General features: G+C 48.3%; 41 protein-coding genes (2 of these 41 cut by a window edge). 37 read left to right on the forward strand and 4 right to left on the reverse strand.

The window, feature by feature from the left end:
* The 7 genes from rny to DW931_RS06035 form a co-directional block, all read left to right on the forward strand.
* On the forward strand, positions 1-1,446 hold the 3' portion of the coding sequence (gene rny / locus DW931_RS06000; protein ID WP_107000340.1) for a ribonuclease Y. The gene continues 102 nt to the left of window position 1, outside the view; 1,446 of the gene's 1,548 nt are visible here — the last part of the coding sequence; its start codon lies off the left edge, out of view; it ends in the stop codon at positions 1,444-1,446.
* 483 nt (positions 1,447-1,929) lie between these two features.
* Positions 1,930-2,841 (forward strand): pyrroline-5-carboxylate reductase, encoded by a 912-nt coding sequence (gene proC / locus DW931_RS06010; protein WP_347472256.1) that lies wholly within the window; start codon positions 1,930-1,932, stop codon positions 2,839-2,841.
* Positions 2,842-2,896: 55 nt separating this feature from the next.
* On the forward strand, positions 2,897-3,469 hold the full coding sequence (locus tag DW931_RS06015) for an NUDIX hydrolase (RefSeq protein WP_022359672.1): 573 nt from the start codon (positions 2,897-2,899) through the stop codon (positions 3,467-3,469).
* Positions 3,470-3,634: 165 nt separating this feature from the next.
* On the forward strand, positions 3,635-4,243 hold the full coding sequence (locus DW931_RS06020; RefSeq protein ID WP_118482368.1) for a hypothetical protein: 609 nt from the start codon (positions 3,635-3,637) through the stop codon (positions 4,241-4,243).
* A 364-nt stretch (positions 4,244-4,607) separates the two neighbouring features.
* Positions 4,608-5,453, forward strand: a complete 846-nt coding sequence (gene xerA / locus DW931_RS06025) for a site-specific tyrosine recombinase/integron integrase (protein WP_118468091.1) — start codon at positions 4,608-4,610, stop codon at positions 5,451-5,453.
* A gap of 135 nt (positions 5,454-5,588) precedes the next feature.
* Complete coding sequence (gene larA / locus DW931_RS06030) at positions 5,589-6,914, forward strand: nickel-dependent lactate racemase (RefSeq protein WP_117796360.1); 1,326 nt, start codon at positions 5,589-5,591, stop codon at positions 6,912-6,914.
* On the forward strand, positions 6,914-7,327 hold the full coding sequence (locus DW931_RS06035) for a hypothetical protein (RefSeq protein ID WP_233430181.1): 414 nt from the start codon (positions 6,914-6,916) through the stop codon (positions 7,325-7,327). The genes larA and DW931_RS06035 overlap by 1 nt, the downstream gene beginning before the upstream one ends.
* Positions 7,328-7,367: 40 nt before the next feature.
* On the opposite strand, the gene DW931_RS06040 is transcribed toward DW931_RS06035, so the two are convergent.
* Positions 7,368-7,853, reverse strand: coding sequence for a hypothetical protein (locus DW931_RS06040; protein ID WP_107000334.1), 486 nt, complete (start codon positions 7,851-7,853; stop codon positions 7,368-7,370).
* Positions 7,854-8,003: 150 nt separating this feature from the next.
* A complete protein-coding gene (locus DW931_RS06045) occupies positions 8,004-12,260 on the reverse strand; it encodes a 2-hydroxyacyl-CoA dehydratase (protein WP_117796361.1) in 4,257 nt (1,418 codons plus the stop codon).
* Positions 12,261-12,612: 352 nt separating this feature from the next.
* On the opposite strand from DW931_RS06045, the gene DW931_RS06050 reads away from it, so the two are divergent.
* From DW931_RS06050 to DW931_RS06120, 15 genes are all read left to right on the forward strand, one after another.
* A complete protein-coding gene (locus DW931_RS06050) occupies positions 12,613-13,455 on the forward strand; it encodes a hypothetical protein (RefSeq protein ID WP_117796362.1) in 843 nt (280 codons plus the stop codon).
* 112 nt (positions 13,456-13,567) lie between these two features.
* Positions 13,568-15,022: a pyruvate kinase gene (pyk, locus tag DW931_RS06055; RefSeq protein ID WP_270523636.1), complete on the forward strand. Its 1,455-nt coding sequence runs from the start codon at positions 13,568-13,570 to the stop codon at positions 15,020-15,022.
* Between the two features lie 411 nt (positions 15,023-15,433).
* A complete protein-coding gene (locus DW931_RS06060) occupies positions 15,434-16,699 on the forward strand; it encodes a diaminopimelate decarboxylase (protein ID WP_118467901.1) in 1,266 nt (421 codons plus the stop codon).
* Between the two features lie 168 nt (positions 16,700-16,867).
* The gene (locus tag DW931_RS06065; RefSeq protein ID WP_118472097.1) at positions 16,868-17,308 is read left to right on the forward strand and encodes an RbsD/FucU domain-containing protein; all 441 of its coding nucleotides are present in this window, start codon (positions 16,868-16,870) and stop codon (positions 17,306-17,308) included.
* A 14-nt stretch (positions 17,309-17,322) separates the two neighbouring features.
* On the forward strand, positions 17,323-18,414 hold the full coding sequence (locus DW931_RS06070) for a sialidase family protein (protein WP_118472096.1): 1,092 nt from the start codon (positions 17,323-17,325) through the stop codon (positions 18,412-18,414).
* Entirely contained in the window at positions 18,411-19,646 is a 1,236-nt protein-coding gene (locus tag DW931_RS06075; protein WP_118467907.1) for an MFS transporter, read from the forward strand. The genes DW931_RS06070 and DW931_RS06075 overlap by 4 nt, the downstream gene beginning before the upstream one ends.
* A gap of 494 nt (positions 19,647-20,140) precedes the next feature.
* Positions 20,141-20,593, forward strand: a complete 453-nt coding sequence (locus tag DW931_RS06080) for a TRAP transporter small permease subunit (protein ID WP_270224273.1) — start codon at positions 20,141-20,143, stop codon at positions 20,591-20,593.
* The gene (locus DW931_RS06085) at positions 20,586-21,881 is read left to right on the forward strand and encodes a TRAP transporter large permease (RefSeq protein WP_118467911.1); all 1,296 of its coding nucleotides are present in this window, start codon (positions 20,586-20,588) and stop codon (positions 21,879-21,881) included. Before DW931_RS06080 ends, DW931_RS06085 begins: the two co-directional genes overlap by 8 nt.
* A 50-nt stretch (positions 21,882-21,931) precedes the next feature.
* Positions 21,932-23,020: a TRAP transporter substrate-binding protein DctP gene (gene dctP, locus DW931_RS06090; protein WP_118467912.1), complete on the forward strand. Its 1,089-nt coding sequence runs from the start codon at positions 21,932-21,934 to the stop codon at positions 23,018-23,020.
* A 128-nt stretch (positions 23,021-23,148) separates the two neighbouring features.
* Positions 23,149-24,051 (forward strand): fructoselysine 6-kinase, encoded by a 903-nt coding sequence (locus DW931_RS06095; protein WP_118467914.1) that lies wholly within the window; start codon positions 23,149-23,151, stop codon positions 24,049-24,051.
* 29 nt (positions 24,052-24,080) lie between these two features.
* Positions 24,081-24,917 (forward strand): sugar phosphate isomerase/epimerase family protein, encoded by an 837-nt coding sequence (locus DW931_RS06100; protein ID WP_118467916.1) that lies wholly within the window; start codon positions 24,081-24,083, stop codon positions 24,915-24,917.
* 168 nt (positions 24,918-25,085) lie between these two features.
* Positions 25,086-27,149, forward strand: coding sequence for a hydantoinase/oxoprolinase family protein (locus tag DW931_RS06105; protein ID WP_118467918.1), 2,064 nt, complete (start codon positions 25,086-25,088; stop codon positions 27,147-27,149).
* Position 27,150: 1 nt separating this feature from the next.
* Positions 27,151-28,890 (forward strand): hydantoinase B/oxoprolinase family protein, encoded by a 1,740-nt coding sequence (locus tag DW931_RS06110; protein WP_118467920.1) that lies wholly within the window; start codon positions 27,151-27,153, stop codon positions 28,888-28,890.
* Positions 28,891-28,926: 36 nt separating this feature from the next.
* A complete protein-coding gene (locus DW931_RS06115; protein WP_118467921.1) occupies positions 28,927-29,925 on the forward strand; it encodes an SIS domain-containing protein in 999 nt (332 codons plus the stop codon).
* Between the two features lie 240 nt (positions 29,926-30,165).
* Positions 30,166-30,903: a GntR family transcriptional regulator gene (locus DW931_RS06120; protein WP_118467923.1), complete on the forward strand. Its 738-nt coding sequence runs from the start codon at positions 30,166-30,168 to the stop codon at positions 30,901-30,903.
* 246 nt (positions 30,904-31,149) lie between these two features.
* Here DW931_RS06120 and DW931_RS06125 read toward each other — a convergent pair whose 3' ends face one another.
* Positions 31,150-32,178: a 3-deoxy-7-phosphoheptulonate synthase gene (locus DW931_RS06125; protein WP_107000329.1), complete on the reverse strand. Its 1,029-nt coding sequence runs from the start codon at positions 32,176-32,178 to the stop codon at positions 31,150-31,152.
* Positions 32,179-32,726: 548 nt separating this feature from the next.
* On the opposite strand from DW931_RS06125, the gene DW931_RS06130 reads away from it, so the two are divergent.
* The 8 genes from DW931_RS06130 (at position 32,727) to addA (ending at position 47,396) form a co-directional block, all read left to right on the forward strand.
* Positions 32,727-33,215: a TRAP transporter small permease gene (locus DW931_RS06130; protein ID WP_118481861.1), complete on the forward strand. Its 489-nt coding sequence runs from the start codon at positions 32,727-32,729 to the stop codon at positions 33,213-33,215.
* Positions 33,216-36,578, forward strand: a complete 3,363-nt coding sequence (locus tag DW931_RS06135; protein ID WP_118481818.1) for a TRAP transporter large permease subunit — start codon at positions 33,216-33,218, stop codon at positions 36,576-36,578.
* A gap of 225 nt (positions 36,579-36,803) precedes the next feature.
* The gene (locus tag DW931_RS06140; protein WP_118467926.1) at positions 36,804-37,376 is read left to right on the forward strand and encodes a cob(I)yrinic acid a,c-diamide adenosyltransferase; all 573 of its coding nucleotides are present in this window, start codon (positions 36,804-36,806) and stop codon (positions 37,374-37,376) included.
* Positions 37,377-37,390: 14 nt separating this feature from the next.
* A complete protein-coding gene (locus DW931_RS06145) occupies positions 37,391-37,924 on the forward strand; it encodes a hypothetical protein (protein WP_118467928.1) in 534 nt (177 codons plus the stop codon).
* A gap of 145 nt (positions 37,925-38,069) precedes the next feature.
* A complete protein-coding gene (locus DW931_RS06150; protein ID WP_022358993.1) occupies positions 38,070-38,408 on the forward strand; it encodes a DUF1292 domain-containing protein in 339 nt (112 codons plus the stop codon).
* 89 nt (positions 38,409-38,497) lie between these two features.
* Positions 38,498-40,000 (forward strand): RNA polymerase factor sigma-54, encoded by a 1,503-nt coding sequence (gene rpoN / locus DW931_RS06155; RefSeq protein ID WP_118467930.1) that lies wholly within the window; start codon positions 38,498-38,500, stop codon positions 39,998-40,000.
* A 34-nt stretch (positions 40,001-40,034) separates the two neighbouring features.
* Positions 40,035-43,502 (forward strand): helicase-exonuclease AddAB subunit AddB, encoded by a 3,468-nt coding sequence (gene addB, locus DW931_RS06160; protein ID WP_118626923.1) that lies wholly within the window; start codon positions 40,035-40,037, stop codon positions 43,500-43,502.
* 66 nt (positions 43,503-43,568) lie between these two features.
* On the forward strand, positions 43,569-47,396 hold the full coding sequence (gene addA / locus DW931_RS06165) for a helicase-exonuclease AddAB subunit AddA (RefSeq protein WP_118467934.1): 3,828 nt from the start codon (positions 43,569-43,571) through the stop codon (positions 47,394-47,396).
* Positions 47,397-47,630: 234 nt separating this feature from the next.
* Here addA and DW931_RS06170 read toward each other — a convergent pair whose 3' ends face one another.
* Complete coding sequence (locus DW931_RS06170) at positions 47,631-48,416, reverse strand: MerR family transcriptional regulator (protein WP_118467936.1); 786 nt, start codon at positions 48,414-48,416, stop codon at positions 47,631-47,633.
* Between the two features lie 525 nt (positions 48,417-48,941).
* On the opposite strand from DW931_RS06170, the gene rsmH reads away from it, so the two are divergent.
* The 7 genes from rsmH to DW931_RS06205 all read left to right on the forward strand — a co-directional run.
* A complete protein-coding gene (rsmH, locus tag DW931_RS06175) occupies positions 48,942-50,000 on the forward strand; it encodes a 16S rRNA (cytosine(1402)-N(4))-methyltransferase RsmH (RefSeq protein WP_107000320.1) in 1,059 nt (352 codons plus the stop codon).
* A 21-nt stretch (positions 50,001-50,021) separates the two neighbouring features.
* Positions 50,022-50,225 carry a hypothetical protein gene (locus tag DW931_RS16065; RefSeq protein WP_117796376.1) on the forward strand — a complete coding sequence of 68 codons (204 nt, stop codon included), beginning with the start codon at positions 50,022-50,024 and terminating at the stop codon, positions 50,223-50,225.
* A gap of 109 nt (positions 50,226-50,334) precedes the next feature.
* Positions 50,335-51,156: a tyrosine-type recombinase/integrase gene (locus DW931_RS06185; protein ID WP_227589521.1), complete on the forward strand. Its 822-nt coding sequence runs from the start codon at positions 50,335-50,337 to the stop codon at positions 51,154-51,156.
* 255 nt (positions 51,157-51,411) lie between these two features.
* Entirely contained in the window at positions 51,412-52,077 is a 666-nt protein-coding gene (locus DW931_RS06190; protein WP_117796377.1) for a hypothetical protein, read from the forward strand.
* A 52-nt stretch (positions 52,078-52,129) separates the two neighbouring features.
* A complete protein-coding gene (locus DW931_RS06195; protein ID WP_118481817.1) occupies positions 52,130-56,272 on the forward strand; it encodes a VWA domain-containing protein in 4,143 nt (1,380 codons plus the stop codon).
* A 199-nt stretch (positions 56,273-56,471) separates the two neighbouring features.
* The gene (gene srtB / locus DW931_RS06200; protein WP_182429110.1) at positions 56,472-57,272 is read left to right on the forward strand and encodes a class B sortase; all 801 of its coding nucleotides are present in this window, start codon (positions 56,472-56,474) and stop codon (positions 57,270-57,272) included.
* 291 nt (positions 57,273-57,563) lie between these two features.
* Positions 57,564-57,671 carry the start of a hypothetical protein gene (locus tag DW931_RS06205; RefSeq protein ID WP_118481815.1) on the forward strand. It continues 2,853 nt past the right edge of the window, so only the first 108 of its 2,961 coding nucleotides appear in the window; its start codon is at positions 57,564-57,566; its stop codon lies beyond the right edge, outside the window.

A 57,671-nucleotide genomic window follows, 5' to 3' on the forward strand; every position in this document is an offset into this window, starting at 1 on the left:
ATTGGAAGCGCAGAAGAACGATCCAGGGAAATAATAGATGAAGCATTGAAAATTGCTGAGACAAAGAAGCGAGAAGCTCTCCTTGAAGCGAAGGAAGAGTCGTTAAAGACAAAGAATGAGCTTGAGAAAGAAACAAAGGAAAGAAGAGCTGAGCTTCAGCGCTATGAAAGACGTGTACTGAGCAAAGAAGAAAACCTGGACAAAAAAGCAGAAGCGATGGAAAAGCGTGAAGCGGGTATGAATGTCAAGGAGGAGGCACTCAAGAGAAAGACTGCGGAGGCAGAGGCTCTCTATGAGAAAGGTATGCTGGAACTGGAGAAGATCTCCGGTTTAACCTCTGAACAGGCAAAGGAATATCTGCTGCGTTCCGTGGAAGAAGATGTAAAGCATGATACGGCGAAGCTGATCAAAGATCTCGAGGCGAAAGCGAAAGAGGAAGCAGAGAAGAAAGCCAAGGATTATGTGGTGACAGCGATTCAGCGCTGTGCTGCGGATCATGTGGCTGAGACAACCGTATCAGTCGTACAGCTTCCGAATGATGAGATGAAGGGACGAATTATCGGACGTGAGGGAAGAAATATTCGTACACTGGAGACTCTGACGGGCGTGGAACTGATCATCGACGATACGCCGGAGGCAGTTGTCCTGTCTGGCTTCGATCCAATCCGGAGAGAGGTAGCGCGTATTGCACTGGAACGTCTGATTGTGGATGGACGGATTCATCCAGCCAGAATCGAAGAGATGGTAGAGAAGGCACAGAAAGAAGTGGAAAACATGATGCGCGAGGAGGGCGAAGCGGCTCTTCTGGAAGTTGGCATTCATGGTATCCATCCGGAACTTGTCAAACTGCTTGGTAAGATGAAATTCCGGACAAGTTACGGTCAGAATGCATTGAAGCATTCGATTGAGGTTGCACAGTTAGCCGGACTTCTGGCGGCTGAGGTGGGCGTCGATGTACGGACCGCCAAACGTGCAGGTTTATTACATGATATTGGAAAGGCAGTCGATCACGAGCAGGAGGGAACCCACGTAGAACTGGGTGTGGCGCTCTGTAAGAAGTACAAAGAGTCCGCAACCGTTATCAATGCAGTGGAAGCCCATCACGGCGATGTAGAGCCACAGAGCTTGATTGCATGTCTGGTACAGGCAGCTGATACGATTTCAGCGGCACGTCCAGGTGCGAGACGAGAGACTCTGGAAACATATACCAACCGTCTGAAACAGCTGGAGGATATCACGAACTCCTATAAGGGTGTTGATAAATCCTACGCAATTCAGGCAGGTCGTGAGGTGCGTATCATGGTTGTACCGGAACAGGTCAGCGACGATGATATGGTTCTGATGGCGAGAGAGATTTCAAAGCGGATTCAGGAAGAGTTACAGTATCCGGGACAGATCAAGGTCAATGTAATCCGTGAATCGAGAGTTACCGAGTACGCCAAATAAAACCCGGCAGCAGGGCTGCATGGAGTAAACTTGAGCATGAAAATAAAAGTCTTATGGATGAAGATACATTACATTCATAAGACTTTTTTGTTTCATGGGGAATTGCGTCCTATGAAACAAAAAAACGCTCCGCGAGGATGCGCACTCGCGCGAAGAAGAAACATGTCGCAAGCGACCGCGCGAGACGCCCGAATGTGCCAAGGCACATTCTTTACATCTTTTTTGAGAGAGAAAGAAAAACAGAAAAATACAGGTTTTTTTCATGAAGCGGAAAACGGAAACTCTGTTTTTCGGACAGACTGAAAATTTGCATGAGCAGGGTAAAATAAAGGGTCGTGAGCGTGAAGGCAGGCGGAGAAATTTTGCTTGCAAACTGTCCAAAAGACGAGTATTATAGCATGATAGAGTTGAAAAATAGTGATTATTTAGCAGCTTCATGCATTTATTGTGGCGTAATGGTAAGAAGATTGAACCGTTACCAAGATGCTGAATAGAAAGCCAGATGTGGCTGTTGGAAAGAGCAGCTGCAGTCAGACAACAAATGGAGGATCATCCGGCAGGGAAGTGCCGGATGGCAGATGGAGGGAGACAAAGATTATGGCGAAAATTGGTTTTATCGGAATGGGAAATATCGGCTATGCGATCATGCGAAGCCTGCTGAACAAATATAAAACGGAAGATATCACTTTTACGGATCTGAACCGCCGGAGAGTGGCACAGATAGAGAAAGAGACAGGTGTCAAGGCGGTTGACACAAACCAGGATTGTGCGGAAAATGCAAAATATATCGTATTAGCTATAAAACCGCAGTTTTATGACAATGTACTGGCAGATATCAAGGACCATGTAACGAAAGAAAATATTATTATTTCGATTGCACCGGGTATCACGATTGACAGTGTCAACGAGAAGCTGGGCGGTGACCGCCGTATCGTGCGTGCGATGCCGAACACGCCGGCGCTGATCGGCGAGGGTATGACAGGTGTCTGCTACGACAAGAAGCTGTTTGAAGAGACAGAAAAGCAGATGATCAGCAATTTCTTTGAATCTTTTGGTATGATGGAGATCGTTCCGGAATATATGATGAATGCGGTTGTATGTATCAGTTCCAGTGCACCGGCATACATCTATATGTTCATCGAGGCGCTGGCAGATGCGGGCGTTAAGTACGGCATGCCGCGAGATGTGGCTTACCGGATGGCGGCGCAGGGCGTTGTCGGCAGTGCGAAGATGGTACTCGAGACCGGCAAGCATCCGGGCGCGCTCAAAGATGATGTCTGCTCGCCGGGCGGCACGACGATCTATGCGGTCAGCGTCCTGGAGGAGTATGGTTTGCGGAATGCGGTTATCAAGGCATGTGACGCATGCTATGAGAAGTGCATCGACCTGAAATAGTGAAAAAATGTTGAAAAAGAACCCAGAAGGAACCTGGATATAAGGGTGAGAAAATATGGAACAGAAAGTAGAAAAGCAGGCATCGCTGGAGTCCGTGCCGGTCAAACGCCTGAAACGAGAGTTAAAATATCAGGGAACCATCTTGAAAATGTACGAAGATACCGTCGAGGTAAACGGACATCAGGCAAAATGGGATTTTATCCATCATGACGGCGCGGCAGCGGTGCTTCCGGTTACGGAGGATGGAAAGATTCTCATGGTGCGTCAGTACCGCAATGCGCTGGACCGCTATACACTGGAGATTCCGGCTGGTAAGCTGGATTCGCCGGATGAGGCGAAGATTGACTGCGCGTACCGCGAGCTGGAGGAGGAGACGGGCTACCGTTGTGACCATCTGGAATATCTGATGAGCGTCAACACAACGATCGCGTTCTGTGATGAGGCGCTGGATATTTTTCTGGCACGCGATCTCAAGAAAACCCATCAGCATCTTGACCCGGACGAGGAGATTGAGGTAGAGGCGTGGGAACTTTCCGACCTTTTGAAACGGATCTACGCAGGAGAGCTGACGGATGGAAAGACTGTGTCCGCGATTCTGGCGTATGCCTGCAAAGCAGGACAGAAGTAAAAATAAGGATCAGCGAAGCACTGTGAGCATCTGTGATGAAATAAATATATGGATTAAACGTTGAAAGACGCATGAAGCTAACAGCATATAGAGGCAGATATAAAGGCATATTATAAAAAACACTGAATACAGATAAGGTAACAAAGGAATAGGCAGGGATTGCATGTGAAAAGGAGATTCCGGCTTCCGGCTTTAAGTACCTGGGATGTATCAGTGTTTTTTTGGATCCTTGGGATTGTATTGGGGACGATAGCAGCCGTTTGTTTTCAAATTTCGTCCGGGAGCGGACATGCCGGGCTGGAAAGTGTGCTGGCAGCGAGGCTTGGACAAGGAATTGGAGATCCATCGGGTGCCGGTTGGCATCTAAACGCCGGAATGAAGGCAGCCAGCCGGGGAACTTTGTTTTTTCAGGTCTGGCTGCAGCGGTCAGGGATGGCGCTGATGCTGTGGCTGGCAGGTATGACGCCGGTCGCATGTCTGGCTGCGTGGGGGGCTTGTCTCGTCTTAGGTCTGGAGCAGGCATGGCTGCTGTCAGGATTTACTGGCTGGGGCGGTTTTTGGGGACTGCCTGTATTTGTGGCAACGTTATTTCCACAGGTGGTGTTTTATATTCCTGTGTTCTGGCTGCTTCTTTCCTGGGCGCTTGCAAAGGAGAGGCGGATACGGACGGCTGGATTTTTAATCCTTTTATTGGTGCTGGGGATGGGAACTGCGCTGGAAGTGTGGCTGAATCCTGGTTTTGTATCATTACTGGTCTCACACTGCCCATTTTAATGGGGCTGTCCGAATAAAAATATAATTCAAAATTTACAACATATGGGGGTGAAAAAAGTGGACGCACCATATGTTGTATTTTTATGTAAATCAGTCGAAAAATGTAGGAAAAGTGGGGAAAATTATGTTTGATTTTATGGGAAAATGTAGATATAATGATACCTGCGGACGATAAAAGCCCCGCTTGTGGAGAAGAAGGTAAGTTGCAGATAGGGTGAGAAAACCTCAGGAGAATGGATGGTTCAGATGGAGAAATCGATAGGATTGCCGCGGAACGATATTTGCCCTGCAGGCTGGGGCTTTGGCAGAAAATGCCGTGAATAAAAGAATGGCGGAAATGGTTACGAGAATAGATTGGGGAAGTATGAGAGGGGAAGTAGACAGATTTGAACAGTACCTGCGGGAGGTAAAACAGGCATCAGAAAATACCGTACAGTCATATCGGAGAGATCTGATGCAGATGATTACTTATCTGGAGGAGAAAGAGATCCGGGAGGCAGCGAAGGTGACAAAGACCAGCCTGCATGGATATATTCTTCATATGGAAGAGCAGGGAAAGGCGGCTACCACCATTTCACGGATGATGGCGGCGATGAAAGCGTTTTTTAATTATGAATGTATGCAGGCATGCATCCGGCGGAACCCGGCGGAAAGTCTGCATGCGCCGAAAGTGGAGAAAAAGGCGCCGGTGGTCCTGAGTGTCGATCAGGTATCAGCGCTTCTGGCACAGCCATCCGGGCAGACACCGAAGGAGATTCGGGACAAGGCGATGCTGGCTCTTTTATATGCGACCGGAATCCGGGTGTCAGAGCTTATAGGGATCCAGATGGAAGATATCAATATGAACATTGGATTTCTGGTCTGTCGCGACGGGGAGAGGGAGCGGACGATCCCATTTGGACGTTCGGCGAAAGCAGCGCTGGAGGAGTATTTGGAACATGCGAGAAACGAGCTGCTGCGTGGAAAGGGATCGGACTATTTCTTTGTCAACTGTACGGGCGGCGCGATGAGCCGGCAGGGATTCTGGAAGATTATCAAATATTACGGCGAGAAAGCCGGGATTGAGGAAGATATCACGCCGCACACGCTGCGCCATTCCTTTGCGGCGCACCTGATTGCGAGAGGTGCAGACATGCGGGCGGTTCAGACGATTCTTGGACATTCGGATATGGCGACGACGCAGATGTATGCGGCGTACCGGGAAGATTGAAAAATATCATATAAATTATAAAAATAAAACACCTGTTTTGTGAAAGACTTGACAAAACAGGTGCTTTACTATATACTTTAGTGGTTTAAAGCGTAACTGTTTAACGCAGATGAGGAAATGTGAAGGAGAAAGACAATGGAGCAAGTACATTTAAAGTACGGAACGTCGGCGGTCGATTTTGAGATTGACGGTGCGAAGAGTGTAAAATACCTGTATGAAAATAAGATGCGGGTCATTGAAGATATAAAAGCAGAATTTCTGCATTGTGTGACGGATGGTGTGATTGGCACGAAGCCGTTAAAGGAATTGATTGCACCGACCGATCCGGTTACGATCGTGATCAGTGATATGACGCGTTTCTGGATGCGTCAGGACGTGATCTGCGAGCTTCTGGTAAAATATCTGCACGATGAGATAGGCGTGGGATATGACCAGATTGCGGTTGTGGTTGCACTGGGAACACACCGCAAGAATACGGCGGAGGATCGCAGAAAACTTGCAAGCGAGTTTGTCTACGACCATGTAGCGAGCGTGACTGACCATGACTGCGATGCGCCGGATCTGGTATACATCGGTACGACGTCCTTTGGAACGCGTGTATCGGTCAATCCGCTGGCAGTCGGCAGAAAGGTCATCTGCATCGGCGGTACGGTGCACCATCTGATGGCAGGCTACGGCGGCGGAAGAAAGAGCATCGTTCCAGGTATTGCTTCCCGTGAGACGATCCGCATGAACCATGAGCGTGCGCTGGATCCGGAGAAACCGATGACGGATGTGCGTGTCGGCAGCGGTCTGGTGGAGAACAACCCGATCAACCTGGATATGCGCGAGGCAGGTGCCATGGTACATGTTACATTCGGTATCAATATCGTGGTAGATACATCTTCCCGCCACAGCGGTTTATTCTGTGGTGAGTTTGACAAGGCATGGCAGGCAAGCTGCAGTTATGTACAGAAGGGATACGGACTGCCGATTGACTATCAGGCAGATGTCGTAATTGCAAGCTGCGGCGGTTTCCCGAAGGATCTGAATTTTTATCAGTCCACCAAGACGCTGTTTAACGCATCGAGAGCGGTCAAAGAGGGCGGTACACTCATTATGCTGGCGGAATGCCCGGAGGGAAGCGGTTCCAAGGATTTCTTCGACTGGATTAAGCCTCTCTCTAAGGGATGCTTGGATGAGGCACTGCGTGCGTCTTTCACTATCGGCGGCTATATTTTCTACGCAGCCTGCGAGTCCATCCGTCGTTCGAAGACGCTGCTTCTGTCTTCCATGGAGCCGGAGCTGGTTCGGGATATGGGCGTAAGATCGTTTAAAGATATGAAGGCTCTGCTGGCAGAGGTAGACTTTAACGGAAAAGATGTATATGTAATTCCGTACGGCGGAAGCGTGCTCCCACAGACAAAGGAAGCCTACGAGCGTATTTGCCGCGAGGCAGAGGAAAATGGAGGCGCGAAGTAATGAATATTCCGCTGCTAATTGTTATTTTATATGTGCTTCTGCTATTTGGCATCAGTATCTATGTGTCTTACAGCCAGAAAAAGGATTCAGAGAACTTCCTTTTATATAAAGGAAAAAATAATGCGTTTGTCGTGGCAGCTAGTATCGCGGGTCTGGCGATCGGCGGCGCTTCGACGATCGGTATCGCGGAGAACGCTTTTACCGTGGGGCTGTCGGCAGGCTGGTATGATACAGCATGGGCGATCGGCGCGGTTGTTTCTTCTATGCTGGCAGTCCGTTACCTGCGTAGAAGCCAGTACACGACCATCAGCGGTCTTGTAAGGGACCTCTATGGCACAAAGACGAAAATAGAAGAGCCAAAAATAGAAGAGTTTAAAGTAAAAAAGAACGTCAAACCCAAGCGAAAAACTTAGAATTTGACGTTCTTTTTGCATATTTATATTCGATTCGATGCTACTCAACCGTCCCGGCGTCTTTGATATAGGAAATGAAACTCTTCTTGATCGAGGTCACGATTTCTTTGCATTGTGTATATTCTTCGCTGTCGCTGGCATACTGCTCGTCGTAGTGCGGATCCAGAATGAAGATCTTGTTGCCGCAGAAGCCTAAGATGGTGCAGCCGTTTAAATCGCGGTAATGCGTGTCCTCAAATGCGAGAATGCGGAAGAGAAGTCCGCCTCCGTTGGCTTCATAGGCTGTTTTTTCATATACCTCGTAGGAATCCCCGCTCGGAACCATGATGAGTCTCGAAAATGCCTGGGATGGAAGTTTGAATGAAAAATCGTCGGTAATTACTTTGGAGCCGGTCAGCTCGATGGAGAGGTTGTCCGGGTCCTCCTGAGAAAAACTCACAACCTGTGCGGAATAATCAGCTGCATAAGACGGCGTCACGTAGAGAGCCGCAGCCAGAGCCGCGCAGAGGAATAATTTTGATTTCATCCTGAGATCTCCTTTTAGTCTGTCTTTTTGTTCCCCTATATAGAAGATAGGCTATGGAACCCACAGCCTATCTTAAACTCCATATAAATTTATTATAGCACAGACGTCTTTAAAAGTCAGCTGGAAATTTTATCCAAAATCAATCCAAAATCATCCAATTCTTGACTCCTTTTTCCTTTCTGGCAGGTTCTTCTGTGCGGTGGAAAGCATCAGTTTGATACGGTTCAGCTGATTGACTTCGCTGGCACCCGGATCGTAGTCTACGGCGATGATATTAGCCTCCGGATGGCTGGCGCGCAGTTCCTTGATGACGCCTTTTCCGACGATGTGGTTCGGCAGGCAGCCGAACGGCTGGGTGCAGATGATGTTCGTCGTGCCGCTGTGAATCAATTCCAGCATCTCACCAGTCAGGAACCATCCCTCGCCGGTCTGATTGCCGAGGGAAACGTAATGCTTCGCCATCGACGCCAGATCCTGAATCCGTGCAGGCGGAAGGAAATGTGTGCTGCGTTCCAGTTCGCGGCGGCAGGTGCGGCGGAAATACTCCAGCAGGGAGATTCCCATGTTGCACAGGTGTGCGGTGGAACGTTTGCCGCCCAGATTGTCGGCTTTGAAGTTGCTGTTGTAGAAGCAGTAAAGCAGGAAATCAAGCAGATCCGGCATTACAGCCTCGGCACCCTCGGCTTCCAGAAGCTCTACCACGTGGTTGTTTGCTAACGGGGAGAATTTTACCAGGATCTCGCCGACAATGCCAACCCTCGGTTTCTGGACATCGCGTCTCGGAAGTTCGTCGAAGTCATGGATAATACCTCGGATGTTGCGGTTAAACTCTGCCATGGATAAAGAGTGTTTCTGCAGCGATTTGATGCAGATTGCTTTCCATTTCTCATGCAGGGCATTGGCGGAACCGGCTTTTGCCTCGTATGGGCGGGTCGCATAGAGAACCCGCATGAAGAGGTCACCGTAGACAACCGCCTGCATTGCCTTGGTGAGAAGCGGCAGGGTAATCTTGAAGCCCGGATTCGTCTCCATGCCGTTGGCATTTAACGAGATAACCGGAATCTGCGGCATACCGGCGCGCTCTAAGGCACGGCGGATAAAGCCGATATAGTTGGAAGCACGGCAGCCGCCGCCGGTCTGGCTCATGATAACAGCTGTATGCTCTAAGTCGTATTTGCCGGAGAGCAGCGCATCCATGATCTGACCAACCACGATCAGGGACGGGTAGCAGGCGTCGTTGTTGACGTACTTAAGTCCTGTGTCGATAGCGGTACGGTCGGAGTTCTGCAGCACCTCCAGGTTGTAACCACAGCTTCGGACTGCCGGTTCGATGAGGTCGAAATGGATCGGCGACATCTGCGGGCAGAGGATTGTGTAGTTTTTCTTCATTTCCTTCGTGAAATAAACACGGCTGTATGCGCTGGAAACGATCGGTTTATGGTAGTGGCGCATCTCGCGCACACGAATTGCGGCGATCAGGGAGCGCACACGGATACGTGCGGCGCCGAGGTTGTTGACCTCGTCGATCTTGAGCAGCGTATAAATTTTGCCGGAACGGGTCAGAATATCATTGACCTGATCAGTAGTAACTGCGTCCAGACCGCATCCGAAGGAGTTGAGCTGGATCAGATCCAGGTTTGGCTGTGTCTTCACATAGGAAGCTGCCTCGTAGAGGCGGGAGTGGTACATCCACTGGTCGGTGACGATCAGCGGACGGTCAACGCGTCCTAAATGGGAGACGGAGTCCTCGGTCAGCACGGCAAAACCGTAGGAAGTGATGAGTTCCGGAATGCCATGGTTGATCTCCGGATCTACATGGTACGGTCTGCCTGCCAGCACGATGCCGTGGTGTCCGGTTTCTTTTAACCAGGCGATGACTTCCTCGCCCTTCTTTTCCATATCCTGACGGGAGGCGATGAGTTCCTGCCATGCCTTGTGAGCGGCGGCGCGGATCTCTTTCTCCGGGATCGACTGATCCCTGGTAAATTCTTCGACCAGACGTTTTGTCAGGATTTCCTCATTTGTAAATGCCATAAACGGATTCCGGAAATGTACCTTGTGATCCGTCAGGGATTCTACGTTGTTTTTGATGTTTTCCGCGTAGGATGTGACCATCGGGCAGTTGTAGTGATTTCCCGCTTCCGGGGTTTCGTTGCGCTCGTAAGGAACGCACGGATAGAAAATGTAGGTCAGTCCCTGGCGGATCAGCCATTCGATATGACCGTGCGCGAGTTTTGCCGGGTAGCACTCGGATTCGCTCGGGATTGATTCAATACCAAGTTCGTAGATCTGTCTTGTCGATTTCGGGGACAGAACGGTGCGGTACCCCAGTTCCCTGAAGAAGACTGCCCAGAACGGGTAGTTTTCATACATATTCAGGACACGTGGGATGCCGACGGTACCGCGCGGCGCCAGATCGGCGGTCAGCGGTTCATAATCGAACATACGGTGGTATTTATAGTCGAATAAGTTCGGAATGTCTTTTTTCTGTTTGTTGCCGCCCAGTCCGCGCTCACAGCGGTTTCCGGTCACGAACTGACGTCCGCCATCGAAACGGTTGATCGTCAGGACGCAGTGGTTTGTACAACCCTGGCAGCGTGCCATCGTCGTCTTGTAGGTCAGGCTTAAGATCTTGTCGATCGGCAGCATCGTGGTCGTCTTGGAAGCATCGTAGCGCTCACGGGCAATCAGAGCCGCGCCGTAGGCACCCATGATACCGGCAATGTCCGGGCGGACTGCCTCACAGCCGGAGATCTTCTCAAAACTGCGGAGAACCGCATCGTTATAGAAGGTACCGCCCTGTACGACCACGTGTTTTCCGAGATCGGAGGCGTTGGTAATCTTGATAACCTTAAACAGGGCGTTTTTGATGACGGAGTAAGCCAGTCCGGCAGAAATATCTGCGACGGAAGCGCCCTCTTTCTGCGCCTGTTTGACGTTAGAGTTCATGAAAACAGTACAGCGGGTACCGAGGTCGGTCGGATTTTTGGCAAAGAGTGCCTCCTTGGCAAAATCCTGTACGCTGTAATTTAAGGATTTAGCAAATGTCTCAATAAAGGAGCCGCAGCCGGACGAACAAGCTTCGTTGAGCTGTACGCTGTCTACGGTGCCGTCCTTGATCTTGATGCATTTCATATCTTGACCGCCGATATCAAGGATGCAGTCTACATCCGGCTCAAATGCCGCCGCTGCGTAGTAGTGGGAGATCGTCTCGACCTCGCCCTCATCCAGCATCAGGGCAGATTTTAAGAGCGCTTCACCGTAACCGGTGGAGCAGGAATAAGCGATCTGTGCTTTCTCAGGAAGCTGGTCGTGGATCTCCTGCATCGCGCGGATCGCCGTCGCCAGCGGGCTGCCGTTGTTGTTGCTGTAGAAGCGGTATAGAAGAGAGCCGTCCTCGCCGACAAGCGCCACCTTGGTTGTGGTGGAACCGGCGTCAATGCCGAGGTAGCAGTTGCCTTCGTAGGTCGCTAAATCACCTTTTTTGACGTCATGACTTGCATGGCGGGTTCTGAATTTTTCATAGTCAGCTTCATCAGTAAAGAGGGGTTCCATCCGCTTTACCTCGAAATCCATCTTGATGCCGTGGGAAAGCCGTTCGATCAGATCGTGCAGGCTGGCAGTTGTCTTCGGATCAGAGTTCATCGCCGCGCCGATCGCCGCAAACAGATGCGAGTGATCCGGGGCAATGATCTGGTCCGCCCCCAGATTCAGGGTGCGGATAAATGCCGCGCGCAGCTCCGAGAGGAAATGAAGCGGTCCACCGAGAAACGCAACATTGCCGCGGATCGGCTTGCCGCATGCCAGACCGCTGATGGTCTGGTTGACAACCGCCTGGAAAATGGAGGCGGACAGATCCTCTTTGGTTGCGCCTTCGTTGATGAGAGGCTGGATATCCGTCTTGGCGAAAACGCCGCAGCGCGCCGCGATCGGATAGATTGCCTTGTAATTTTTCGCGTACTCATTAAGACCGGATGCGTCCGTCTGAAGCAGCGAAGCCATCTGATCAATAAAAGAGCCGGTGCCTCCGGCGCAGATTCCGTTCATACGCTGGTCGATGCCGCCGGTAAAATAAATAATTTTCGCATCCTCGCCGCCAAGCTCGATGGCAACGTCGGTCTGCGGGGCATAATCCTTCAGGGATGTGGCAACCGCCACAACCTCTTGGACAAATGGAATGCCCAGATGCTTAGAAAGTGTTAAACCGCCAGAACCAGTGATGACCGGCTCAACGGTCAGTGCGCCAAGTTTCTCTTCACCCTCACGGAGCAGGTCCGCGAGCGTCTCCTGTATGTTTGCAAAATGACGTTTATAATCGGCGAAAAGAAGCTTACCGCCGTCTTCAATAATAGATACTTTAACCGTTGTGGAACCGATGTCGATTCCTAATTTTTTACAGGAATTCATGTACAATCGGGGCAGTGCCCCTTCCCTCCTTTGTATTACACATGTATTCGGCTATACTTTAACATAGAATAAGGAAGAAAACAATCGGTAGGGTGCGTTAAAAAGATGCTAAAAATGTGCAAAATTTGTTAATATCGCGCATAATGGGAGGAGGGTGTTCCTGTACAAGGAAAGGCATTTTCTGCGTGGAAAATACCGCTTTTTCTGAGTTGGAATGCAGCCGTTACCGATCGCAGGCAGGCACTTTTGGAACCGAATGTGCCGTAAGATAACGTGGTGGAAGCGAGAATATAATTTGACAAAGAATCCGCCGCTCTCTATAATGAAAGGAAAACGGCAAAGGATGTGAATTATGAATTTTTTTAGAAAATTAGAGCGCAAATTCGGTCGGTTTGCGATCCCGAATCTGATGTACTACATCATCATGATGTATGCGGCTGGATTTGTGATGAGCCTGTTTAATCCATATTTTTACGTGCAGTATCTGGCACTTGATGCGGCGGCGATCCTGCGGGGGCAGGTGTGGAGAATCGTGACCTTTCTCGTATGCCCGCCTCAGTCGGGCGTACTGTTTGCGCTGCTTGCGATGTATCTCTATTATTCGATTGGCTCGACGCTGGAGCGCGTGTGGGGAACCTTCCGATTTAATATGTTTTTCTTTATGGGCGTGCTGGGACACATCATCGCGGCATTTCTGGTGTACGGTGTGACCGGCTTTTCGGTGCCGATGTCCCCGTATTACTTAAATGAATCGCTGTTTCTGGCGTTTGCCTGCACTTTCCCGGAGATGCAGTTCCTTCTGATTTTTATTCCGATCCGGGCGAAATACCTCGGAATGATGTATGGAGCGCTTCTGGTCTACAGTTTCTTAACGGGTGGCATTATCGCGAAAATTGAGATTGTTGTTTCGATGCTCAATTTTATCATTTTCTTCCTGATGACGCGCAACTATCGGAAAGCCAGTCCGAAAGAGATGGTCCGTAAGCAGAAGTTTAAAAACGAGATGCAGAAGGCACAGATTCAGAAAATTTCGCTGACGCATCATAAATGTGCAGTCTGCGGACGCACCGAGAAGGATGATCCGAACCTGGAATTCCGCTATTGTTCGAAGTGTGCGGGAAATCTGGAATATTGCATGGATCATCTGTATACGCACAAACACGTGACGGAAGAAGAATTGAAAGATTCTAAATAGAACCAAGCGGTGGATTGTTTTTTTAGCAGGGGATTTAAATAGGTTGGATGAAGCATACAAAAGAGGTTATAAATGATTCACTGATGGGAAAAATCTCGATAAATGACAGAATATGAGGAGGAATGACAGAATGAAAAAGACAAAGATTGTCTGCACAATGGGACCAAACACCGATAACCGGGAGATTATGAAGGAGTTGGCGTTAAATGGCATGGATGTCGCACGTTTTAACTTTTCGCATGGCGATCATGCGGAGCATAAACATCGTCTGGAGATTCTGGAGAGTGTGCGCGAGGAGCTGGGGATTCCGATCGCATCGCTTCTGGATACCAAGGGACCGGAAATCCGTACTGGCAAATTAAAAGATGGAAAGAAAGTGACGCTGAAAGAGGGCGATCTGTATACGCTGACGACCGAGGAGATCGTGGGTGATGAGACACGCGGCTACATCAACTATGCGGGGCTGGCGGAGGATGTAAAGCCGGGTGACCGCATTCTGATTGACGATGGTCTGATCGAGCTGCACGTGCGGGAGGTCAATGGAACAGATATCGTCTGCCGGATTGAAAATGGAGGCGAGCTGGGCGAGAAGAAGGGTGTCAATGTACCGGGAGTACGGGTCAAGCTTCCGGCGCTGACCGATAAAGATAAGGAAGACATTCGTTTCGGCGTGGATGCAGGCTTTGATTTTGTGGCGGCTTCGTTCGTCCGCAATGCCGATGCGATCCGCGAGATCCGGGAGATTCTGGATGAAAAAGGTTCTGCTATGCAGATTATCGCGAAAATCGAGAATGAAGAAGGAATTGAAAATATTGATTCCATCATTGAGGCGAGCGACGGCATCATGGTAGCCCGGGGCGATATGGGCGTGGAGATACCGGCAGAGAAGGTTCCGCACATTCAGAAGATGATCATCCGCAAGTGTAACTTAGCGTGCAAGGTTGTTATCACGGCGACCCAGATGCTCGATTCAATGATCCGCAACCCGCGTCCGACGCGTGCCGAGGTATCGGATGTGGCGAATGCAGTGTACGAGGGAACCGATGCGGTCATGCTGTCCGGAGAAACGGCGATGGGAAGTTACCCGATCGAGGCAGTCCGCATGATGAGCCAGATCGCCGAGGAGTCGGAGAAATATCTGGATTATATGTTCTACCAGAGAAGAAAGGTATCGGCAGAAAATCTTCGAAATATATCTAATACGGTATGCTATTCATCCGTAGCGACCGCCTCCGATCTGGAAGCGCCGGTCATTGTGGCTCCGAGTGTCAGCGGATTTACGACGAGAATGCTTTCGAAATGGCGTCCGAAAGCATTGATCGCGGGACTTTCCCCGAGCATGACGGCTGTCCGCCAGATGCAGCTCTACTGGGGTGTTAAGCCGTTCCATGCAAAACGCGCTGAATCGACGGATGCACTCTTATTTGCATCGGTGGAACTGCTGAAAGAGAAAGGTATCGTCAAAGAGGGTGAAATTGTGGTTGCAACTGCGGGTGTGGTGACACGTGCCAACCGTCATGAACCGGTAGCCGATACGAATATCATGCGTGTAATGGTGGTAGAGTAGAGACCGGATTCTGCGCCTGAATTTGTGACCGGTTCATAGATGTATCTGGAAAATGATTCAATTTGTCCGGAGTTTGTGTCCTGGCGGAGAAAAGGAGAAAAATACCAGTTACTGTTCACAGGTAGGCACTTTTGGAACCGAAAGTGCCGTAAGAAAACGTGGTGGCAGCAGGAATTTGCCGTATTTAAATGCGAAGCCACGGCAAATTCCGTTACTGGGCACGTATGCGTGAACAGTAACAAATACCGCCCATTTGTGGGCGTTTTTCGGGAAATCAGTTGATAAAACACGGTTTTTGGTGTATAAATAGTAGCAGGACAAAGGAGTCTGGGCGTGCCGGGAGTAGTGTATGTTCCCGGTAGTCCAGACTTTTTAGTTTTATATGTAGATTTTAGTTCGGAGGATGTAAAAGTGGAGAAGAAACCATTTGTAACACGGGAGCAGCTGGAGGAGATCAAGAAAACATACCCGACACCGTTCCACCTGTATGATGAAAAGGGAATCCGCGAGAATGGCGAGCGCCTGATGCGTGCATTTTCCTGGAACAAGGGATTCAGAGAGTATTTTGCTGTAAAGGCAACACCGAATCCATTTGTAATTGATATTTTAAAGAAACTTGGATGCGGCGTGGACTGCTCTTCGCTGACAGAGCTTATGATGGCAAAGGCGATGAAGTACGATGGCGAGAAGATCATGTTCTCCTCCAACGATACACCGCCGGAGGAGTTCAAGATGGCTGCCGAGCTGGGCGCGATCATCAACCTTGATGATTTTACGCACATTGATTTCCTGGAGAAGACGATCGGTTATATTCCGGAGACGATCAGCTGCCGTTACAATCCGGGCGGACTGTTCAAGATCAGCAATGATATCATGGACAACCCAGGCGATGCGAAATACGGTATGACAACCGAGCAGTTATTTGAGGCATTCAAGGTGTTGAAAGCAAAAGGTGCGAAACATTTCGGTATCCATGCCTTCCTTGCAAGCAATACGGTTACAAATGAGTATTATCCGATGCTTGCGAAGGTATTATTTGAGGTGGCGGTCAAGCTGAAAGAAGAGACTGGCGCAGATATTAAATTTATCAACCTGTCTGGTGGCGTTGGCATTCCTTACCGCCCGGATCAGGAGCCGAACGATATCTTTGCAATCGGCGAGGGCGTCCGCAAGGTTTATGAGGAAGTTCTGGTTCCGGCTGGCATGGGCGATGTAGCGCTTTATACAGAGATGGGACGTTTCATGCTGGCGCCGTATGGCTGCCTTGTGACAACGGCAATCCATGAGAAACACACCTACAAAGAGTATATCGGTGTGGACGCGTGTGCAGTCAACCTGATGCGCCCGGCGATGTACGGCGCATACCATCACATCACGGTCATGGGAAAAGAGAACGAGCCGTGCGACCACAAATACGATGTAACCGGTTCCCTGTGCGAGAACAATGATAAATTTGCGATTGACCGGATGCTTCCGAAGATTGATATGGGCGATATCCTTGTCATCCATGATACCGGCGCACATGGTTTTTCGATGGGCTACAACTACAACGGAAAGCTGCGTTCGGCTGAACTGCTCCTGAAAGAGGATGGTTCCGTGGAGATGATCCGCCGGGCAGAGACACCGAAGGATTATTTTGCGACCTTTGATTTCTGTGATCTGTTTAAGAATATTTAGTCCATAAAAAATTGAAAAAGAACGGATTCTGTACAAGATGTGACAGAGTCCGTTCTTTTTATGCCATATTTTATCGAAAGCATTGACTTTTTTGTTCTTTCCTCTATACTTATCATATAACGTAATGACATTATATAACATAATGCTGCAAAAAGGAGGAAGTAGTATATGATTAAGAACACGGTGATTAACGCAGAGCTTGGATATGCATTAGCCACGGCCCGCCATAAGGATGCAATTGTGATTTGTGATGCTAATATGCCGATTCCGGATGGCTGCAATGTAATTGATGTGTCACTGATAAGAGGAGTTCCAACCCTTGAACAGACGATGTGCGCAATCATGAACGACCTGGTGGCAGAGCGTTACGAAGTGTTTGAGTTAATGCCCCAGTATAATGATGCTATGTATCAAAAGATTCAGTCGCTGCTGCCGCAGCTGCCTGGCGGAACCATCAGCCAGGATCGCTTAACGGAAACGATGCAGAAGGCCAAAGTCGTAGTGCGTACCGGTGATTTTGGCAGCTGCTGTACGATGGTATTATATTCAGCCTCCGGAATGGATAAATATGTAAAACAATATGACTGTTCTTTTTCACTGGAGAAGTAAGATAGGAGGACCATATGGCAGAAAAAAAATATACCCGGATTGTGGTAGAAGAAAATAATGAGCATGGTTTTGATTCCTATCGCGTACCGGGAATCGTGACAGCCTCCAATGGGGATTTGCTCCTGACCTATGAAGGAAGAAAAGGTGGAGGAAACAGCCGAACTCTGTTTTTAAGAAGATATCGCATGATAGGTGAAACGATAGAGCCAATCGGCGAGCGGGTTACGATGGTTTCTCCCAAAGACGATGAGCTGATTCATAATCCCTTGTTAATAGCAGCAGCGGAGGGAAAGCTCTATTTTTTCTGGTGTCAGGATTATAAGAGATTATTTTTGAAAGAAAGCGATGATAATGGTGTTTCATTTGGAACGGAAAGGGAGTTGACATCCCTGATTGACGGATTCCGGAAAGAATGGCCGGTTACATTGTGGGCGATTGCACCTGGTCATGGAATAAGCAAAAAAGATGGGACACTGATACTTCCATTGTGGCTGAGCCGTGGGGAAAATGCCCATCTCCCAGCTTGTTTTGCATGTCTATCCAGTCAGGATCAAGGAAAAACATGGAGATGCAGCAGTGTAGTTCCGGCGGGAAACGGGGTTGGCGATCCCACAGAAAGCTCCGTGGCAGAACGGAGTGATGGAACACTGCTTGCAACCATGCGCCATGAAATTCCGGGAGTCAGAAGAAGAGCTTTTTGTGAAAGCAAAAAAGAGATAGATGGGGAAGATACTATACGCTGGGGAGAACCCTGGTTAAATCAAGAACTTCCGGATCCAATCTGTGGAGGCGCTCTTTTGTCACTGTCAGATGGGAAGATGGCTTTTGTTAATTGTGCCTATGGAGATGAACCGGCGCTGGAACGGCAGAAACAGGGAGAGTCTGTTCGCTGGAGTCTTGACGCTCGTCAGAAGCTCACGATTCGGCTTAGTAAAGATGATGGTGTTACATGGAACGATGGACTTATGATAGCAGAAGAAGGGGGAGCATCGGATCTTGCAGGAAAGGATGCGATTGCTTGCTTTTACGAGGAAGGCTGGCAGGATGGAAACTGTATTTTTAATCAGAGATTATCGCTGGCGGTTATTCCTTTGGTTTTGTTATGACTGGGGCGGGAAAAGATACATTAGTGAAAGGGAAAAGGAGCTGTACTGTTCTGTTTTTTTCGGCTTATTTTATTTATTATGCGGTCTATTGTGTCTTTTCGAGTTTCATCGTTTTGTTTTTAACAGAGCAGGGCTATAGCGCCACAGTCTGCGGAATTATTACCAGTTTGACATTTTTGGCCAATCTTTTGATGGAACCGGTGGGAGGCTATATAACAGATACATTTCTGCCCACCAGAAGATACCTTTTAGTTTGTATCGGTATCGTATCAATGGTGTGTGCTTTTTGCACAAAATTCATGAACCAGTCATGGCTGCTTCTGCCGGGGCTGGTTCTGGCAGCCGGATTGGCCTATCCCTTTAGTCAGCTGATGGATGCCTGGGTTAATTTAAGTAAGGAAAGTTATCCGGGATTGATATACAGCCGGATTCGTGCCGGTGGTTCCATTGGATTTGCAGTGATGTCAGTGATTGGAGGATTTTATTTCAAACACTGGGGATGGAATCGTTATTTTCAGATGCAGATTCTTTTATTTCTTATGATGATTCCATTTCTCATCCTGCTTCCGGATACCAGGCTTGGCAATCATCGAAAGAAAGGGGAGGCAGAGAAAAGTCTTTCGTTTGTTCAGGCGTTTCAGCAATTGGTAAAAAGCCGTCGTTTTTTGTTTTGTTTAACAATAAGCACTCTTTATTGGTTCAGTCATCGGCCAGTTGGCAGCTTCCTGTCATTGATTATTGCGGAGCGTGGAGGAGATGCGGAATTATTTGGAAATGTTTGTGGAATAGGAGCTGCAGTAGAGTTTTTGAGTCTGCTTTTGTTAGCCTATATTGGAAAAAAGAAAACCTATCCGGCCCTCTGGGGGATGGCAGCAGCTTTGGGCACAAACCTGCTTCGTCCGATTTGCTTTCAGCTTTTTTCGGGTGAGTGGTCTCTTTATCTGGGGCAGATTCTTCAGTCCGTCAGTTTTGCCCTTTATATGAGTGCCAGCGTAGAGTGTTTTGCGGAAACATCGGATGAACGTCTGAAAAGCTTTAGTATTTCCATTGGTCTAACCATCAGCAGTGTGATCGGAACCGTATGTGCAAACATGGCAGGGGGGAAGCTGTGCGATCTGTTTTACCCGGAATTCTTGATTCTCTTTAGCTTTTTGTTGGGAAGCATGAACCTCCTATTTTTTATTCTTGTTTTTTTAAAAGAGAGGCTTGACAATAAAAAGATGCAGTGTTAGAATGAGAGACATCAAAAGATTATATAATGTTATAAGATGAAAGTGGAACTGCTCTCCAACGAAGGAGAGAGTTCCACTTTTTGCGTATAATAACGCAAATGAATCAAAAGTTGGCAAAATTTACAAAAAAGAAAGGAGAAAACCTATGATAATATAAAAAGCGACGATGAAAAATAAATTTATACTTGCAAAATGAATCAAAGTATGGTAAAAATAACATAACGATATATGATGTCTTTGAAGGTATTATAATATAAGGGGATCTGGACGAGTATTTGAATGGATAGGTCGGCCAGAGCAGAGAAAACCAGGAACCCCTTATAGCACATGACATTATATGATAGAAATTAATTTTAAAGGAAGGAGAGTACGTATTCGCAGCAGCGAAGCGCGGCAATTAGAGTATGAAGAAAAGTATCTATTCAATTGGTAAGGCTATGGATAAAGCGAATAGTGTGGTGGAAGTATTTACCGGATACATGATATTCGCTTTTATGGCACTATTGTTCCTTCAGGTATTGATGCGTTTTATATTTAAGCACCCTATATACGGAATTGATGAATGTGTAACAGCGTTGATGATATGGTCCATGTGTCTTGGATGGTGTACCGTTTATTGGGACAATGGTCATGCAGTTCTGGAGTTTATCATGAACCGTATGCCAAAGGCATTTCGCAGAGGAATGTTTACATTTACGAACTTTTTGATTGTTGTGATAAGCTGGGTTTATATTCCGGCATCCTGGCAGCTGTTTCAGATGCAGAAGAAGATGCCTCCCGTTGGAGGACTTCCTATCAGCAAGGGTTATTACTATGCATTGCCGGTTCTGGTGATGGGAGTGATTATGCTGGTAATGTCTGCATATAAGGCAATCGCATTTGTAATTACCGGAGATGAATCCATCTGTGTACCGGTAGAAAAGGAAGGAGGCGGTCTTCTTGACTAATCTGGATCCCTATTTAGCCGTCTATTTTATCACCTTTGTGGTATTAATTCTTCTGGAAGTACCGATTGCATACGCAATGCTGGCTTCAGCGTTTGAATTCATTGTATTTAACCATCAATCATTTGTTATGTTTGCACAGAAAACAGCAAACTCCCTGGCTGATTTCAACATGCTGGCATTACCGGCATTCCTCTTTGTAGGATGCTTTATGAATGAAGTGGGACTAACGGACCGACTATTTGGAATGTTTGAAAAATGGATCGGTCATCTCCCGGGAGGACTTGCACATGCCAATGTATTATCTTCCATGGTATTTGCCGGAATGTCCGGTTCCGCTCTGGCAGATGCCGGAGGACTTGGAACCATTGAGGTAAGTGCGATGTCAAAAGCCGGATACGATCCAGACTTCTCAGTAGCAGTAACGGCAGCATCCGCAGGTATCGGACCGATTATTCCGCCGTCCATCAACTTCGTTGTCTGGGCATTCTTAAGCCAGACCTCCACACTGGCTATGTTCCAGGCTGGTATGGGACCGGGTGTCCTGATGGGCGTGGCCATGATGATCTGGATTCCGATTGCAGTGAAAACCCAGCACATTGCCTGCCCGCGGGCACCGAAGGCATCCTGGGGCGAGCGATTCCACTCTCTGTATACATCACTTCCGGCACTGGGTGGCCCGGCTATCCTGGTACTTGGCATTATGACCGGTATCTTTACTCCTACAGAGTGTTCCGTTGTAGCAGCTATGTATTGCGTCATCCTGGCTATCTGCTTAAAACGTTTCAGCTTTAAGATGCTGACAAAGGCATTAAAGGATACATTAGCCAGCGCGGGTATGTCCATGTGTCTGTGTGCAACCGGTCTTGTATTTAACTGGGTAATTGTAACCAGTGGTCTGATTGGTTTTATGACAACTCTTCTGATGTCCTTAGGAAATAAAATCATCATTCTTTTAGTATTAAATGCAATGTTATTATTCCTGGGCTGCTTTATTGGTTCCATGCAGATTTTGATTATGGTGGCACCGCTTCTTATGAATCTGGCAACGGCTCTTGGTATGAGCTATGTTCAGATGGGTGTTATGGCCGTACTGAATGTAACACTTGGATTAATCACTCCGCCGATGGCACCAGCGTTGTTTGTAACAGCGAAGGCGACCGGTAATAAATTTGAAACTGCACTGAAATATACGGTACAGTTTCTGATCCCGATGTTTATTACACTGATGATTACAACATTCTGGGAGCCGCTGACCATGTTCCTTCCGAGACTGTTAGGATCCATGTAAGAGTAAGAGATTAAGATAGTATAAAGTACACAATTTAAGGAGGAAAGTTTATGAAGAAAAAAATTGCACTTGTCCTGACGGCAGCCATGGCAGTAGGCACATTAGCAGGCTGTGGATCGTCCACTGCACAGACAACCACATCGGAGCAGGCCTCCGCACAGACCACCGATAAGACTGAAGGAGGAGCTGATACAGTAGAAACAAAACCGGCTCCGGCTGGAGCTAAGGTTGTCAAATTCGGTAACTCCGGAGCCATCGGAGAGCCGGCACCGCAGTCCTGTGAAGAGTTCTGTGATCTGGTAAATGATAAGATCGGTGACAGATATTACTTTGAGTTTTATCCCGCAGAGCAGCTTGGCAATGAGACCACGATGCTGGAGAACCTTCAGGTAGGACTGCAGGAGGGCATGATGTGTGCCTTAGATACCCTGGCAACTTATGAATCTGATTTAAACATTCTTTCCATGGCATTTGCATTTAACAATTACGATTCCATGATTAATTACTTAAAGAGTGATGTGGCAGATCCAATCTGGGAGAGCCTGGATAATCAGGGAATTCACGTAGTAAACTTCGAATTCCAGAAGAATCCGCGTATCTTCTTTGCAAACAAAGAGATCAAGAGCCCGAAAGATATGGTTGGCATGAAATATCGTATTCCGAACCTTCCGATCTTTGAGAAAAATGCGAGAGCGATGGGAGCAACACCGGTTGTAGTTGCCTGGTCCGAATATCCATTTGCTTTAATGCAGGGCGTAGTTGACGGTGGTGAGTGTTCGAAAGACTCCTATCGTTCTGCAGGCCTCTATGAGTCTGCAAAATATGTAGCAGATGTGGATTACGCATATCCGGTTGAGCAGATCTGCTTCTCCACTCAGTTCTGGAACAGCTTATCGGAAGAAGATCAGAAAGTAATTTCTGATGCAGCAGCACAGGTAGCTTCTCATCATTCTGAAAGAACTCTCGACAAGTGGGAGGAAGATAAAGAGTGGTTAATTAACGAAGGCGGCGTAACATTCTGTGACATTGATCGCCAGGCATTTATTGATGCAGCAGAACCGTTAGGAAAAGAGCTTCAGGATGAAGGCTTCTTTACAACCAAGGATCTTTATGATCAGACTCGTCAGTTTAATAAATAAGTAAAATTTAAATTAAGAATAATGCTGCCGCTTGGGACAGAACTGCCAGGGAATGGCGGCCTCTTCCAGGCGGCCGCTTTTCGTTTCAAAACAAATTCAATCGATAAAAATACAGGAGGAAACAGAAAATGCTGAAAGTATTAGGTCTTGGAGATAATGTGTGTGATGTATATCTGCATACCGGAACCATGTATCCGGGTGGTCAGGCAGTAAATTTTGCGGTATATGCAAGAATGCTGGGAGCAGAATCGGATTTTATGGGAGTATTTGGAAAGGATGCAGTAGCGGATCACGTGCAGGCATCTTTAGATGCACACGGAGTCGGACACAGTCATTGCCGCATCTATGAAGGAGAAAATGGCTTTGCCAGAGTAACCCTTGTAGATGGAGATCGTGTATTTAAAGGAAGCAATAAAGGTGGTGTTCTGCAGCAGCATCCAATTTATCTGGAAAAAGAGGATTTGGAATATGCGGATGGTTTTAATTTGATTCATACAACCAACAATGGGTTTACCGATGGGCTGCTTCCAGCCCTGCATGGACTTTCTCCCTTGGTAAGCTATGATTTTTCGTATCGCTGGAATGAGGAAGACAGGGTGGAACGTGTATGCCCATATATTGATTTTGCATTTCTATCCTGTAGTGATCTGAATGATGAGGAGACAGAAAAACTGTGCCGGAAGCTGTATGAAAAGGGATGCAGTGTGGTGACAGCTACCCGTGGAAGTAAGGGAGCAACGGTTTTTGATGGGGAGCGGTTTTATTGCCAGCTGCCGGATTATGTCACTCCGGTGGATACCATGGGAGCCGGAGACAGCTTTGCCACTGCTATGCTGATTACCATCTTGAAAAAGCTGGAAACACAACCGGAGGGAAGCTGGAAAAACAGTGAGATAAGGGCAGAGATACTTCCGGAGGCATTGAAAGCGGCAGCTGTATTTTCAGCAGGAACCTGCTTGAAGAATGGTGCCTTTGGAGACGGTGTGCCGGTACCGAAGTCTGAGCATGACCGGATTTACAGAGAATTATAAAAACAAAAATAAAAAAGGAAGTGAGGGTCATGGTGCAGATATCAAAGGAACGATTTGCACTGGGGAGCTATCAGTATCTGCGGTATCCGTTCGAGTACTTTCTGGATACGGCTGTTTTACTGGGAATGCAAAATGTGGAACTCTGGGCAGCAGGTCCGTCCTTCTGTCTGGATACGATGGACGAAGCGCAGCTGAAAGAAAAAGCTGCTCAGATTCGGAGCCGTGAGCTTTCAGTATGCTGTATCACGCCGGAGCAATGCCAGTATCCGGTCAATCTGGCAGCAGAAGATGAAAAAATACGTGAATATAGCATACGCAATTTTGAACGTGCATTTTATGCAGCAGAAATATTGAACTGCCCAAAGGTGTTGGTTTCAGCTGGATGCGGTTATTTCAACAAACCAGTGGAGGATGCGTGGAAGCGGAGCGAAGAGAGCCTGCATCGTTTGTCAGAAAAGGCTCAGAAAATGGGTATTTTACTTGTGCTGGAGACATTGACACCTCTGTCTTCGAACGTGCTGAACACGCCGGAGCAGCAGAAAGAGATGATTTCCCTTATGCCTTCAGGAAGCATGAAGCCTATGCTGGATATAGGACAAATGGTTTATATGGACCAGAAGATAGAACGTTACTTAGCCCATGGAGCAGAATTATCACATATTCATCTCCATGATTCCCACCCGGCGGTTCACATGGCCCTTGGGGATGGGGATCTTCCCATCTGTGAATATCTGGATATTCTTGAATCAGCTGGATATAAGGGAATGTATGCGCTGGAGCAGAATGATCCGAGGTATCGCTCTAATCCAAGGCAGGCAGATATACAGAGCATAAGGTGGCTCAAAAAGCATGGAATTTTTGATTGAAAAAGTATTGACAAATGACGGAAAGAAGAGTATGTTATCAGTAAAGGAGATATGACGTTATATAACAATATAAACTGTATGATGTCAATATCCTGAAAAGTCCGGATGGGTAAACGACCATACCCGGAAGGTGCAGCTTGAAAAATACACTACATAGGAGGAAATACTATGTCATATATGATTGGCGTAGACGTTGGAGGAACGTTTACAGATTTTTCTGTTTTTAATCAGGAAACAGGTGAGTTGTTCAATTACAAGGATAGTTCCACACCGGCGGATCCGTCCAGAGCAATTGTAAAGGGCGTTCAGGATGTATTAGAGATTAAGAAAGCAGCTCCGGAAGAAGTTAGTTATCTGGCACACGGTACAACCGTAGGAACGAACGCATTAATCGAGAAGAAAGGTTGCCGCCTTGGCCTTATTACTACCAAAGGATTTAAGGATCTGATGGAAATCGGAACCCAGAGACGTCCTTCTCTTTACAATCTTCAGGCACAGAAACCGTATCCACTGGTTCCGTCCGGTTTAAACTGTACGGTAACAGAGAGAATCCGTTACGACGGAAGTGTTGAGACTCCGCTGGATGAGAACGAAACAAGAGAGGTCGTTCGATACTTAAAAGCACAGGGTGTGACAGCAATTGCAGTTTGTACTTTGTTCTCATTCATTAATCCGGTTCATGAAGAAAGAATTGAAGAGATCATTCATGAAGAGTTCCCGGAAGCATACGTTACGATTTCCAGTAAACTGGCACCGGAGTTCCGTGAGTTCAGCCGTATGAGTACAACGGTTATGAATAGTTATCTGGGACCGGTTATGGAAAAATATGTAAATAATTTCCGTGATTCCATTGCGAAGCTTGGTATTCAGGTAGAGCCCTATGTAACCCAGTCCAATGGTTCCATCATTTCAATAAAAGAAACCATCGACTGCCCGATTAAGACAGCATTGTCCGGACCGAGTGCCGGTGTTATCGCAGCTGCATATATTGGCAAACAGTGCGAAGCAGACAAGATTATTACCTTTGATATGGGTGGTACCAGCGCAGATATTTCCTTAATTGAAAATTATACACCGCAGGTATCGAATGAGCGTTATGTAGAAGGATATCCGGCCAGAATCCCGATGATTAATATTATTACCATCGGTGCCGGCGGCGGTTCCATTGCAAAGATTGATGAAGGCGGTGCCTTAAAGGTAGGACCTAAGAGTGCGGGTGCAACACCTGGACCGGCCTGCTATATGCGCGGCGGTGAGAATCCTTGCGTAACAGATGCCAATATTGTTCTTGGCAAGCTGAATCAGAAGAAGATTCTTGGCGGCAGAATGTATGTAGATATTGAACTGGCTAAAAACGCTGTCAAGACAAAAATTTGTGATAAATCCAATCTGGATATGAAACGTGCAGCGAACGGTATTATCACAGTCGTAAATTCCAACATGGTTCGTGCAATCCGAAGCGTATCCGTAGAAAAGGGATATGATGTCCGCGAATTTAGCCTGATGGCATTCGGAGGCGCCGGCCCGCTTCATGCATGCGAGGTGGCAAAAGAACTGGGAATGAAGGAAGTATTGATTCCGCCGCATCCAGGTACTCTTTGTAGTCTCGGACTTCTTCTGGCAGATACAAAATTCGACTTATCCAGAACTAAGATCATGAATGGTGAAGCCGGAAACTTAGATGACATCAATGAGCAGTTTGATAACATGGTAGAGCAGGGAACCGGTCTTCTGGATAAAGAAGGTGTTCCGGCAGACAGACGTTACTTTGAATTTGCCGTTGATATGCGTTATCAGCGTCAGAACTTTGAGATCAGCATTCCGGTTCCGGCAGGAAAGATGACGGAAGAGACTTTGAAGAAAGCACTGGCTGATTTCCATGCAGAGCATAAGAGAAGCTACGGCTATTGCAAAGAAGATGCGATTGTACAGTTTGTAAGTTATCGTGTATCCGCTATCGGCGTTATCGATAAACCGGACCTGAAAGCAGCAGAGCTTCATCCGGAGGCACCGATTCCAGAACCGATCGAAGTTCGTCAGGTTCTGTTCCAGAACAGTGATGAGTATGTTGAAACACCGGTCTATTTAAGAGATAAATTTGTTCCGGGTCAGTCGATTCCTGGTCCGTGCATCTGCGAACAGATGGATACTACGTTAGTGGTTCCGAAAGGATGGGTCATCCACGTAGATGGATATCACAACTTAAAGATTCATGATGAGGAGGCGAAGTAAGATGGCAAAACAGATTGATACCGTAACAGTTGAGGTTGTCCGCAATCTTCTGATGTCCATTGCTGAGGAGACTTATGGAATCATTGTCCGCAGTGCATATTCTACTAATATGAAGGAACGTCGCGACGTGTGTACTGCAGTAATCGATCCGGATGGAAATAGTGTTGCCCAGGTGGAAAGTTTAGCTGCACTTTTAGGCTCAATGCTGAGTGTAGTTCCTAATATTTATGAAAAATTTGGAAAGGAAAATGTTCAGCCAGGCGATATGTATATTGCCAATGACCCGTATCATGGCGGCGGCAATCATCTGCCGGATATCGTAATCGCAGCACCGGCCTTTGTGGGAGATAAACTGGTTGGCTGGATTGCCAATATTGCGCATCATTCAGATATCGGTGGTAAGGTACCTGGTTCTACCTCCGGAGATGCAGATAGCTTATTCCAGGAAGGTATTCGAATTCCGGTAATCCGTATCCGCCAGAATGGAAAACTGATTCCGAGTGTTATGGACCTTCTTCTTGATAATACCAGAGTTCCACAGGAAAGAGAGGGCGACCTGACCGCACAGATGTCAGCAAACCTGATCGGTGTACAGAGAATTCAGGAAGCTTATGCCCGTTATCAGGACGATTTGATTGAGTGCATGAAAGAGCTGGTAGGCTATTCGGAGCGCCGTGTCCGTGCAGTCGTTGCAGAACTTCCGGATGGAGAATACAGCTATACCGATTATGTGGATGGCTGCGGCGACAAATATCCGGATCCGCTTCCGATTAAAGTGAAAATTACCATTAAGGGTGATGACCTGACAATTGATTTTACAGGAACCGCTGAGCAGATTAAAGCACCGATCAATGTGCCGTACCCTTGTACGAAAGCAGCCGTATTCTTCTCCATTAAGGCATTAATGGGAGATGATATCCCAGCCAATGAGGGAATTAACCGTGCGATTAAGATCATTGCACCGAAGGGCTGTATCGTTAATCCAACAGAACCAAGTCCGATTGGTGCACAGATTGACTGCCAGCAGCGAATCCCGGATGCCATTTTCGGAGCATTGGCACCAATCTTCCCGGATACCGTCGTAACGGCTGGTAATGGTGCTTGTACCACCACCATCTTAGCAGGTGAAGGTGCAATCGGAACAGACAGTGTGTTTATTTTCCACGAGGTTATTGCCGGAGGCGGCGGTGCTTCGAAGGGATTAGATGGTTTATCTGGTGTTCAGGTAAACATGACCAATACCTCTAATATGCCGATTGAGGCAACCGAGATGGAGTTCACAAAGATTCTTGCCAGAAAATATGAACTGAAGGAAGATACAGGCGGTGCCGGCCAGTTTAGAGGCGGCCTTGGTATCGAGCGTGAGTTAGAGATGATGCAGGATGATGTGGCATATACCGGATTAGGTGATCGTCATAAATTCCATCCATGGGGATTAGATGGCGGTAAAGAAGGCGCTGCCGGTGCATTCTACCGTGTAACTCCGGATGGAACTATCACAAAAATGGGACACAAGACAACCAGTTTTCCGTTAAAGAAGGGCGATATCATCCGGGTTGAAACTCCTGGTGCAGGCGGATATGGTGATCCGATGAAGCGTGAGCCGGAAAAGGTATTAAAGGATGTCATTGAGAAAAAGGTGTCTGTAGAGGCAGCGAAAAAAGATTATGGTGTGGTTGTTGTATCAGATGGAGTTCATTATCAGGTAGACGAACAGGCAACCAAAGCCCTCAGAGGATAAGATACGGCAAAACGTAAGAAAGAGAGGATTAATTCTATGATTAAAGGTATGCAGGAAGTCATCGATGTGATGACAAAAGCCAAAGCAGATCTGGATAAAAATGGCGGATTAAAACAGGTTATTTTCGTGGCTTGCGGAGGATCCTTTGCATCCTCTTATCCGGCACGGTTTCTGTTAAATCAGGAGAGCTCTCTGCGTGTTCAGGGATATAACAGCAGTGAGTTCGTGAATGCAACTCCGAAGAATGTAGATAAGAATACACTTGTGATTGGAACCTCCACTAAGGCAACGGCAGAAACCGTGGAAGCATTAAAGGTGGCAAAAGAAAAAGGCGCCGTTACGGTTGGTTTATCCGGATATGCAGATTCTCTGACAGCGCAGACGGCTGATTATTATATTACCTACTATCATGCAGATGAGTGGTATAAGGATCCAACCTTAGTTCATTACAACAGCCAGGGCACGGCGTTAAAGATTGCGTTCTGGCTCTTAAAAGAATATGACAATTATGAGGCATATGATCAGGCTCTGGAAGGATTCGAGAAGCTGGAAACAATTTACGGAAAAGCATATACAGATGTGCGTGCGGAGGCAGCTAAATTTGCCATGACCTACAAAGATGATACTGTATGGAATGTAATGTCAAGTGGTGCAGCCTGGGAGGTATCCTATTCAGATGCATTCTGCTTCTTTCAGGAGATGCAGACCGTACACTGTGTTCCGATTCATTCTGGTGAATATTTCCACGGTGCTTTTGAGACCTGTGACAAGGATCTTGCCATCCTTCTGTTCAAGAGCATTGGACGAACAAGACCGGTAGATGAGAGAGCAGAACGCTTCTTAAATCAGTTTGGCGGTCATCATTGGGTTATCGATGCAGAGAAGCTTGGCTTAGGCGAACTGGATGAGAGTGTTGCAGAATACTTCAATTCACTTCTGTTCCATCCGATTTCCAAGCAGTTTATTTCAGCAATGGCAGATGTGAGAATGCATCCGATGACATATCGCCGTTATATGTGGAAATTTGATTATTAATAGTTGATGTAAAAACAAAAACATAATATGAAAGCAGGCCTGCAATCGTGTAGTTATTGTGGGTCTGCTTTTTTCTTTTTTTTATACCGAGTAAAAATAATGCAATTTCTTTGTTAAAATAACGAAAAAAGCTTGTAATGGAACAATACAAATAGTATGATAGTGTATATAACATTATATATCATTTTGACTATATAGATGTAGGGCTCAATTATTATAAAGAATGAAAAGGAGAAGGGTATGGAGATAAATACAAATCCAAACAGCATAGTTCCATTATATGCACAGATTGTGGAGAGTTTGAAACGAGATATTGAGAATGGGGTTTATAATGCAACGGAACGAATTCCGGCAGAGGCAGAGTTAGCAAAACAGTACAATGTGAGCCGGATCACAGTTCGGCGTGCAGTGGATGATCTGGTGAGCCAGGGCCTTGTGGAAAAGAAGCAGGGAAAAGGAACCTTCATCTGCCGACAGAAATTCGCGAAGGATATAAAAAATCTCCAGAGCTTTTCAGAAATGTGCCGTCATATGAATATGAAGCCTGGGGGACAGATGCTTGAAAATAAGCTGGTTCTGGCAGATGACAAGATTCAAAAACAGTTAAATCTGGAACCTGGATCCTATGTAGTTTATATTTCGCGTCTGCGTACAGCGGATGGGGAACCGGTAGCCATTGAGAAGAACTATTTCCCGGTAAAATATTCCTTCCTTCTGGAAAAGCAGTTTAATGATAATTCTCTGTTTGAGTGCCTGCAGGAAGAAGCCAAGGTAAGAGTTGCTTCTTCAGAGAAGCGGATTGAATTATGCCGGGCCACGGCTGAAGAAGCAAAACTGATGAAAGTTAAGAAGGGAACTCCGCTTCTTTATATTAAGAGTGTGACATATACATATGATAGAGAGCCTCTGTATGCAGGAGTACAGCTTTTTAATGGCGAAACCTGTTCTTTTTATGTATGTGAATCAATTGAACAATAAACCTAATATTCATTAATGCAGCAAATCGGATTTTTATTGCATCGAAATGGTGAATCTTAAGAATTTCTTCATAATTTATTTAAAGAGAATACAAACATTTTGGAGATAGGCATGATATACTATAACCATAATAAATGCATGATACAAAAGATTTAATCCTTTAACCTTTTTGAAATCCGAATTCCTAACGAAAAAAAGTCCGGCGGAGCTTTTCCACCGGACTTTTTTTCTGCATATTTCTATATTTTACAATCCTTCAGCCATTTCATACAGCAGACGCTCGGAATCCTCCCATCCCAGACACGGGTCGGTGATGGATTTTCCGTAGATGTGTTCGCCGACTTTCTGGCTGCCTGGTTCGATGTAGCTCTCGATCATGACGCCTTTGACGAAGTTACGGATATCGTCGGAGTGACGACGGCTGTGGAGTACTTCCTTGACGATACGGATCTGCTCCATGTATTTTTTGTTGGAGTTGGAGTGGTTTGCATCGATGATACAGGCCGGATTCTTCAGATCACGCTCGTTGTAGAGGTCTAAGAGCAGCTTCAGGTCTTCGTAGTGGTAGTTCGGCAGGCACTGGTCATGCTTGTTGACAGCACCACGCAGGATGGTGTGGGTCAGCGGGTTGCCCTGTGTCTTTACTTCCCAGCTGCGGTAGATGAACTCATGACCGTGCTGTGCTGCGTGTACGGCGTTCAGCATGACGGAGAGTGCGCCGCTGGTCGGATTCTTCATGCCGACCGGTACGTCGATGCCGCTGGCAACGAGGCGGTGCTGCTGGTTCTCAACGGAACGTGCGCCGACTGCAACATAGGACATAACGTCGGAAAGGTAGGTCAGGTTCTCCGGGTATAGCATCTCGTCTGCGGTCGAGAAGCCGGTTTCTTCGATCACACGCATATGAAGTTTGCGGATCGCGATCAGACCCTGGTATAAGTTTGGCTTACCTTCCGGATTTGGCTGGTGTAAAAGTCCCTTATAGCCGTCACCGGTTGTTCTAGGTTTGTTGGTGTAGATTCTAGGAACCAGAATCAGTTTGTCCTTCACTTTCTCCTGTACCTTGGCAAGGCGGTTTACATAATCAATAACCGCATCTTCCCGGTCAGCAGAGCACGGACCAATGATGACAAGAAACTTGTCGCTGTCGCCTGTAAAGACGTCACGGATAGCAGCGTCCTTTCGAGCTTTTTCTGCGGCCAGCTCCGGTGCCAGTGGAAACTGTGCACGAATCTCGTCCGGGGTCGGCAACTTGCTGACATATTCAAATCCCATGAGTTTCATCCTCCTGTATTGTCTAAAAGATTTTCGCACTTTAAAGCGTATGATGTTTATTATAGTATAGAAAAATCAAATCATCAATAGGTTGAGGGAAAAGAATTTTATTTCTTTTATGCTATTTTTACGCAGCTTTTATTAAATAGACCGTAGTCTATAAAAATGGTTGACGTATTTATTAAAAAAGTGTAGAATATATTCCATATCAGCAATATTTAATTTTAGTTTGATATTGTTCCATATGAAAACGGAACCGTTCATGCCTCGATTGACTGAGAGCAAGGGCGCGGCGGTCACTGTTTTTGTACGAATCCCGCACAAGCGGGAGCAGCGTTTGTTTGTTTGGTGCTGCATATGTTTGCGTGTTTTCCGAGAAAAACAGAACATTTAGCAGAAATCTGGCACTTCATTCGTCCCTATTATCTGGGGGCGTTTTTTTATGCCTTAGGAAATTGCGTCCTATGACACAAAAACGTTCAGATGAATGCGTACAGCCGACAGAAATGTGGAAAAATGAGATACTTATTTTAGGAGGAGAGCGCAGCATGAAAGGATATAAAAAGCTGATGGATATTGTGGCGATGGTTGAGAAAACTGTGCTGGTAGTCACGATGATCCTGATCCTTGTACTGACGGTGGGAAATGTATTTTCCCGTAAGGTGATTCACCAGTCCTGGTCCTTTACAGAGGAGCTGGTTGTTGCCATTTTCGTATTAATTACGCTGCTTGGCGCGGCGCTGTCTGCGCGTGAGGGCGGACTGGTAGGCTTAAATCTGGTAACAGAGCGTCTGCCAAAATCGGCAAAGAAGCCGGTCATGATTCTGATTACAATCTTTTCGGTTCTCTTTATGGGAATCTTATTTTACTATGGCATGGACAAGGTACTGGCGCAGCTTGCGAACCAGAAACGTACCTTTGTGCTGAACTGGCCGGAGTGGATCTTCTGGTCCTTTGTACCGATCGGTTCGGTGTGCATGATTCTCCATTTTATCGAGTTCTGTCTCGATGTGTGTACGAAAAAGGAGGACAAATAAATGGTTAGCGCAGTTCTTTTTATTACCTTTTTCGTATTATTAGTGTTGAATGTGCCGATCTCCGTCTGTCTGGGACTTTCTTCCGCGGCGGCGATCCTGTATTCCGGTACTTCTTTAACGATTGTAGCGACGAATATTTACTCCGGCATCAGTAAATTCCTGCTGCTGGCGATTCCGTTTTTCGTATTATCCGGAAATATCATGGCGAAGGCGGGGATTTCTACGCGCCTGATCCGTTTTGTTGACACATGTGTCGGTCACAGAAAAGGCGGCATTGCGAATGTGTGTATCATCGTAGCCTGCTTCTTCGGCGCGATCTCCGGTTCCGGTCCGGCGACGGTAGCGGCTCTGGGTGCGGTCCTGATTCCGGCGATGGTAGAGCGGGGCGGTTTCTCCGCAGCCTTCTCGACGGCATTGATGGCAACTTCCAGTTCCATCGCGATCGTCATCCCGCCGAGTATCGCGTTTGTCGTATACGCGTCGATCACAGGTGTTTCCATCGGAGATATGTTTATGGCAGGTATCATCCCGGGTATCCTGATGGGTCTGGCTCTGATAATTGTCGTTATGCTGGAGGTACGCAGCAATCATGTCGTGCCGTCCAACGTAGAGAAGGCATCCGCAAAAGAGCGCTGGAACGCATTTAAGGATGCTTTCTGGGGATTTTTGATGCCGGTCATCATTCTGGGCGGTATCTACGGAGGCATCTTTACACCGACCGAGGCGGCAGCCGTATCCGTTGTGTACGGTCTGTTTGTCGGCATGGTTATTTATAAGGAAGTAAAATTTAAAGACCTGTGGGAAATTCTGATTGATTCGGCAAAGACCACCGGCGGCATCATGCTGATCGTAGCGTGTGCGTCGCTGTTCTCCTTTGTCTGCACCCGTTTCGGTATTTCGACGGCTGCTTCCGAACTGTTAGCAAGAGTGGCAGGCAACCAGTTTACTTTCTTGCTGATTTGTAACATTATTTTCCTGATCGCGGGCTGCTTTATTGATGCAAATTCTGCAATGTACATTTTCATCCCGATCATGCTGCCGGTCTGCAAGGCACTGGGCTACAACGTGATCGCATTTGGTATCATGGCAACGGTCAACCTGGCAATTGGTCAGGTAACACCTCCGGTCGGTGTCAACCTGTTTGTCGCGATCGGCATCAAATTAAGAGACGGTATCCGCGTAACGCTGCAGGAGATTTCCAGGGCAGTCGTTCCGATGGTAGCCGCTTCCATTGTTGTTTTACTGATAATTACTTATATTCCGCAGATTTCGACCTGTCTGCCGGCGGCACTGGGAAGTGCGGCAGCCATTGAAAATGGCGAGACAGCCGGAGGCGACAGCGGAACCACCCAGACAGACAATGACGATTTCAACACGATCGGCGATTACAGCGATCTGGATTGGGCGGATATGACCTGGAACTTTACGTGTTCCACAACCGAGACAAGCACCTGGGCACAGGCGGGACGCAAGTTTGGCGAGCTCATGGAGCAGGCGACCGGCGGCAAGGTCAAAGTAGATGTTTACGCAGCCGATCAGCTGACCGGTGGAAACCAGTCTGAGGGCATCCAGGCACTGATGAACGGCGATCCGGTGCAGATTTCGATGCACAGCAACCTGATTTATTCGGCATTTGACCCGCGGTTCAATGTTGTATCACTGCCGTATCTATTTGATTCTGTTGAGACAGCGGATGCAGTCTTAGATGGTCCGGCGGGCGACAAGCTGGTTGAGATCCTGGAAAGCTATGGCCTGCATTGTATGGGTATGGCGGAGAATGGTTTCCGTCAGCTGACCAACAGCGAACATCCGGTTCGTTCCGTGGAAGATATGAAGAACCTGAAGCTGCGTGTGGCTGGTTCGAACCTTCTGATGAAGTGCTATGAGCTGTGGGGCGCAGATGCGACCAATATGAACTGGTCCGAGACGTATACGGCGCTGCAGCAGGGCACGGTAGACGGGCAGGAGAACCCGCTTCCGGCGATTGATGCGGCGAGTGTACAGGAAGTACAGAAATATGTTTCACTGTGGAACGCAAACTATGACTGCCTGTTCTTCTGCATCAATCAGAAGCTGTATGACAGCCTGACACCGGAGCAGCAGGCGGTTGTTGATGAGGCAGGCCGTAAGGCAGTGGCTTACGAGCGTGAGATCAACCGTGCAGGCGATGAGGAGATTCTGGATCGCTGGCAGACTAAGAACGGTGTGGAGGTGCTGAAATATGAGGATCTCGACATCGAATCCTTTAAGAAAGCAGCTGAGCCGGTAACGGAATGGTTTATCGGAGAACTGAAAAACCAGGGCTTTGATGATGCAGAGGATCTGGTAAACACCTTTACTGAAAATGCGGCTAGTGCAGTTAAGACGGCGGGCATTGAAAATTCTTCGACCTATCAGGTGGAAGATCACAGTGACCTGAACTGGCCGGAAATGACCTGGAACTTTACGTGTTCCACGACAGAAACCAGTACCTGGGCACAGGCAGGACGCAAGTTTGGCGAGCTCATGGATCAGGCAACGGGCGGCAAGGTCAAAGTAGATGTTTACGCAGCGGATCAGCTGACCGGTGGAAACCAGTCCGAGGGCATCCAGGCGCTGATGAACGGAGATCCGGTGCAGATTTCGATGCACAGCAACCTGATTTATTCGGCATTTGACCCGCGTTTCAACGTGGTATCGCTGCCGTATCTGTTTGATTCAGTGGAGGACGCCGACGCGAAGCTGGACGGCGAGGCTGGCCAGAAGATGGATGAGATTCTTTCTTCCTATGACCTGCATTGTATGGGTATGGCGGAAAATGGTTTCCGTCAGCTCACGAACGGCGTGCGCCCGGTTCATTCCGTGGAAGATATGAAGAACCTGAAAGTGCGTGTGGCTGGTTCAAACCTTCTGATGAAGTGCTACGAGCTGTGGGGCGCAGATGCGACCAACATGAACTGGTCCGAGACTTACACGGCATTGCAGCAGGGTACGGTAGACGGTCAGGAGAACCCGCTTCCGGCGATTGATGCGGCAAGCGTACAGGAAGTACAGAAATACGTTTCCATGTGGAATGCAAACTATGACTGCCTGTTCTTCTGCATCAACCAGGATATTTACGACAGCCTGACACCGGAGCAGCAGGAAGTAGTCGATGAGTGCGGCAAACTTGCTGTTCAGTACGAGCGCGAGATCAACCGCGCAGGCGACGACGAGATCCTTTCCAGATGGCAGTCCAAGAATGGCGTCGAGGTCATCCCGTATGAGGATCTGGATATCGATTCCTTCAAGGCAATTGTAGAACCAGTAACCGAGTGGTATATCGGGGAACTGAAAAAACAGGGTTATAAGGATGCGGAAGAGCTGGTTGCTGCATTCAAATAGGAAAATTAGAAGTTTGAAGTTAGAAGTTTGGTAAAATTGAATCATTGAGTTTGGTTTTCTGGCGGTTCTGGCCCTTGGGATCAGACCGCCAGATTGCGTATATGGGGAAATATTTCAATGTAAATTTTCAATCGGGCAAATATTGTGGTTGGCAGTTTGATATGATAAGATAGTTGGTATCGGTGCGCTGAAAAGCGAGATAAAAAGAAAGAAAAGGAAAAATATATGGGATGTGTACATCTGTACTGCGGCGACGGAAAAGGAAAGACGACGGCGGCGATCGGTCTGGCGGTCCGGGCAGCAGGAGCGGGAAAACAGGTAGTTGCTGCCCGCTTTTTAAAAACGGATCAGTCTGGGGAGGTGGAGATTTTAAAGCGGCTCCCGGAGGTGACGTTGATTCCCTGTGAAAAAACATTTGGATTCACGTGGAAAATGACCGATGAGGTGAAGCGGGAGGCGGCGGATTATTATAAAAGTATGTTTGAGACAGCGTGCTGTGAGGCAGTGAAGCGGTGTGGGAAAATGGAAGATTCAAGAAGCAGGAAAATACAGAATAATGAAACCTGCGATGTTCTGCTGGTGTTGGACGAGGTCTGTGCTTCTCTTTCTTCGGGACTTTTGGAGCTGACGGATATAGTGGATTTTCTGGATCACAGACCAGCGGATCTGGAAGTTGTGATGACGGGGCGGAAACCGCCGGAGGAGCTGCTTTTGCGGGCTGATTACGTGACAGAGATGGAAAAAATCAAGCATCCGTTTGACCGGAAAATCCTGGCGCGGCGGGGAATTGAATATTAGAGAGGGGACTCTGAATGGGATTTATAAAGAGAAAGCATCGTCCGGAGTACGCTGCAGTGCAGCGGGAATGGGCAATGTGGGTAAAACAGATGGAAAAAACACTTCCGGGTTACGGGGAGCAGAATGAGGCATTGCACTGGATGGTACGGATTCTGACGGGGGTGCGGGTTCTGTACTGCCTGTTTTATCTGATTATGACATTTGTCTATGGAATGGAGAAAACAAATGCGGTCATGACGCTTTTGGGACCGTTTATTTTTTATGGCTGGTATATGCTGATGCTGCGGGAGAGCCCGGTGCTTACGGTGTTGATGCTGATCGGGCGTGGGGCGAGTATTGTGTGGGGCGGCGTATCGCTGCTTCAGATGAGCTGGTGGCTGCCATTTCCGCTGGTTTTCATGCTGGTGACGGCGGCGGCAATCGAATTTATAGAGGCGGTATTCTGCATCTATATGCTGTTTAACCCGCTGGCACGGCACACAATCCGCTTAAACCGGGCATTTGCACGTGGAATGCGCGTACAGGTGCCGGATGAGGGGCTGGAATAGATGGCGGCGTATCGGAATGAAGCGGACAATGAGGAAGTCAAGTCTTGATTTTTACAGAATACTCTGATACAGTGGAGTCAAGACAGGATTCCGCCAACGGATCTTGTGGGACGTAGAAAAGGCATAGAAAAGAAAGAGGTAAAATATGGCAGATAATAAGAATATGACGCAGGAAGAGATCGACAACGGCGAGGAGATGACCGTGACTCTGACATTGGATGACGGCAGAGAGATTGAGTGTGTTGTTCTGACGATTTTCCCGGCAGGCGGCAAGGATTATATTGCCCTTCTTCCGATGGATGACATCGAGGCAGAGGACGGCGAGGTATATCTGTACCGTTATAGCGAGGATGAGAACGGACAGCCGAACCTGGAAAACATCGAGGACGACGATGAGTATGAGATCGTGGCAGATGCGTTTGACGAGCTTCTGGACGAGCAGGAATATGATGAGCTGGTCGGCGAGGATGAGCTGGATCAGTAATTAGGAGGCAAAAGACAGGACGCCCAGGTACTTCGCAGGCAGAAACGGCGAGGCATCTGGGCGTTTTACATCTTTTCAGGGGTGGTACGATGGAACTGAAACAGGAGTTAAAGCTCAAACAGACCTTGTCCCAGAAAATGATACAATCCGCAAATATTCTTCAGATGGGGCAGATAGAGCTGAAAGAGTACATAGAAGAGATGGCGCTGGAAAATCCAGTGGTGGATCTGGAAGAGCGGGAGCCGGAGAACGGACGGCTGGAAGAAAATGGAGAGCTGAACGAGAAAATCCGCAGACTTGAAGAACTTGCCAGCCTTGACCGCCAGAACCAGACCTATTATCAGGATGAGGAAGAAGAGGCGGGACGATTAGAGCCGGGACGGAGTCAGGATGGGCTTTTGGAATCGCTTCTGGAACAGGCGTGTATGCTGCATCTGACGAAAAGAGAAGAAAAAATATTCCGCTATATGATCAAAAATCTGGATGCAAGCGGATATCTCAGCGTGAATTTTGGAGAACTCTGCGCTGGGCTGGGAATTGAGGAGACAGAAGGGGAGCGTATCTGGAAAAATTTTGGCAGGCTGGAACCGCGCGGGATCGGGGCGCGGTCGCTGAAGGAGTGTCTGTTGATGCAGCTGTCTTACCTGGCAGAAGACGGCGGCGCGGTGATTGATATTGTTCAGAATGGAACGATGCGAACCGAAATTCTGGCGGCACACATCATTTCCAACCATCTGGATCTGCTTGGAAAAAACCAGATGAAGCAGCTTGCCCGTGTATGCTCCTGCAATCTGGAGGAAGTGCTTCTGGCAGCAGCGCGGATCCGGGAGCTGAATCCCAAACCAGGAAGCGGATATGGGGATGAGAGCTATGATAAATATATCGTACCAGATATAATTATTACCCAGACGGAACACGGATTTGAAATGCAGCTTTCCGATGAGACACTGCCGCAGATTGCCATCAATCCGTATTATCTGTCATTGATGAAGCAGAAAGATACCGAGACGGAGGCAAAGGACTACATTGAGGGGAAAATCCGGCAGGCTGAATGGGTCTGCCAGTGCATTGGGAAGCGCAACCAGACATTGTTGCGGCTGGCAGAAGAGATTTTGTGCGTACAGGGGGAATTTTTCGCAAAAGGAAGTGGAAAACTGGCTCCGTGGACGCAGAAACAGGCGGCTAAATCGCTGGGGGTCAGCGATCCGACGCTGAGCCGGACAGTGCGTGAAAAATATCTGCAATGCCGCTGGGGGATTTTTCCGCTGTCATATTTCTTTTCAAGACACATGGCTGCGGAGGGATTCGGGACAACGGATAAGGGAAGAATGGCAGAACGGGAAGAGGCGGCGAATCAGGAAGAAACGGCGGTTCAGGCAGAAATGGTGAATCGGATGGAAACAGGCAAAGATCCGCGGGAGGCAATCCGCCATCTGATCAAAACGGAAAATCCGAGAAAGCCGTTCAGCGACCGCGTGCTGTCAGAAAAACTGGCGGAAGCGGGGATCACGCTGTCGCGGCGGACTGTGGCGAAATACCGGGAAGAAATGGGAATCCGGGATGCATCCGGGCGGAAGTGCTTTGGTATCTGACAGAAAACATAGACAGAAAGACAGAGGGAAAACTATGTCATTGCAATTTATAATCGGTGGTTCCGGTTCGGGAAAGACACGGACATTGTATGAAAATCTGATCCGTCAGTCGATGGAAGAGCCGGACGAACGTTTTTTTGCTCTGGTGCCGGAACAGTTTACGATGCAGACGCAGAAAGAGATCGTGATGCTGCATCCGAACCATGGCGTGATGAATATCGATATTGTCAGTTTTGAGCGTCTGGCATACCGGGTGTTTGAGGAACTAGCGATTGAAAATCTGGCGGTGCTGGATGATATGGGAAAATCGATGGTTCTGCGGCGCGTCTCATCGGGCGTCCGGGGAAATCTGCACCTGTTTGGAGGGCATCTGGACAAGGCGGGCTTTATCAGCGAGATCAAATCGATGCTGTCTGAGTTTTTCCAGTACGGCATCACGGAGGAAAAGCTGGAGACGCTGATCGGGGAGACGAAAAGCCCGCTGCTGCGCCAGAAGCTTCTGGATATGCAGGTTTTATACCGGGCATTCCAGGCGTATACCGAGGAAAAAGTGATCGTAAAAGAAGAAATTTTAAGCCTTCTCTGCCGGGTGCTGCCGCAGTCACAGCTCATCCGCGACAGCGTTGTGACGCTGGATGGCTATACGGGCTTTACGCCGATCCAGTATGAGCTTCTGGAACTCTTATTCCGGTGCTGCCGGAAGGTGATCGTGACGGTCACGATGGATCCGGAGGACAATCCGTACCGCGAGAGCGTGCAGCAGAAGCTCTTTTACATGAGCCGTCATACCGTCTGCCGTCTGATTGACCGTGCTGCAGCTGCCGGATGCAGCCGGGATGAGGATATTTTGTTGAAAGAAAAACCAATGTGGAGATTTAAGGACAGCCCGGAACTGGGATTTATTGAAAATGAATTATTCCGATATAGGGGAAAGGTGTATCATTCTGGGAGCGGGAACGAAAGCGGGGCTGCGGCTGAACACGACCGGGAAAGCCTGCGTCTAATTGAAGCAGCAACCCCGCAGGCGGAAATCTCTTTCTTATGCGGAGAAATCCGGCGTCTGGTGGCATCGGAGGGCATCCGTTACCGGGAGATCGCGGTGATTACCGGCGACTTGGAGACATATTCGCGGGAGATTCTGAGGCAGTTTGAGAAGAATCAGATCCCGTGTTTTATTGATTATAAGAAAAATATTTTAAGTAACCCGATGGTGGAACTAATCCGGGCGGCGCTGGAGGTGCTGCAATCGGGCTTTTCCTATGAATCGGTGTTTCGATTCCTAAAAACAGGGCTGGTGATGCCGCTTGCGGGGCTTTCACCGGAAGTGATCTATCAGGCGGAAAATTATGTGATTGCGCTTGGAATCCGCGGGTTTAAGCGGTGGAACAGTACATGGGAGCGCGTGTACCGGGGGGCAGAGCTTATCAATCTGGATGAGTTAAATCAGTTCCGTGAGGCGGTTGTCACACCATTTCTGCCGCTTCGGGAGGTGTTTTCCAACCGCAAAGCAACGGTGCGCGAGCGGACGGAGGCGCTGGTCCATTTTCTCGAAGCACCTGAGATGGAGCAGAAGCTGGCGGCGATGGCGCAGCAGTTTGAAGAAGTGGGCGATATGAGTCTTGCCAAGGAGTACGGGCAGGTGTATGGGCTGGTGATGGATCTGTTTGACCGGATTGTGGCGCTTCTCGGCGAGGAGATCATGGGACAGCGGGAGTATGCAGAGATTCTGGACGCCGGTTTTGCGGAGATCAAGGTAGGACTGATCCCCGCGGTCGTGGACCGGATCGTGGTCGGCGATATCACGCGAACCCGTCTTTCCAATATAAAAGTGTTGTTTTTTGCCGGAGTCAATGACGGGATAGTGCCGTCTGTTTCGGGACGCGGCGGGATCCTTTCGGAGGCGGATCGCCGGGCGCTGCGGGAAATGCAGGTAGAATTGGCGCCGACCGCGCGGGAGGAAAGCTTTTTGCAGCGATTTTATCTCTATCTGGCGCTGACAAAGCCATCGGACTATCTCTATCTGTCGTGTGCGGCGTCCTCTGCCGAGGGAAAAGCGATGCGTCCTTCGAGTCTGATGCTGCAGCTGCTTAAATTATTTCCGGAGAAACGTCTGGAACAGCCGGAGGAAGAGAAGGAAGCGCTCTGGTCGCCGGAGCTTGGCATGAGCTGGGTGCTTCGGGGACTGCAGGATGAAAAAAGCGGGGAAAATGACCAGTTTATATCGCTGTACCGATACTTTATTCAGGCAGAATCGTACCGGGATGAAATGCAGGCGCTCTCGGATGCTGCATTTTATATCTATCAGGATACGGGCATCGGGAAGGCGGCGGCGCGGGCGCTCTATAGTCCGATTCTGCGGGGCAGTGTGACGCGTATGGAGCTGTATGCGTCGTGTGCGTATGCACATTTTCTTTCGTATGGGCTGGAATTGTCGGAACGGCAGATGTACGAGATTGCCCCGTCGGATATCGGAAATCTGTTCCATGCGGCGATCGACATGTATTTCACGCGGATGAAAGAGGAAAATCGCCGGTTTTCCGGCATTTCGGAGGAAGACCGCCAGAAAATGGTGGCGGAGTGTGTGGCGTCGGTCACGGAGGAATACGGCAATGCGATTCTGGGAAGCTCGTACCGGAACCAGTATCTGGAACGGAAGGTATACCGGATCACGGATCGGACGATCTGGGCACTGACGGAACAGCTAAAAAAAGGTGATTTTGAGCCAGCCGGGTTTGAGGTCAGTTTTTCACCGATGGATCACCTGAGAGCGATGCGGATTCCGCTTTCAAGCGAGGAGGCGATCCATCTGCGCGGGCGGATTGACCGAATCGATCTCTGCGAGGATGGCGACCGGCTGTACCTTAAGATCATTGATTACAAGACGGGAAAAACGAAATTTGACCTGACGGATATTTATTATGGATTGCAGCTGCAGCTGGTCGTCTACATGGATGCGGCGATGGAGAAGATCGGGCGGGAATACCCGGATAAAACGGTGGTTCCAGCGGGGCTTTTCTATTATCATATCGAGGATCCGATGGTGGAGCGCAAGCCGGTGGAGTCGGAGGAGGAGACGAATGCCGATATTTTGAAGGCACTGCGGATGAACGGGCTGGTAAACGGCGATCGGGAGGCACTGGCACATCTGGATAACCGGCTGGGCGAGGAGGCGACGGCGGATTCGGATGTTGTGCCGGTTTCGATTAAAAATGAGGCGATCGTTGAGCGGCGTTCGCAGGCGGCAGGGGAAGAAAAATTCCGTGTGCTGGGCGCGTATGTGAACCGGAAAATGAAGCATATGGGGCGGGAGATTCTGGATGGAAACATTGCGGCGTCGCCGTACAAAAACGGCCAGAAAACGGCGTGCGATTATTGCCCGTACCACAGTGTGTGCGGATTTGATTTGAAAACGGACGGCTACCAGTTCCGGCGTTTTGATAAGCTGAGCCCGGAGGAGATCTGGGGGAAGATGGAAGAAAAGGATAAGGAAACGGAACGGTAGGTTTGTGTTTGGCTGTGACTGTGGGAATGAAAGAAGAACCAGTCATGAAAAAGGAAAGGGCGAGAAATGGCAGTAAATTGGACCAGGGAACAGAAGCAGGTAATTGAGGGGCGGGAGAAAAGCCTCCTGGTGTCGGCAGCGGCCGGAAGCGGCAAGACCGCGGTGCTGGTTGAGCGGATCATCCAGATGATCACGGAGGGGGAGAACCCGAAGGACATAGACCGCCTGCTTGTCATGACTTTTACCCGGGCGGCAGCGGCGGAGATGCGGGAGCGGATCCAGGCGGCGATTGAGAAAAAACTGGAATCGGAGCCGGAAAATGAACATCTCCAGCAGCAGGCAGTTCTGGTTCAGTTTGCCCAGATCACGACGATCGACAGCTTCTGCCTGCATATCATGCGGGAACATTTTGACCGGCTGGACATCGATCCGGCATTCCGGGTTGGCGATGAGGGCGAAATGCTTCTGATGCGCGCTGATGTGATGGATGGGCTGCTGGAAGATTATTACCGCGACGGCGGGAAACGGTATGAGGAGTTTGTGGACGCGTATGCGACGGGCAAGGCGGACGATGGAATTGCCGAGTATGTGATGCAGGTCTACAATTTCGCCCAGAGTAACCCGTGGCCGGATGCGTGGTATGAAAAATGCCGTGAGGAGCTGCTCTTGACCGAACAGGGAGAGCTGGAGCAGACGGAGTGGATGCAGTTCCTTTTGCGTGATATTGCATTGCAGGCGCAGGAGTGGAAAATACAGCTTCGGGAGGCGTGGGAGATCTGCCAGGAGACGGGGGGACCGATGCCGTACCTGCCGATGATCGAGGAAGATCTGCGCCATGCGGAGGCAGTCTGCGGGGCAGCCGGTTCGTTTGAAACGATCTCGGAGGCATTGGAACAATTTACGTTTTCGCGTCTGGCGGCGATCCGCGGCAAAAACGGGGAGGTCGATCCGGAGAAAAAGGCGCTTGTTTCCGACTGCCGCAGCCGGGTCAAAAAAGCAGTTGAAAAGTTAAAAGGAGAGTACCTGTTTGCCTCCCCGGAGCAGATGCTTACGGATATGGAAGCCGGAAAAGAGCGGATTTTGGAACTTTTGGAGCTGGCGCAGGAATTTGGACGGCGGTTTAGGGCGAAGAAGAAAGAGAAAAATGTGGTGGATTTTCATGATCTGGAACATTTTGCGCTGGAGATTCTGACAGAACCGGAATCAGAATGTTCCGAGGCGGAGGAAACTTCAAGTGCAGAAGAAACCGATCAGATGCAGGGGAAAAATGCCTGGACAGTGCGCGTACCAGGCACAGTCGCGGATGAGCTCGCCGTGCAGTACGACGAAATTCTGGTGGACGAGTACCAGGACAGCAACCTGGTTCAGGAGACGCTGATCCAGTGCATCAGCGGTGAACGTTTTGACCGCCCGAATGTGTTTATGGTGGGCGATGTCAAGCAGAGTATCTATAAATTCCGCCTGGCGAGACCGGAATTATTTCTGGAAAAATACAGCACATACACGTCGGAGGAGAGCGCGCACCAGAAGATCGAGCTTCACCAGAACTTTCGAAGCCGGGATCACATACTGGAATCGATCAATGCGATTTTTTACCGTATCATGACGGAAAAGCTGGGAAATATATCCTATACGGAAGATGCGGCACTGCATCCGGGCGCAGCCTTTGAAGAGCGGGATGGCCTGGATGAGTTAAAGACGGAGCTTTTGCTGGTGGATTTGTCGGTGCAGCCGCAGAAAGAGACGGAATCCCCCGAGTTAGATGATGAGGCAGCCGATTACACCGCCAGAGAGCTGGAAGCGCGCATGATCGCCGGAAAGATCCGTGAGATGACGGATAAAGAACGGGGGATCACGATCTGGGATAAGGAGCTTGGCGCTTACCGTCGGGCGCAGTACGGGGATATTGTGATTCTGCTTCGAAGCGTCAGCGGATGGGCGGAAGAATTTATCGAGGTGCTGGCGACGCAGGGGATTCCGGCGGTCGCAGAGTCTCGGACGGGATATTTTAATACGCTGGAAGTCGAGACGGTGCTGAATCTTTTGGCAGTCATCGACAATCCGATGCAGGACATTCCCCTGGCGTCGGTGCTCAAATCGCCGTTTGGCGGCGTTTCTGATGAGGAGATGGCGTGGATTGTGGCGGAACATAAGGCGGGCGTTGACCGGTCGCGGGATGCAGGGCTTTACCGGGCGGTTGTGGAGTATATGAACGAGGATGGACCGGTGAAGTCGAATGACGAAAGTGACGAGTCGTCGATCGCGGATGTGTTTCGTTTTCAAAAAAATAAATTAATTCAAAAGAATAACCTGCGCCGAAAACTCCAAAAACTCTTTACTCTTCTGGATACATTCCGCCAGGAAGCTGTTTACCTGCCGATGCACGAGCTCCTCTACCGGATTTACGACAAAACGGGCTATTATCGCTATGTATCGGCGCTTCCGGGCGGGGCGGGACGGCGCGGCAATCTGGATATGCTGGTGGAGAAAGCGGCAGCCTATGAGGCGACGAGCTACCGGGGCGTGTTCCATTTTATCCGGTATATTGAAAAATTGAAAAAATATAACACAGATTTTGGCGAGGCGCCGGTGGCGGATTCCGAGGGAACGGTGGTGCGGATCATGAGTATCCATAAGAGCAAGGGACTGGAATTTCCGATCGTGTTTGTGGCTGGAATGGGAAAAAATTTTAACAAGCAGGATACGCGGGGGAAACTTCTGATCGACGCGGATCTGGGAATCGGAACCGACTATCTGGACAGCGAGAAGCGCATCAAGGGACCGACGCTCAAGAAAAATGTGATGAAACGCCGGATGGAACTGGAGGCGCTGGGCGAGGAACTGCGTGTTCTTTACGTGGCGCTGACGCGTGCGAAGGAAAAACTGATTCTGACGGCGTCCTCCCGGAAATTGGAGGATCGGATTGCGAAGTGGAGCGCAGTGGCAGCCGAACACGGGGCGATTCCGTATACGATTCTGACGCTGGCTTCCTCGTATCTGGATTGGATTTTGATGAGTATTCCGGAAAAAAATCCGTGGATTTCATATCAGATGGAAACGCTTTCCGACCAGATCGACCGTGAGATCGGCACGCAGATACGCCAGACGTTATCGAGAGAGTGGCTGCGGTGGCTGGCGGGGGAGGACAGCCATTTGTCGAATGACGAGAATCATCCAAACACGCAAAATCGGCTCGAAAATATCAGGCAAATAGAATCGATTATCAGCAGCAACTACCATTTCCAGTACCCATACCTGGACGATCTGAGTCTCAACACCAAGATGTCCGTTTCTGAACTCAAGAAAAAGGGCATGGAGGAAGAAGAGGAGGAGATGGTATTTCTGCCGACGCTGCCAGTGTTTATGGAGAAGGAGCAGGAAGAAAAAGGCGGCGCGACGCGCGGTACAGCGTACCACCGTGTGTTGCAGTTGTTGCCGTTTGAGCGGGCAATGTCGAGACAGGAGTTAAATGCATTTCCGGCGAAGCTGGCGGCTGAGGGGCGGATGGATGCCGAGGCGGCGGCGTTGGTGCGCGGCTCAGATCTGGCAAAACTGACAGCCAGTTCATTGGGAAAACGCATGCAGAGAGCGGCAGCAGCCGGGAAACTGTACCGGGAAAAACAGTTCGTCATCGGTATTCCGGCGCGCGAAATGGGCGACTGGGATTCGGATGAGCGGATTCTGATACAGGGTATCATCGACGCCTTTTTTGAGGAGGATGGCAAGCTGGTTCTGGTGGATTATAAGACAGATTATGTGGAAAATTCAGACATTCTGATCCGCCGCTATGAGGCACAGGTGCGCTACTATACCCGCGCACTAGAACAGATGACAGGAAAAAGGGTGGCGGAGCGCTACCTGTATTCATTCCGGTTTGGGGCGATTGAAGTGTAAGGCAGTGATTCTGGATACAGATAGGCACGTTCGGAGCCGATCGTATTTCCAGTCAATACGCCGGGATATGCGGCGCAGGAGGATCTGACGGAGTACCGGAGTTTTACGGATTATACGGATCAGGGCTTTGTTTATGTCCATGCGGGCTGCCGCGGCCGATAACTTTATAGAGTGGGTCAATGCGTGCTGCGCCCAGAGGAATTAAAATAATAAAATTAGAGAAATAAGTTTTGGTTAAAGGGTATCATCCGCCATCAGAACCGCTACCTGCGTCAGAAAGTTCTCAGGATTTTTGTGCTGGGGCGGTCCCTCCAGATAGAGGTGGCGGGCGGTGCCCTTTAATGGAATCTGATATTTGTTAGCATACGCACAAAGATGCTTCACAATTACCGGAAGACCTTCATAGGCACCGTGATAAAAGATACAGAGCGCTTTCTGGCAGGGCAGGGTGACGAGATGTTCACCCAGGCTTTCCGGCGGGACGGCGATGCAGCAGGTAAAATCGCCCGGATTCGAAAGGTTGTATTCGGTGAAAAACATATGCTGGGTGGTGTCAGAACCATATTGGCGGATCGCCTTGATGAAGACGCTACGTAATTGCTCTTTCTTGTCTTCAAGTTCTGTCGAATGCAGATCCTGGCAGTAAACGGTCTGGGCGGGAAGTTCTATCTGTCGGATTTCAAAGTCATTGTGCCCTTTTGAATGTTCTTTTAATTTCTCAATATTCCGGCTGATCTCGTCACGCAGATCTTCCAGACGAGTGATCAGCGGCTCCAGATCCGTCGTGCCGTGATAATAGGCATAGATATCATCCAGCGACAGACCGAGATTCTGCAGAATGCGGATGCTCCGGATGCGCGAGACGGTGTCTGCTGTATAGTAACGGTTTCCATTGATACCGTCTCTCTGATCCGGCAGAATAAGACCCTTGTCTTCATAATTTAAAATCATGCGCCGGGTCACTTCCAACGCTTTGGCTGCCTCGCCGATCGAGAGCAGCCGTTTTTTATCGTGCGTCATAAAACCTCCTGTTAGATATCCATAAGATGTGCAATCATGTATATTTGTTATGTAGGGTTCTGGTGCAATTTTTTACACTCATAGTTTTTTATAATTACATGAAAAATAAGTAAAAATTATATAAATTAGCTAAAAAGGGATTGTATCGCACATCAATGTACGATGTATAATCATTTTATTGAAAGCGGGATGCTGTGTCAAGTATCCCGCCGATGCAAAACGCCACACAATTTGTCATACTATGCACGTTGAAAAGGAGTATCCGGGCAGGCAGGAGCGTCAGAAATTGGGGAGAATGAGTATTTTATATACAGAAAGATTTGATGGCTCATCTGCAAACATCTGCCCGGAGAAACATTTCAACCAAAACGCCTTTATTGTATACCTATGATGCTGCGTTTTATCTGGAAAAATCAAGAAAGAATTGACATTTGAACGCCTTCCATATATGCTTGAACCAATATGATTTTCGATTTGACAGATGGGAAAATCAATGGAAAATCTAAGCAGATATGGGAGGCTTTTATGGATCAGGAAAATCAGACACCACACAAACGGCGTGTCAGATATAAAGGAAAATATCCAAAAAAATTTGAAGAAAAATATAAAGAGCTGCAGCCGGAGAAGTATCAGGACACGATCCAGCATGTGATTCAGAAGGGAAATACACCAGCGGGCATGCATATTTCCATTATGGTGCAGGAGATTCTGGACTTTTTGCAGATCCAGCCGGGGCAGGTCGGATTTGATGCGACGCTAGGATACGGCGGACATACGAAGGCAATGCTGGCCTGCCTGAAAGGGCAGGGACATATGTATGCGACCGATGTTGATCCGGAGGAATCCGCCAAGACGCGGAAACGCCTGGAAGAAGCGGGCTATGGCGAGGACATGCTTTCAATCCGTCTCCAGAACTTCTGTACAATCGATGAGATTGCCAAAGAAGCGGGTGGTTTTGATTTTATTTTAGCCGATCTGGGCGTGTCTTCGATGCAGATTGACAATCCGAAGCGAGGCTTTTCGTTCAAGGTAGATGGGCCGCTGGATCTGCGCCTGAATCAGGAAAAAGGCATCAGCGCCGCCGAGCGCCTTGACACGATCGAGCGTGAGGAGCTGGCGGGCATGCTGTACGAAAATTCAGACGAACCGTATTGCGAGGAGCTGGCAAAAGCGATCACGGATGAGATCCGCCGTGGAAACCGGATCGATACGACCACGAAACTCCGTGAAATCATTGAAAAAACATTGGATTTCCTTCCGGAAAAGGAGAAAAAGGAGACAGTCAAGAAGACCTGTCAGCGTGTTTTCCAGGCGCTCCGGATCGATGTAAACCAGGAATTTGAAGTACTCTATGAGTTTATGGAGAAGCTTCCAAATGCGCTTCGACCGGGCGGACGGGCAGCGATCCTGACCTTCCATTCCGGAGAGGATAAACTGGTGAAAGCGGCGCTCAAAGAGGGATATCGCGCCGGTATCTATAAAGAATATTCCAAAGATGTGGTGCGCCCGTCCGCGCAGGAGTGCGTACAGAACCCGCGTGCCCGCTCAACGAAGATGCGCTGGGCGATCCGGGCGGACGAGTAAAAAGAATATAAAAGAAAATATATGAAAAAACAGGGCAGCTGTTCCGAGCAATATGGGAGCGGCTGTCCTGTTTTTATTGTGAAGATCAAAGAGAGTCCATGTGAAAAAATTTCGGGCGCAGTGATGTCTGGTTCTGCAAAAATCCGATTAAAAGAGCAAAAATGTTTTTTTAGCGAGATTTCTGTTTCCGGTGCGTATACTATAAGATTACTTTTCAGAAAATAGAAAAGTGGTCACAGTTGTGAAAGAAGAAACAGCTGCGAAAAAAACAAATCCGCGAGAAAGTTTCGTGAGAAAGAGAGGAAACGCATTGAAACAGGAAACACAAAATGAATTGGAACGATTTAGGGATTATTTGAGAGAACAGGAAAAAAGCAGCCATACGATCGAAAAATACTGCCGGGATGTGAGAAAGTTTTTGATGTTTGTGGGTGAAGAATGGGATAAAAACACAATTATATCGTTTAAGGAATATCTGCAAGCCCATTATAAAACATCCAGCGCCAATTCGATGCTGGCATCTCTGAACAGCTACTTTCATTTTATCGGAAGACAGGAATACTGTGTCCGCACGTTCCGGGTGCAGAAGCGGATTTTCTGCGATGAGAGACGGGAAATGACGCGCAGCGATTACCAGAAGTTAGTTAAGGCGGCACGGGGACGCGGCGATGAACGTCTCTGTGCGATTTTGCAGACAATCGCGAGCACGGGCATACGAATCAGCGAGCTTTCATATATTACAGCGGAATCGCTGGCACAGGGGGAAGTAGTGATCGACTGTAAGGGAAAACAGCGGGTGATCCTGCTGCCGCAGTCGCTGATGCTGTATTTGACGCAGTACTGCCGGAAGCAGCGGATTGTGAGAGGCAGCATCTTTGTCACAAAAAACGGGCAGGCAGTCCGCAGACAGAATGTGTGGGCGGACATGAAATCCGTCTGCACCGAAGCGGGTGTTCTTCCGAGCAAGGTATATCCGCACAATCTGCGCCATCTGTTTGCCAAGATATTTTATGAGCGCGATCACGATCTGGTTCGTCTGGCGGACTATCTGGGTCACAGCAGCGTAGAAACGACACGCCGTTATACGATCATCAGCAGTCGGGAAGCGTGCCGCAGACAGCTGGAATTAGGTTTGTTGATTGATAGGGAAAATTGACGAAAAACATAATGGGAATTATGTCATGAAATGGAAAAAATCTGCATACATATCTAAATATATGATTCTATTATTAAGTTTATCACTTCTGAGAAAGAATTTCAACATACAAAGGCGTTAAAAACAGTACTTGAAATAACACAGATATTCTATCCAAAATCTGGAAAATTCGACAAAAGCTTTGCAAATAAAAGAAAAAATGAAACAGTCGGATATGACATAATTCCCATTATGTCATCCGGGGAGGTGGAGTATGTGAGAGAAGATCTGACGGGGCGCCGGTATGGACGTCTGACTGTCTGCCGGGAAATAAAACAGGCAGCAAAAAGCCGCCGCCATTACTGGCTGTGCCGGTGCGACTGCGGGAAAGAAAAGACCGTGGAGGAGTCCCATCTGAAAACAGGGCATACGAAAAGCTGCGGGTGCTATCGGAAGGAGCTTCCGTCCAGTCGGCGGATCGATCTGACAGGCCGTCAGTTCGGACGTTTGAAAGTGCTTGAAGAGGCGGATAATTCCAACCGGACAGGCGGATATTGGAAATGTGTCTGTAGCTGCGGACGCCTGATTGAGGCATCCAAAGAAAGCCTGTGCGCGGGAAAAACCAAGAGCTGTGGGTGCCTGCAGGCGGAGACACGAAAGAAAAACATGAAAAAAGCGATTCATTTTGTAGGCGGAACCTGCCTGGAACGAATCGCCAACCAGAAAAATACGGCAAACAATACAAGCGGCTACCGAGGCGTCTACCAGCGGGAAAATTCCCGGTGGCGGGCAGCGATCGGCTTTCAGGGAAAAGTGTACAACCTTGGAACCTTCGTAAACCTTGAGGATGCGGTGGCAGCGCGGAAAAAAGCAGAAGAGGAATTGTACGAGCCATTTTTGCGGGAACATGGCGTGAAAGCGGTGCAGAAGGGAGGTATTTAAATCTGCATAAGGGGACCTGCGTTGATGATAGATAAGACAGGAGGCAAAAAGAATGAAAAAAGCGAAGAAAAAGGGGAAAAGTTACAGTCAAGGATGGTTTGAACGTCAGTCAAGGCGTTTCATGTCAGTGCTTTTGTGCAGCAGTATGTTGAGCACAAGCGTGGCAAATACAGCCGCATTTGCAGCTGCCACATCCGAAGGAGGGGATGAAAGACAGGAATTTTCATTGGAAAAAGAAGTCCTCAGGCAGGCAATCCGGGATGCTGCTAAAAAAGGGAAGACAGTAAAAGAGGATGTATTTACGTTTTCCGGCGATGAGGCAGAAACCTACGAGGGACTGTTTGAAGAAGGAAATCTATATGAACTGCATCCAGATTTCGAGAAGAAAAACGACCGGCTTACTTTGAAAATGTATGCCCGCTTAGAGGATGAAGAGGACATGGATCAGTATACGATCAGCGGAAATGAAGAAATTATTTTCCTGATGACCAACTCTTCTTCAAAAGAGCGCACCGGACGGATTCTGGTGGATGGAAGAGCCAGCGCATGGATGACGGTTGCGCCATTTGGTGAAGTAAAAAAGCAGGTTGAGCTGGAGACAGAGGAAGCGGTTCCGACCGAGATAGAAAATGAGGTAAAAGAACCGGAAAGTGCAGTTCCGGCAGGAAGTGAAGATATCACAGAAGAGGATACGGCTCTGGAGGACGATGTAAAGGAGCAGGAAAATGCTTCAGATGCAGGTAACAATCAAATAAAAGAAGAATCGGAAGCAGCGGATGACAAGAAAGATTTATCGGAACCGGATTCTGAGAACGAGAATGAAAAAGCAGACATGGATGCGATCGAAACAGATACATCCGATGCAGATACATCGGATTCAGAAAATGACAGCGCCCAGGACGAAGATTCAGTTCAGGTATCACGTTCGGCTCATTTTTCGATGTTTTTGACTTCAGCTGCAATGGCATCTCCGCCTGATGCAGAAGAAGAGGACGAGAACGATGAAAATGAAAAAAATAAGGCGATTGTAGGCGACGAAGCAGAAGAAGACAATTTCGAACGCATTCTGGGGGATTCATATGAAACGGTAGGCATTAAGAATGCATCCGCAGCCGCATTTGTAACTTCCGCGATGGAGCTTGGTCTGACAGACGTAGCTGTTTTGTCGGCAGTGGAAGTGGAAGAAATTCCACACTGGCAGATTTCGAAGTCTAAAAAAGCTACCAATCTGGACGAAAACTTTGAATCCCAGGTAACACTTTCCCTTCCGTCAGCGGAGGAAAAACTGGAAAATGACATTGTGTTTGTGCTGGATAAATCTACCAGCGTGCAGCTGGAAAATGAGGCGTTAGAGATGCTTAAGGAGCTGCAGGCGCAGGCAAAGAAAAATGGCGCAAAAGTAAAGGTTGGAGTCGTTATTTTTAATAAAGAAGCGCATAAGTCTGACTTTATGGATTTGGAAACCCAGTATGATGCGATTGCGGCAGCGATCCGTGAGAATATTAGCAGCGGAACGAATCTTTCGGCTGGAATCCTTGCAGGCAAGAAAATGCTGGATGAGGATACGCAGGTGGCAGCAGGAAGAAAGAGCCTGGTGCTTTTAAGCGATGGCATTACCTATATTTTTGGGGAAAAACCGACGGCGGTTGCCTGGGGATTTGAGAATGATGGTTCAGAACATTCCTGGGCGGGACCGGATAACTGGATTCTTAAATATGGGAATAATAAAGCATTATCGGAGGATGAGTGGAACGAGCGCCTGGGTACAATCAAAGCGCAGATGGATGCACAGGGCGATGAATTTGACCATCCATATGAGCAAGGAGATTTAACGCCATGTACCCCACCTGGTGAAGGAAAAGAACGTGCCAATAGCGTTGATAAAGCACTCTATCTTTCCTATGAGGCATATCTGGAAGCGGCGAAGGAACAGTATCACTGCTATGCGATGCCGATTGGTTCATCTGCTGGTGAAAGCTATCCATGGGGACCGAGCTTTGTGAAATATCTGGCAGACGGAAAAACGGTAAGTTTTGAAGATATCAAAAATGACATCCTTTATGCCGTCGATCGGGACTCGACTGTGGAAGATTATATGGGTTGGGTCAAGGATGACTACAATTTTGACTTAAAGAGCATCGACCGTCTGACTGTTGGCGGCAGGGAGCTTTCTAAATGGAAAGATGGAAATACCGTTTATTTTGGAAATGAAGACGTGAATGCAGCTCAGTATCGTTTTAAGGTGGAATACGATCCGTCGGATAAAGAAGGAGGAGAACATTTCGTCTGGACGATGAATGAGGCGGTAAAAAATAATGAACCGGTTCAGCTGACCTATACGGTAAAACTGGTAAATCCGAAGAACAATCTAGGAGAATCGTATGGACGGTACGATGAAGACGGAAGCGAAGAGTATGATGGACTTTATACGAATCAGAAAGCAGTGCTGCATCCGGTTGGAAGCGATCAGGAAAAAGGAAAAGCGGAGGTATTTTCGAAACCGACTGTATCATATACGATTCCGGGAGGAGAACTTCCGACGATTCCAGAAGGAGGAACTTCTAAATCGAAGACAGCGGAACAGCTGGATGAAAATTTTAAGTCTCAAGTGGCTTTGTCCTTGCCGTCAGCGGAGGAGCAGCTGGTAAGTGATGTGGTGCTTGTCTTAGATAAATCAACCAGCATGGGACTGAAAGAGCAGGCGTTGGAAATGCTTCAGAACCTCAAGAAAGAAGTGCAGGAAAAGGGAGCAAAGGTCAAAGTGGGAGTAGTGCTCTTTAACAAGGAAGCCCATACGGATGGATTTATGGATTTGGAGACCCAATATGAGGCGATTGAAGCAGCCATTTGTCGGGAGATTAAGAGTGGAACCAATCTTCACGCAGGTATTTTAGCGGGTAAATCGATGTTAGACCAGGATACAGGAGTGGCAGATGAACGCAAGACACTGGTAGTTGTCAGTGATGGTATTACCTATATGTTTAATGAGAATCCGACGGCGGTTGCCTGGGGATTTATGGCAGATTCTCCGAAACATTTTGCAGGGCCGGATAACTGGAATTCCAAGTATGGAAATAATCAGGCACCGGCGGACTGGAATGCATGGCTGACCGGCATAGAAGCCAGACTTTCAGAGCAGAAGGATACACACGACTATCCATATGGAACGGAACCGGATGTATCGCTTATTACACCGGTGGAGGAAGCAGGAAAATATGTGAATTCGATCGATAAGGCATTATATCTTTCATACGAGGCGTATGCACAGGCAGCTTCGGAAGGATATCACTGCTATGCGATGCCGATTACGCCGCCCGGAACGGCAAGTAACTATGAGTGGGGAATGAGTTTTATGCGGTATCTTGCGAACGGAAAGCAGGTTTCATTTGACAGTATAAAAAATGATATTTTGTATGCCGTTGATAAAGGTTCTGTTGTGAAAGATTATATGGGCTATGTGAAAGAGGATTATGACTTTGATTTCGACCACTTAGACCAGCTGACAGTAGGGGGAAAAGCGCTTTCTATGTATCAGGAGGGCAACACCTGGTATTTTGGAGACGGAGAACCGGGACCGCAGAATTACCGTTTTAAAGTGGTATATGACGCAGGAAATAAGGCAGAGACAGAGATGTTTACCTGGTATATAGAAGAACCAGTTTCAAACTTTGCACCGGTGCAGCTTACCTATACCGTAAAACTGATAAACCCAAAGACGGCAGATGGAACGTATGGAAAATATGACCGGGACGGCAGCCAGCACTATGAAGGGCTTTATACCAATCAGGAGGCGGTTCTGTATCCGGTAGGCAGCCATGGAAATGAGTATCGGCCAGAGAAATTCGCGAAGCCTACCGTATCATATGTGGTAGAACATGGAACCCCGGAACCGGGACCTGCTCCTACTCCGACCCCGAATCCAGACAATAACGGAGGCGGAAGCCACGGCGGTCACGGCGGCGGAAGTAGTTCTGGCAGTAAAAAGTCTTCGACCACAACCGCGTCGGGACCGGCAGCACAGCCGACGGAACCGGTTACGCCGGTTGTACCAGAACCTCAGCCGGTTGTACCGGCAGAAGGACTTCCGAAGACCGGGGATACGGATCGGATGGATGTGCCGATGGCTCTGCTGGCAATTGGAATGATGGCAGCAGCTTATGTATTAATGACGGGCAGAAAAAAGACGGAAGAGTAAGACAAGATATAGAAAAATAAAAATTGCCCGGTTATAAGAGCAGGTTTTTAGGGCGGCGCCAGAAAAAATGGCGCTGTCCTAAAACTATGCTGTTATCTGTTTCGTTTTGTATGCAAATTAATACATCATTTATAAAAATATATAATTTGCTTAATAAATAAAGGCGCAGAACGTTTCACGGGCAAAGATGGAGGGATCGATGCAAAAGTGGACACGGAAAGCAGCGGCTGTGATAGCGGTCATCTGTCTGGCGTTCGGTACAGCGGGGGTGGCAATGCATAAATGGGATGAAATGCGTCAGGAGAAGGCGCATGAAGAGCTGACCGCTCAGGTTGTGGGAATGTCGGAAGCAGGGACGACAGGAGAAACAATGCCGGAGAAAAAAGTGCCAGAAGTGGAAAATGAGATAGGTGAGACGAATGCAATAAAGGAGACAGAATATGTGTCAGCAATTGATTTTTCAGCGCTGGATTCCCAGAATCCGGACGTCGTTGCCTGGATTCAGATTCCGGGAACACAGATCAATTATCCGGTGGTTCAAGGGAAGGACAATGATTATTACCTGCACCGTGACCTGAACGGACAGAAGAGCACGGCGGGCACGATTTTTCTGGACTATGCCGATCGGGCAGATTTTTCGTCCCTGCATAACGTGCTGTACGGTCATCACATGAAGAATGGAAGTATGTTTAAGGACATTTCCAGATACAAGGATCAGGGCTATTTCGATCAGCATTCAGAAATCATTCTTTATACGCCGGAGCGGGAGATTCATTTAAAAGCCCTGGCGGCTGTCTGCACATCGCCGGATGCGATCCGCCGGAAAACGGAGTTTGCATCGGGAGAAGAATTTGCGTCATATATTCAGCAGATGACAGCGGGCGCGAGCGCGTCCGCGCCGGTCGAGGGGACGATCGTGCGTTTGTATTCATTTGTGACATGCAGCTATGAATTTAACAATGCCCGGACAATTCTATATGCGTATGAATCGGCAGAATAGTAACGATTCACGGGTAGGCACTTTTGGAACCGAAAGTGCCGTAAGAAAACGTGGTGGCAGCAGGAATTTGCCGTATTTAAATGCGAAGCCACGGCAAATTCCGTTACTGGGCACGTATGCGTGAACAGTAACGCAGAATAAGATGGGGAATGTCCCAGATGTGGAAAAACAAAATGCGTTACCATGATGCAGTAACTGGATAGACAGAAAGACATAACATGGAAACGGACCGGAAAGAAATGTTTATACGCTACTGCATCTGGAAATAGATCTATCAAGGGAGGTAAAGGGATGGAAGAGAGAAAAATCAGGGGAAGGAGCCGGAGACGGAAGTATAAAAATCAGATGCGCCGTCCGATAGCAGTATTGTTGGCGCTGATGCTGTCGTTTAGTTCCTTC

It is taken from the genome of Clostridium sp. AM43-3BH, from assembly GCF_003479985.1.
GTDB classification, from domain to species: domain Bacteria; phylum Bacillota; class Clostridia; order Lachnospirales; family Lachnospiraceae; genus Otoolea; species Otoolea fessa.

What these genes read in the sequence shown, in the direction of transcription:
- proC (WP_347472256.1), top strand. Translation starts at nt 1,930, where the DNA reads ATGCTGAATAGAAAGCCAGATGTGGCTGTTGGAAAGAGCAGCTGCAGT.
- DW931_RS06015 (WP_022359672.1), top strand. Translation starts at nt 2,897, where the DNA reads ATGGAACAGAAAGTAGAAAAGCAGGCATCGCTGGAGTCCGTGCCGGTC.
- xerA (WP_118468091.1), top strand. Translation starts at nt 4,608, where the DNA reads ATGAGAGGGGAAGTAGACAGATTTGAACAGTACCTGCGGGAGGTAAAA.
- larA (WP_117796360.1), top strand. Translation starts at nt 5,589, where the DNA reads ATGGAGCAAGTACATTTAAAGTACGGAACGTCGGCGGTCGATTTTGAG.
- DW931_RS06035 (WP_233430181.1), top strand. Translation starts at nt 6,914, where the DNA reads ATGAATATTCCGCTGCTAATTGTTATTTTATATGTGCTTCTGCTATTT.
- DW931_RS06040 (WP_107000334.1), bottom strand. Translation starts at nt 7,853, where the DNA reads ATGAAATCAAAATTATTCCTCTGCGCGGCTCTGGCTGCGGCTCTCTAC.
- DW931_RS06045 (WP_117796361.1), bottom strand. Translation starts at nt 12,260, where the DNA reads ATGAATTCCTGTAAAAAATTAGGAATCGACATCGGTTCCACAACGGTT.
- DW931_RS06050 (WP_117796362.1), top strand. Translation starts at nt 12,613, where the DNA reads ATGAATTTTTTTAGAAAATTAGAGCGCAAATTCGGTCGGTTTGCGATC.
- pyk (WP_270523636.1), top strand. Translation starts at nt 13,568, where the DNA reads ATGAGGAGGAATGACAGAATGAAAAAGACAAAGATTGTCTGCACAATG.
- DW931_RS06065 (WP_118472097.1), top strand. Translation starts at nt 16,868, where the DNA reads ATGATTAAGAACACGGTGATTAACGCAGAGCTTGGATATGCATTAGCC.
- DW931_RS06070 (WP_118472096.1), top strand. Translation starts at nt 17,323, where the DNA reads ATGGCAGAAAAAAAATATACCCGGATTGTGGTAGAAGAAAATAATGAG.
- DW931_RS06075 (WP_118467907.1), top strand. Translation starts at nt 18,411, where the DNA reads ATGACTGGGGCGGGAAAAGATACATTAGTGAAAGGGAAAAGGAGCTGT.
- DW931_RS06080 (WP_270224273.1), top strand. Translation starts at nt 20,141, where the DNA reads ATGGCACTATTGTTCCTTCAGGTATTGATGCGTTTTATATTTAAGCAC.
- dctP (WP_118467912.1), top strand. Translation starts at nt 21,932, where the DNA reads ATGAAGAAAAAAATTGCACTTGTCCTGACGGCAGCCATGGCAGTAGGC.
- DW931_RS06095 (WP_118467914.1), top strand. Translation starts at nt 23,149, where the DNA reads ATGCTGAAAGTATTAGGTCTTGGAGATAATGTGTGTGATGTATATCTG.
- DW931_RS06100 (WP_118467916.1), top strand. Translation starts at nt 24,081, where the DNA reads ATGGTGCAGATATCAAAGGAACGATTTGCACTGGGGAGCTATCAGTAT.
- DW931_RS06105 (WP_118467918.1), top strand. Translation starts at nt 25,086, where the DNA reads ATGTCATATATGATTGGCGTAGACGTTGGAGGAACGTTTACAGATTTT.
- DW931_RS06110 (WP_118467920.1), top strand. Translation starts at nt 27,151, where the DNA reads ATGGCAAAACAGATTGATACCGTAACAGTTGAGGTTGTCCGCAATCTT.
- DW931_RS06115 (WP_118467921.1), top strand. Translation starts at nt 28,927, where the DNA reads ATGATTAAAGGTATGCAGGAAGTCATCGATGTGATGACAAAAGCCAAA.
- DW931_RS06120 (WP_118467923.1), top strand. Translation starts at nt 30,166, where the DNA reads ATGGAGATAAATACAAATCCAAACAGCATAGTTCCATTATATGCACAG.
- DW931_RS06125 (WP_107000329.1), bottom strand. Translation starts at nt 32,178, where the DNA reads ATGGGATTTGAATATGTCAGCAAGTTGCCGACCCCGGACGAGATTCGT.
- DW931_RS06130 (WP_118481861.1), top strand. Translation starts at nt 32,727, where the DNA reads ATGAAAGGATATAAAAAGCTGATGGATATTGTGGCGATGGTTGAGAAA.
- DW931_RS06135 (WP_118481818.1), top strand. Translation starts at nt 33,216, where the DNA reads ATGGTTAGCGCAGTTCTTTTTATTACCTTTTTCGTATTATTAGTGTTG.
- DW931_RS06140 (WP_118467926.1), top strand. Translation starts at nt 36,804, where the DNA reads ATGGGATGTGTACATCTGTACTGCGGCGACGGAAAAGGAAAGACGACG.
- DW931_RS06145 (WP_118467928.1), top strand. Translation starts at nt 37,391, where the DNA reads ATGGGATTTATAAAGAGAAAGCATCGTCCGGAGTACGCTGCAGTGCAG.
- DW931_RS06150 (WP_022358993.1), top strand. Translation starts at nt 38,070, where the DNA reads ATGGCAGATAATAAGAATATGACGCAGGAAGAGATCGACAACGGCGAG.
- rpoN (WP_118467930.1), top strand. Translation starts at nt 38,498, where the DNA reads ATGGAACTGAAACAGGAGTTAAAGCTCAAACAGACCTTGTCCCAGAAA.
- addB (WP_118626923.1), top strand. Translation starts at nt 40,035, where the DNA reads ATGTCATTGCAATTTATAATCGGTGGTTCCGGTTCGGGAAAGACACGG.
- addA (WP_118467934.1), top strand. Translation starts at nt 43,569, where the DNA reads ATGGCAGTAAATTGGACCAGGGAACAGAAGCAGGTAATTGAGGGGCGG.
- DW931_RS06170 (WP_118467936.1), bottom strand. Translation starts at nt 48,416, where the DNA reads ATGACGCACGATAAAAAACGGCTGCTCTCGATCGGCGAGGCAGCCAAA.
- rsmH (WP_107000320.1), top strand. Translation starts at nt 48,942, where the DNA reads ATGGATCAGGAAAATCAGACACCACACAAACGGCGTGTCAGATATAAA.
- DW931_RS16065 (WP_117796376.1), top strand. Translation starts at nt 50,022, where the DNA reads ATGAAAAAACAGGGCAGCTGTTCCGAGCAATATGGGAGCGGCTGTCCT.
- DW931_RS06195 (WP_118481817.1), top strand. Translation starts at nt 52,130, where the DNA reads ATGAAAAAAGCGAAGAAAAAGGGGAAAAGTTACAGTCAAGGATGGTTT.
- srtB (WP_182429110.1), top strand. Translation starts at nt 56,472, where the DNA reads ATGCAAAAGTGGACACGGAAAGCAGCGGCTGTGATAGCGGTCATCTGT.